The sequence below is a fragment of the Saccharothrix sp. NRRL B-16348 genome (assembly GCF_001280085.1).
In the GTDB taxonomy this organism is placed as follows: Bacteria; Actinomycetota; Actinomycetes; order Mycobacteriales; family Pseudonocardiaceae; genus Actinosynnema.
Window position 1 is genome coordinate 1 of sequence record NZ_LGED01000079.1, and the last position, 57671, is coordinate 57671.

The 57671-nt window shown below is 68.1% G+C and carries 45 protein-coding genes and 2 pseudogenes (1 of these 47 running past the window's edge); 26 read left to right on the top strand and 21 right to left on the bottom strand.

What is annotated here, in order from left to right:
- The 3 genes from ADK67_RS52340 to ADK67_RS09840 form a co-directional block, all read left to right on the top strand.
- Nucleotides 1-288: hypothetical protein (locus ADK67_RS52340; RefSeq protein ID WP_197289360.1), on the top strand; the 288-nt coding region annotated here is incomplete at its 5' end.
- A 323-nt stretch (nt 289-611) separates the two neighbouring features.
- A complete protein-coding gene (locus tag ADK67_RS53475; RefSeq protein WP_231648100.1) occupies nt 612-1757 on the top strand; it encodes an integrase core domain-containing protein in 1146 nt (381 codons plus the stop codon).
- A 96-nt stretch (nt 1758-1853) separates the two neighbouring features.
- Nucleotides 1854-2327: a hypothetical protein gene (locus ADK67_RS09840; RefSeq protein WP_053716094.1), complete on the top strand. Its 474-nt coding sequence runs from the start codon at nt 1854-1856 to the stop codon at nt 2325-2327.
- 92 nt (nt 2328-2419) lie between these two features.
- Here ADK67_RS09840 and ADK67_RS09845 read toward each other — a convergent pair whose 3' ends face one another.
- Both ADK67_RS09845 and ADK67_RS53480 read right to left on the bottom strand, forming a co-directional pair.
- Nucleotides 2420-3625, bottom strand: coding sequence for an IS110 family transposase (locus ADK67_RS09845; protein WP_053716095.1), 1206 nt, complete (start codon nt 3623-3625; stop codon nt 2420-2422).
- A 612-nt stretch (nt 3626-4237) separates the two neighbouring features.
- On the bottom strand, nt 4238-5131 hold the full coding sequence (locus ADK67_RS53480) for an integrase core domain-containing protein (RefSeq protein ID WP_082403343.1): 894 nt from the start codon (nt 5129-5131) through the stop codon (nt 4238-4240).
- Nucleotides 5132-5575: 444 nt separating this feature from the next.
- On the opposite strand from ADK67_RS53480, the gene ADK67_RS09855 reads away from it, so the two are divergent.
- Nucleotides 5576-5944 carry a hypothetical protein gene (locus ADK67_RS09855; RefSeq protein WP_157620062.1) on the top strand — a complete coding sequence of 123 codons (369 nt, stop codon included), beginning with the start codon at nt 5576-5578 and terminating at the stop codon, nt 5942-5944.
- A 69-nt stretch (nt 5945-6013) separates the two neighbouring features.
- Here ADK67_RS09855 and ADK67_RS09860 read toward each other — a convergent pair whose 3' ends face one another.
- Nucleotides 6014-6973: an IS110 family transposase gene (locus ADK67_RS09860; protein WP_231648101.1), complete on the bottom strand. Its 960-nt coding sequence runs from the start codon at nt 6971-6973 to the stop codon at nt 6014-6016.
- Between the two features lie 672 nt (nt 6974-7645).
- Between ADK67_RS09860 and ADK67_RS09865 the strand changes: the two genes are divergently transcribed.
- The gene (locus ADK67_RS09865; protein WP_197289361.1) at nt 7646-9817 is read left to right on the top strand and encodes an ATP-binding protein; all 2172 of its coding nucleotides are present in this window, start codon (nt 7646-7648) and stop codon (nt 9815-9817) included.
- Here the strand turns inward: ADK67_RS09865 and ADK67_RS09870 are convergent.
- The gene (locus ADK67_RS09870; protein ID WP_053716099.1) at nt 9802-10938 is read right to left on the bottom strand and encodes a ThiF family adenylyltransferase; all 1137 of its coding nucleotides are present in this window, start codon (nt 10936-10938) and stop codon (nt 9802-9804) included. The genes ADK67_RS09865 and ADK67_RS09870 overlap by 16 nt on opposite strands.
- 700 nt (nt 10939-11638) lie before the next feature.
- On the opposite strand from ADK67_RS09870, the gene ADK67_RS09875 reads away from it, so the two are divergent.
- Nucleotides 11639-14707: an AfsR/SARP family transcriptional regulator gene (locus ADK67_RS09875; RefSeq protein WP_082403345.1), complete on the top strand. Its 3069-nt coding sequence runs from the start codon at nt 11639-11641 to the stop codon at nt 14705-14707.
- Nucleotides 14708-14826: 119 nt separating this feature from the next.
- Here ADK67_RS09875 and ADK67_RS53485 read toward each other — a convergent pair whose 3' ends face one another.
- From ADK67_RS53485 to ADK67_RS09895, 4 genes and pseudogenes are all read right to left on the bottom strand, one after another.
- The gene (locus ADK67_RS53485) at nt 14827-15084 is read right to left on the bottom strand and encodes a transposase (RefSeq protein WP_231648103.1); all 258 of its coding nucleotides are present in this window, start codon (nt 15082-15084) and stop codon (nt 14827-14829) included.
- 93 nt (nt 15085-15177) lie between these two features.
- Nucleotides 15178-15921 (bottom strand): hypothetical protein, encoded by a 744-nt coding sequence (locus tag ADK67_RS53490; protein WP_231648104.1) that lies wholly within the window; start codon nt 15919-15921, stop codon nt 15178-15180.
- Between the two features lie 88 nt (nt 15922-16009).
- A pseudogene (locus ADK67_RS48185) lies at nt 16010-17270 on the bottom strand (ISAzo13 family transposase).
- Nucleotides 17271-17307: 37 nt separating this feature from the next.
- On the bottom strand, nt 17308-17631 hold the full coding sequence (locus ADK67_RS09895) for a transposase (RefSeq protein WP_157620066.1): 324 nt from the start codon (nt 17629-17631) through the stop codon (nt 17308-17310).
- Nucleotides 17632-17752: 121 nt separating this feature from the next.
- Between ADK67_RS09895 and ADK67_RS09900 the strand changes: the two genes are divergently transcribed.
- The 4 genes from ADK67_RS09900 to ADK67_RS09915 are packed head-to-tail and all read left to right on the top strand — an operon-like array spanning nt 17753 to nt 23408.
- Nucleotides 17753-18214: a hypothetical protein gene (locus ADK67_RS09900; protein WP_053716104.1), complete on the top strand. Its 462-nt coding sequence runs from the start codon at nt 17753-17755 to the stop codon at nt 18212-18214.
- 19 nt (nt 18215-18233) lie between these two features.
- On the top strand, nt 18234-18545 hold the full coding sequence (locus ADK67_RS09905; protein ID WP_053716105.1) for a type VII secretion target: 312 nt from the start codon (nt 18234-18236) through the stop codon (nt 18543-18545).
- Nucleotides 18542-22921, top strand: a complete 4380-nt coding sequence (locus ADK67_RS09910; RefSeq protein WP_053716106.1) for an RHS repeat-associated core domain-containing protein — start codon at nt 18542-18544, stop codon at nt 22919-22921. The genes ADK67_RS09905 and ADK67_RS09910 overlap by 4 nt, the downstream gene beginning before the upstream one ends.
- A 4-nt stretch (nt 22922-22925) precedes the next feature.
- Nucleotides 22926-23408 (top strand): hypothetical protein, encoded by a 483-nt coding sequence (locus tag ADK67_RS09915; protein WP_053716107.1) that lies wholly within the window; start codon nt 22926-22928, stop codon nt 23406-23408.
- A 133-nt stretch (nt 23409-23541) separates the two neighbouring features.
- Here the strand turns inward: ADK67_RS09915 and ADK67_RS53495 are convergent, their stop codons facing one another.
- Nucleotides 23542-24390 carry an integrase core domain-containing protein gene (locus ADK67_RS53495; RefSeq protein WP_231648105.1) on the bottom strand — a complete coding sequence of 283 codons (849 nt, stop codon included), beginning with the start codon at nt 24388-24390 and terminating at the stop codon, nt 23542-23544.
- Between the two features lie 222 nt (nt 24391-24612).
- Between ADK67_RS53495 and ADK67_RS09925 the strand changes: the two genes are divergently transcribed.
- Together ADK67_RS09925 and ADK67_RS09930 are read left to right on the top strand one after the other, a co-directional pair.
- On the top strand, nt 24613-26067 hold the full coding sequence (locus tag ADK67_RS09925; RefSeq protein WP_053716108.1) for a DHA2 family efflux MFS transporter permease subunit: 1455 nt from the start codon (nt 24613-24615) through the stop codon (nt 26065-26067).
- A 97-nt stretch (nt 26068-26164) separates the two neighbouring features.
- On the top strand, nt 26165-27592 hold the full coding sequence (locus ADK67_RS09930; protein ID WP_053716109.1) for an MFS transporter: 1428 nt from the start codon (nt 26165-26167) through the stop codon (nt 27590-27592).
- Between the two features lies 1 nt (nt 27593).
- Here the strand turns inward: ADK67_RS09930 and ADK67_RS09935 are convergent, their stop codons facing one another.
- A complete protein-coding gene (locus ADK67_RS09935; protein WP_053716110.1) occupies nt 27594-28232 on the bottom strand; it encodes a TetR/AcrR family transcriptional regulator C-terminal domain-containing protein in 639 nt (212 codons plus the stop codon).
- 66 nt (nt 28233-28298) lie between these two features.
- Between ADK67_RS09935 and ADK67_RS09940 the strand changes: the two genes are divergently transcribed.
- The 4 genes from ADK67_RS09940 (at nt 28299) to ADK67_RS09955 (ending at nt 32127) form a co-directional block, all read left to right on the top strand.
- Nucleotides 28299-29258 carry a quinone oxidoreductase family protein gene (locus ADK67_RS09940; RefSeq protein WP_053716111.1) on the top strand — a complete coding sequence of 320 codons (960 nt, stop codon included), beginning with the start codon at nt 28299-28301 and terminating at the stop codon, nt 29256-29258.
- Nucleotides 29259-29298: 40 nt separating this feature from the next.
- Nucleotides 29299-30519, top strand: a complete 1221-nt coding sequence (locus ADK67_RS09945) for an FAD-dependent monooxygenase (protein ID WP_082403347.1) — start codon at nt 29299-29301, stop codon at nt 30517-30519.
- Nucleotides 30520-30524: 5 nt separating this feature from the next.
- Nucleotides 30525-31724 carry an FAD-dependent monooxygenase gene (locus ADK67_RS09950; protein WP_053716112.1) on the top strand — a complete coding sequence of 400 codons (1200 nt, stop codon included), beginning with the start codon at nt 30525-30527 and terminating at the stop codon, nt 31722-31724.
- A gap of 214 nt (nt 31725-31938) precedes the next feature.
- A complete protein-coding gene (locus tag ADK67_RS09955; RefSeq protein WP_157620070.1) occupies nt 31939-32127 on the top strand; it encodes a hypothetical protein in 189 nt (62 codons plus the stop codon).
- Between the two features lie 43 nt (nt 32128-32170).
- On the opposite strand, the gene ADK67_RS09960 is transcribed toward ADK67_RS09955, so the two are convergent.
- From ADK67_RS09960 to ADK67_RS09980, 5 genes and pseudogenes are all read right to left on the bottom strand, one after another.
- Nucleotides 32171-32818, bottom strand: coding sequence for a hypothetical protein (locus ADK67_RS09960; protein WP_053716114.1), 648 nt, complete (start codon nt 32816-32818; stop codon nt 32171-32173).
- Between the two features lie 261 nt (nt 32819-33079).
- Entirely contained in the window at nt 33080-33292 is a 213-nt protein-coding gene (locus ADK67_RS53500; protein WP_053716115.1) for a hypothetical protein, read from the bottom strand.
- Between the two features lie 141 nt (nt 33293-33433).
- Complete coding sequence (locus tag ADK67_RS09970; RefSeq protein ID WP_053716116.1) at nt 33434-36463, bottom strand: hypothetical protein; 3030 nt, start codon at nt 36461-36463, stop codon at nt 33434-33436.
- Nucleotides 36464-37370: 907 nt separating this feature from the next.
- Nucleotides 37371-37817 carry a CHAT domain-containing protein gene (locus ADK67_RS09975; RefSeq protein ID WP_157620072.1) on the bottom strand — a complete coding sequence of 149 codons (447 nt, stop codon included), beginning with the start codon at nt 37815-37817 and terminating at the stop codon, nt 37371-37373.
- Between the two features lie 885 nt (nt 37818-38702).
- A pseudogene (locus ADK67_RS09980) lies at nt 38703-39309 on the bottom strand (helix-turn-helix domain-containing protein).
- Nucleotides 39310-39396: 87 nt separating this feature from the next.
- Between ADK67_RS09980 and ADK67_RS09985 the strand changes: the two are divergent.
- From ADK67_RS09985 to ADK67_RS10000, 4 genes are all read left to right on the top strand, one after another.
- Nucleotides 39397-39708, top strand: coding sequence for a class I SAM-dependent methyltransferase (locus tag ADK67_RS09985; protein ID WP_082403348.1), 312 nt, complete (start codon nt 39397-39399; stop codon nt 39706-39708).
- Between the two features lie 41 nt (nt 39709-39749).
- A complete protein-coding gene (locus tag ADK67_RS09990) occupies nt 39750-40241 on the top strand; it encodes a DinB family protein (protein WP_053716118.1) in 492 nt (163 codons plus the stop codon).
- A 31-nt stretch (nt 40242-40272) separates the two neighbouring features.
- The gene (locus tag ADK67_RS09995) at nt 40273-41304 is read left to right on the top strand and encodes an alpha/beta fold hydrolase (protein ID WP_053716119.1); all 1032 of its coding nucleotides are present in this window, start codon (nt 40273-40275) and stop codon (nt 41302-41304) included.
- A 122-nt stretch (nt 41305-41426) separates the two neighbouring features.
- The gene (locus ADK67_RS10000) at nt 41427-41930 is read left to right on the top strand and encodes a hypothetical protein (RefSeq protein WP_053716120.1); all 504 of its coding nucleotides are present in this window, start codon (nt 41427-41429) and stop codon (nt 41928-41930) included.
- A 317-nt stretch (nt 41931-42247) separates the two neighbouring features.
- Here the strand turns inward: ADK67_RS10000 and ADK67_RS10005 are convergent, their stop codons facing one another.
- Nucleotides 42248-42961, bottom strand: a complete 714-nt coding sequence (locus ADK67_RS10005; protein ID WP_053716179.1) for a hypothetical protein — start codon at nt 42959-42961, stop codon at nt 42248-42250.
- Between the two features lie 192 nt (nt 42962-43153).
- Nucleotides 43154-44512: a VCBS repeat domain-containing M23 family metallopeptidase gene (locus ADK67_RS10010; protein ID WP_197289363.1), complete on the bottom strand. Its 1359-nt coding sequence runs from the start codon at nt 44510-44512 to the stop codon at nt 43154-43156.
- Nucleotides 44513-44766: 254 nt separating this feature from the next.
- Here ADK67_RS10010 and ADK67_RS10015 point away from each other — a divergent pair, with 254 nt between their 5' ends.
- The 5 genes from ADK67_RS10015 (at nt 44767) to ADK67_RS10035 (ending at nt 51403) form a co-directional block, all read left to right on the top strand.
- Nucleotides 44767-45678: a helix-turn-helix domain-containing protein gene (locus ADK67_RS10015; protein WP_082403350.1), complete on the top strand. Its 912-nt coding sequence runs from the start codon at nt 44767-44769 to the stop codon at nt 45676-45678.
- A gap of 380 nt (nt 45679-46058) precedes the next feature.
- On the top strand, nt 46059-48809 hold the full coding sequence (locus ADK67_RS10020) for a helix-turn-helix transcriptional regulator (RefSeq protein WP_053716122.1): 2751 nt from the start codon (nt 46059-46061) through the stop codon (nt 48807-48809).
- A 39-nt stretch (nt 48810-48848) separates the two neighbouring features.
- Entirely contained in the window at nt 48849-49721 is an 873-nt protein-coding gene (locus ADK67_RS10025) for an alpha/beta fold hydrolase (protein ID WP_231648106.1), read from the top strand.
- Between the two features lie 96 nt (nt 49722-49817).
- On the top strand, nt 49818-50549 hold the full coding sequence (locus ADK67_RS10030) for an alpha/beta fold hydrolase (protein WP_197289377.1): 732 nt from the start codon (nt 49818-49820) through the stop codon (nt 50547-50549).
- 230 nt (nt 50550-50779) lie between these two features.
- Nucleotides 50780-51403, top strand: a complete 624-nt coding sequence (locus tag ADK67_RS10035; RefSeq protein WP_053716124.1) for a DUF1345 domain-containing protein — start codon at nt 50780-50782, stop codon at nt 51401-51403.
- Nucleotides 51404-51502: 99 nt separating this feature from the next.
- Here ADK67_RS10035 and ADK67_RS10040 read toward each other — a convergent pair whose 3' ends face one another.
- The 3 genes from ADK67_RS10040 to ADK67_RS10050 all read right to left on the bottom strand — a co-directional run bounded on the left by ADK67_RS10040 (nt 51503) and on the right by ADK67_RS10050 (nt 56578).
- The gene (locus ADK67_RS10040; RefSeq protein WP_053716125.1) at nt 51503-54169 is read right to left on the bottom strand and encodes an ATP-binding protein; all 2667 of its coding nucleotides are present in this window, start codon (nt 54167-54169) and stop codon (nt 51503-51505) included.
- A gap of 121 nt (nt 54170-54290) precedes the next feature.
- Complete coding sequence (locus ADK67_RS10045) at nt 54291-55451, bottom strand: MFS transporter (protein WP_053716182.1); 1161 nt, start codon at nt 55449-55451, stop codon at nt 54291-54293.
- A complete protein-coding gene (locus ADK67_RS10050; protein ID WP_053716126.1) occupies nt 55451-56578 on the bottom strand; it encodes a CaiB/BaiF CoA transferase family protein in 1128 nt (375 codons plus the stop codon). Before ADK67_RS10050 ends, ADK67_RS10045 begins: the two co-directional genes overlap by 1 nt.
- Nucleotides 56579-56726: 148 nt before the next feature.
- On the opposite strand from ADK67_RS10050, the gene ADK67_RS10055 reads away from it, so the two are divergent.
- A complete protein-coding gene (locus ADK67_RS10055) occupies nt 56727-57146 on the top strand; it encodes an organic hydroperoxide resistance protein (protein ID WP_053716127.1) in 420 nt (139 codons plus the stop codon).
- 41 nt (nt 57147-57187) lie between these two features.
- On the opposite strand, the gene hemL is transcribed toward ADK67_RS10055, so the two are convergent.
- On the bottom strand, nt 57188-57671 hold the final stretch of the coding sequence (hemL, locus tag ADK67_RS10060) for a glutamate-1-semialdehyde 2,1-aminomutase (protein ID WP_053716128.1). The gene runs 851 nt beyond the window's last position; 484 of the gene's 1335 nt are visible here — the last part of the coding sequence; its start codon lies beyond the right edge, outside the window; it ends in the stop codon at nt 57188-57190.

Consider the following 57671-nt stretch of genomic DNA (forward strand, 5'->3'; position numbering starts at 1 on the left):
AAGCCGTTCAAGGAGTTCACCGACTGGGAGTGGGACTGGTTCTACCTGTTCGACATGGAGGAGATCTCGTACAAGCGGGTCGACGAGTTGGTCGGCAAGAAGGTCTCGCCTCTCAGGGCGTTCGGCGGACTGTTCGTGTACTACAAAGGCGACGAAGTCGTCCACGTCGAATTGCTCGACCGGCGTGGCGGCTACTGTGAGGGTATCTACACGGCGACCGCTTACGTGCGGAAAGAATACGCGTGCTGGCTCGCCGACGACAACTTCAAGCACTTGCCTCCGCCGTGATCGGATGATCGTCGGTGCTCGTACGCGTTGGCCATGCCGGGTTCTTGGAAGTCAGCTGGCTGAAAGCCGGAGGGCTGCTGGTCACTTGATTCGTGTCAAGGGAGTGTACGAGGAGGAGCGGTGGAGGAGAGTTCGTTGCGCTGCAACGGTTCCTGTATGCGGCGAGCTGCGCTCAACTGACCTGTCGCGAGAGGTGCTGCGGCTGTTTATGCAGGTCAGGTCATGATCGGGGGCGTGCCTGGGGGTCAAGGGGGCGCAGGTTCAAATCCTGTCGTCCCGACGGTCTGGAGAAGCCCGCTCGATCTGGATGAAAGCCCTGTGGGGTGCCAGAACACTGCACTGAGGCGCTGAGCTGCGGCGATCGCGCACCACGTGCTGCAGGAGCACGATCGTGGGGTGTGGCGCTAAGACTGCTTTACCTGATCTTCGCCCAGATCCTCGGCTGGTTGGTTCTGCTGGGTCGGTCATCGGCGGCCAAGGACGTGGAGTTGCTGGTGCTGCGACACCAGGTCGCCGTGCTGCGCCGGGCCAACCCTCGCGCACGACTGGATTGGGCCGATCGTGCGGTGCTCGCCACGTTGGTGAGACGCCTACCCGACTGGTTACGACACCACCGGCTGGTGACGCCGAGCACCGTCCTGCGATGGCACCGGCGCCTGGTCGCGAAGAAGTGGACCTACCCGAACCGCACCGGCCGACCACCGACGGACGACGCCGCGGTGGCGTTAATCGAGCGGATGGCCCGGGGGAACACCGGCTGGGGCTACCGCAGGATCCAGGGCGAGTTGCTCAAGGTCGGCCACCGGGTCGCCGCCTCGACCGTGCGCCGCGTGCTCAAGCGCCTACGCATACCGCCCGCACGCGAGCGCGACAGCGACGCTTCGTGGCGGCGGTTCCTGCGCGCGCAGGCCTCCGGCATGTTGGCCTGCGACTTCTTCCACGTCGACTGTGCCCTGACGCTCAAACGCGTGTACGTGTTCTTCGTGCTCGAGGTCGCCACCCGCTACGTCCACATCCTCGGCACCACCACCAACCCCGACGGACCCTGGACGACCCAACAGGCCCGCAACCCGCTCATGGACCTGGGTGACCGGGCCGACGACTTCCGGTTCCTCATCCGCGACCGGGCCGGTCAGTTCACCACTTCGTTCGACACAGTCCTCGCCGACGCCAGCATCCACGTCGTGAAGACCCCACCACAGTGTCCACGAGCCAACGCCTATGCCGAACGGTTCATCGGAACCGTCAGGCGGGAAGTCGCCGACCGACTGCTCATCATCAACGAACACCACGTGCGAGCGGTACTCGACCGCTACGCGACCCACTACAACCACCGCCGACCACGCAGAGCACAGCAACTCGCGCCACCACGACCCGACAGGCCAACAGCAGAGCCGGGCTGCACGTTGATACGTCGCCGACCGGTCCTCGGCGGCCTCATCAACGAGTACGAACCCGTAGCAGCCTAACCGCAGGTCAGACCCTGTGGCCGTCCATTTCCTCTTCAAAAAGGGCTGACCCTCGAAATGAAATTTTCCATCCGAAACGGAGTTCCGCTCCAGGGTGTGCTCACCTACGACGAGTCCGAGTACGGGTTCTCCTTCAGTGCGTCGAGCGATGAACCGCTGAGTGAAAGACTCGGCTCCGAGGGTGTCGCCAGTGTACTGATAGGTACACTACAACTCGAGGTGGGCATCGAGTCGCGGGAAGTCCTGTTCGCTTGGGGGTACTTCCCGAACGTTCGTGGCGTTACGGCCGAGCTGGGTGCTCCGGATTTCATCGCTGGGCGGGTGTTCATCTCGTCGGACCACGCCTTTGAACCGGGAGTCTCTTTCGAGGTGCCTGGGGATGGATTGCGCGTTTCGTATGATCCATCCTCCGGGTGGGTTGCACTTCGTTTGAAGGACGCCCTCGACGCTAAGTTCGTCCAGATCGCCAGCGGAGTCGTTCTGGGCATCGACACCGGTTACCTCGTCTCGGTCTGGCTTCATCCCGTTTCACCGGATGAAGCCAGGTCGGACCGGCGGTATCTGCGCTGACGCTGTGTCTGCCGATAACCGATCCATGCAGGTGAGAACCGTGATCAGGACAAGGGGCTCGGGATGGCCGGGGGGGTGTCCCTATGTGGTTGTCAAGCCGCAGCCGGGGCGGGAGTGGTCTCGGGGTGGCGGTAGTGGGTCTTGTTGCGGAGCATTGCGAACAGGACGTCGCAGCGTCGTCGGGCCAGGCAGATCAGGGCGGCGTTGTGTTTCTTCCCTTCGTCGCGTTTGCGCTGGTAGTAGGCGCGGCTGGTCGGGTCGGAGAGGGCTGCGAACGCGGCGAGGAAGAACGCCCGTTTGAGCTTGCGGTTGCCGGTCCGGGCCGGATGCTCGCCTTTGATCGACGAGCCGGAGCGGCGGGTGACCGGGGCGATGCCGGCGTAGGCGGCCAGGTGGGCGGAGCTGGCGAAGCCGGAGGCGTCGCCGACTTCGAGCAGGATGCGGGCGGCGGTCCTGACCCCGATGCCGGGCATCGAGATCAGGACCGGGGCGAGAGGGTGCGCATCAAGCATCCCCTCGACCTCGTCGGCGACGCTTTTGCGTTGCAGGAGCACGGCCTTGAGGCTGTCGGCGAGTCTGGGCAGCACGGTGTCGGCCGCCGTGGTGCCCGGGACCGTGACGGTCTGTTCGTCCAGGGCGGTCCAGATCTGCTCGACCAGCCTGTCGCCCATGCGGGGTGCGTGGGCGGTGGCGATCGCGGCGACTTTGCGTCGTCCGGCTTTGCGGATGCCTGTCGGTCCGCCGCAGCGGGACAGGATCTCCAGCACCGCCGGATGGGCGATGCGGGGTCCGAGGGCGCGTTCGAGGGCTGGGTGGATGCCGGTGAGCAGGCCGCGGATGCGGTTGGAGATGCGGGTGGCCTCGGCTGCCAGGTCGTCGTCGAAGCCGACCAGCACCCCGGGTTCGGCCAGGGTGTCGTCGCCGGTGTCGACCGCGCGCAGGGTGTGGGGCAGGGTGCGGGCGGCGTCGGCGATGACGTGGGCGTCGCGGGCGTCGGTCTTGGCGTTGCCGGGGTAGAGGTCGGCGATGCGGCGCATGGCCAGGCCGGGCAGGTAGGCGACCCGGTGGCCGACGGCGCGGGCGACCGCGACGGGCAGGGCGCCGATGGTGGCGGGCTGGTCTACCACGACCAGCACCGTCCCGTGTCGGGCGAGTTTGTCGAACACTGCCCGAAGCTTGGGTTCGGTGTTGGGCAGCGGGGCGTCGTGGAGGCGTTTCCCGCCGGGGTCCAGGGCGACGGCGTGGTGTTCGCCCTTGCCCACGTCCACGCCGAGGAACACCTGGTAACCGCTGGTCATGCCGAGTGTCTTCCGTGTCGTGCGGTGTGGTCGAGGGTCCGGCACCGTCGGCCGGCAGCCACGTTACGACGAGACCTACCCGAAGGTGGCCGTGTCCCTATGAGCGGTCCGGCGATGCCACCGGGTCCGGTGACACCACCCCCCGGATCATGCCTTCGACTGGGGGACAAAGTCATGCCGGACCCGGCGACCACAGCTCCTTGATCAGGAACCACGAAAAAGGTAACGGGGGGCTCGCGTCAAGAGCGGTGTGGCCCGCTATATCGAGGGCCAACCGAATAGGAGTACCAGGTCACCGGCCTGTCGCGTTGATGTGAATGCTGTAGGAGTCGCACCGGGGACTCGAACAAGCACCGCGTCGTCGCTGCCCGCTATCGCGATCACTTGATTCGTGTCATGGGAGTGGACGAGGAGGAGCGGGTGGAGGAGAGTTCGTTGTGCTGAAACAGTTTCTGCCTGCATCGAGCTGTACTCAACTGACCTGTCGCGAGGGTGGTCCACCTGTGCATCGAGCGGCCGTCCGCGATCTCGAGGAGCATGCCGGGAGCGGGTGGTGGGAGCAAATTGGGGGCCGTTGGACGCTGTGCCTGCCGAAAACGTCGTCCGTGCAGGTCAGGCGGCGTGGTGGTACTCGTTGAGGATGCCGCCCAGCCGCTGTCGTTGGCGGATGTCGAGGTGGGTGAGCGCCGCTTGGTTCGTAATGGATTGCGGCAGAACGCGTAGTGGTCGGGCGTTGTCGATGCCTTGGTGGGGCCGGTGGGTGTTGTAGAACCGCTCGTACTCGTGCAGCGCGTGGAGCAGGTGCTGTTGGTTCCAGATCAGCGTTCGGTCGAGCAGTTCCCGTCGGCAGCTTTGGATCCAGCGCTCCATGATCGCGTTCATCCGCGGGATCCGGACTCCACTGAGAACGACCTGGATGCCCGTGCCGGAGAGGACGGCGTCGAACAGGGCAGGGTACTTTCCGTCGCGGTCGCGGATCAGGAAGCACGCGTGTCGGCCTGCGTCTTCGAGGTCCATGACGAGGTTCCTGGCGGCTTGGGTGACCCAGGAGGCGGTCGGGTGTGCGGTGGCGCCGAGGACGCGGATCCGGCGGCTGGGGTGTTCTATGACCGCGAGCACGTGCAGGCGGGTGCCGTTCAGGATGGTGGTCTCGAAGAAGTCGCAGGCCAGGAGCGCGGCGGCTTGGGAGCGGAGGAAGGTCGACCAGGTCGTCGAGGTGCGCTCGGGGGCCGGGTCGATCTCGGCGTCCTGGAGTATCTGCCACACCGTGGAGGCGGCGACCTTGATGCCGAGTACGAGGAGTTCTCCGTGGATGCGTCGGTAGCCCCAGGCGGGATTCTCGCGCGCCAGACGCAGTACCAGGAGTCGGATGGAGCGGATGGTTCGTGGTCGGCCGGGCCGTTTGGGTCGGGATCTGGCGGCGTGGTGGCGGGCGAGAAGGTCTCGGTGCCACCGCAGAATCGTCTCTGGGCGTACCAGTAGTCGGAGTCGACGAAGCGCTTGCATCGGGAGTCGGTGCAGCAGTGGTCGAGGGTGTCCACACCTACTATGTGGTTGCAGTTGCGGTGCCCATTCTCGTCCACAACTGCGAACGAGAGAACAAGGTCGTCAACCTGATTTTGGGGCCAGGGCCGTATGCAGTGGAGGGTGTGTCGGTTGCTCGTGGTGACCGGATCGACCCAGTCATCGAACAACCGAATCATCAATGAATTGGGCGATGCGCATGGTTGTCAAACCTGTCCGGCGAAAACTCCAGGAACTAAAGTGGCAACTGGATCGGTGATCATGTCCCGGCCAACCGGTTGGCACCCGGTGGGTCGTTCACCGCGTACCCTCATTGTAGTAATTGTGCTCGCACCCAAGGGGGTGTAGTGAATGGAATCAATCGGGAGTGGTATGACTTCCCCGCAGAGTAGTGCACAGAGTGGGCGTCTCATGGGATCGTTTACCGTGAGCTTCTCCCACGGGCTTTTGGTTATTCGGGACCGGGATAGTACTTCGACTCACGATCGCTGGGATCCGTCGACGTCTGGTATCGATGTGGAGCCTGACTCGATCTACCTTGCAGTGCTTAACGCAATCGATGGTGCCGTGAAGGTGAATTTCATTGAAGGTGGTGAACCGGACCTGGAGTTGATTTGCGTCTACCAGGGGAGCCTCGAGGTGTCCTCCGGGCAAATGATTGCTCATGACCCGGACGGGGACATCACAGCAGTGTTCTACGTAGACCCCGGGGTCAACCAGCTTCGTGTCGAAGTTGACGAAGATGGTGAGGCGAGTACGGTCAACGTCCGCTGCAGTCCGGCGGGGCGGCCATGACCTTGGCCATCGCAGGCTTAGCGCTTTCCCGCGTCTGTGTAACGTCGGTTCTGAGTTGGCCTGTGGGCGTTAAAAGTTGGCCACATGGTCTGACCTGCAGGTTAGACTCCTGCGGGTTCGTACTCGTTGTTCAGTTCGCCGAGAACTGGCCGGCGGCGTATCGACACGCGGTCGGGCTCTTCGATCGGGTGGTCCGGTCGTGGTGGCGAGAGTTGCAGAGGTGCGCAGGGCTCGGGGGGACGGCCTTGCTTCGGTCGAGAAGTTGTTTACCAGGAGCTTTGCTGAATTTCCGCTGCGACCGCGGCACGCGTCATCGGGTTGGACGGGGCTCGACGACGGATCGCCGGTGAGATCACCCAGGCCGGGGAAACTGGTGATGATCTGGTGGTCGGGGTGCCGGCGGAACGCTTCGGCGGTGGCCTCGCCGAGCTGGTCTGCGTTGACGCATTCCGCGTCGAGCGTGGCCAGCAGTGCGGTCGCCTGCCGGCCGAGTGCGTCCTCGACCAACGGCGGCTGCCGCAGCTGGTCGATGCGCAGCGCTTGGTGGAGTTGGGCGGCCAGGGCGTCGATGCCGCGCTTGCGGCCCGCCCGACGCAGGGCCGTGGCGATGCGGGTCCTGGTCAGCCTCGACGCGGCCGTCGGTGTCGGAGCCAGGGCCAAGACGGCGCGGGCCTCGGGGCTGGCGAGGTTGGTGACGGTGCCCTTGGCGAAGGCGGCAAGGAAGCTCGGGTAGTACTCGCGCAGCAGGGACCGCAGTTCCTGGGCGGCCTTGGTGCGGCGCCAGATGGCGTCCTGGGTGGCGCGGGCCAGCACCGCGACGGCCTGGGCGAGTTCGCTGTCGGCGGGCATCGGCCGGTGGGCGTGGGCGTCGGTGCGCAGGATGTTGGCCAGCGGTAGCGGGCCACCGCCATCGGGTTGATCGCGTAGACCCGCCTGCCCGTCTGGCGCGGTGCGGCGACCAGCAGACCGCGTGGGGGCGACGTCGTGGTGGTCCTCGGCCCTGGTCGACGCCGACGGCGGCCTGGTCAATCCCGCAGAACACCCTCACTGGTGTGCTTTCCCCTCAACTCATCTCTTTGTGCTGGTCAAACCCTGGCGAGAACGCGCGGCACCCTAATGACGAGGCTCTGCGGCCTGACCTCCGATTGAGCCGTTCGCGATCCCGGCGATCCGCGCGGCCACCGGTCTCGACTCAGAGCTCCAGTGCTCCCGGCTCGTCGGGTGTCGTCCGCACGGACGGCTCGAACCACGAGCAACATCATGATCAACGAGGTGGTGGCGCCCGAGGCGCACCCCGGCCGCCACCACCGGTTCCGCCGTCGGCTCGCTCTTAGACAAGGGCTCAAGGCCCGAGGTATCGCCAGGCGTCAGCGGAACGCATGGACGAACGACCAGACCGGGCCGGGTGCCGATCTACGACTTCAGGCTCAAGGCCACGGCCCAGTGCAGGCATCCAGTCCGGACCGGCCTGCTCGTTCGAGCTTGGGAACGACCCGCTGGGCCAAGCCGCCAACCTTTTCGAGACCTTCACATGTCAGGTAACGGGAAGGCGTCCTTGATCCTCAACGGGTCGTTCGGCACTCATTAGGTAACGGGGGCGATCTGGACGATTCGGCTGTAGCGTCCTGTACGGGTGCTCCGACTGGGTGGTGCCTGGTGGTGTCGGGTGGCCCGGAGATGCGGTCGGGTGACACTGGGTCTGTGCGCGAGTCGAACGTGGGCAATCGGGTCGATGGCCATGTGGTGGGCGCGGTGGTGCAGGCCGGCACGATCGACCGGGTGGTGCTGTATCCGCCGCCGCAGGAGAACGTGCTGCCTGTGCCACGGCAACTGCCAGCAGTGTTGAGCGATTTCGCCGGGCGTGCCGACGAGGTCGAGGCACTGGACGGGTTCCTGCCGCCTGATCGGGATGATGGTGGCGGTGAGCCGGTCGTGGTGGTGATGGACGGTACCGCCGGGGTGGGCAAGACGTCGCTGGTGGTGTGGTGGGCGCGCAGTGTGGAGCATCGGTTTCCCGACGGCACGCTGTTCGTGAATTTGCGTGGATACGGGCCGAGTGCACCGGTGGAGGCGCGTCTGGCGCTCGCGTCGTTCCTTCTGGCGCTCGGGGTTGCCGAGGAGCGCGTTCCGGCCGATCTGGACGCGCAGGTCGCGTTGTACCGGTCGTTGTTGGCGGTTCGACGGGTGCTGGTCGTGTTGGACAACGCCGCCTCCGCCGAGCAGGTCCGTCCACTTCTGCCCGCCGCGGCGGGGTGTGCGGTGGTGGTGACCAGTCGGCTGGTGTTGACCGGTCTTGTGATCACCGAGTCCGCGCGTCGCCTGGCGCTTGACCTGTTCACGCCTGGTGACGCGCTCTGGTTGGCCACGCGGGTGGTCGGCGCGGATCGCGCGGCCAAGGAGCCGGACGCTGTGGCGGAATTGGTGCGGTTGTGTGCGCGGTTGCCGTTGGCGGTGCGGGTGGCTTCGTCCCGAGTCGCCGCCCACCCGCACACCACGGTCGCCGACGTCGTCGACACCATCCGCGACGAACACGAGAGGCTGGACACGTTGAGCACCACAGGAGACGACCACAGCGCGGTGCGCACCGTGCTCGAATGGTCCTACAGCTGGCTCGCCGCCGAACACGCACGAACCTTCCGCCGCCTCGGCCTGCACCCTGGTACCGAATTCAGTGTCCAAGCCGTCGCCGCCCTCGCCGGCCAGGACCACCGGACCACGCTGCGGCACCTGGAGGTGCTGGCCGATCTGCACCTGGTCGAGCCGGTCGCGCGCGGCCGATACCGGATTCACGATCTCCTGCACGTCTACGCCGCCGATCGGGCGCGCCTCGACGACACGGACATCGAGCGGCTCGCGTCGGAAAGGGCCGTGCTCGGCTGGTACGCGCGAGCCGCAGTTGAGGCGGACCAGTTGGTGTTCCCTGGAAACGTCTTCCCTGAGCCCATCAGCGCCGAGACGCCCGGATCGTCGGTGATGGGCGATCGGGAGCAGGCGTTGGCGTGGCTGACCATCGAGCACACCACGCTGCAGGCCGCGTTGCGCCATGCGGAACGACATGGTGCTCACCGGGAGGTGATGGCGATCGCCTCCGCGATGCGGTTCCTCGTGATGAGCTCCCGCGCCTTGTGGCCAGCGCGGATGCAGGCCGAGTCCCGCGGTCTCGACGCGGCACGGGCCTGCCACGAACGAAGGTTCGAGGCGTTGTTTCTCCTGCGGCGTGGGGACACCCTTCAGCAGATGGGGAACTGGGACGCTTCAGACAAGGATCTACGCGCGGCTCTCGCGATCGCTGATGGGCTGGGTGATCCGGGACTGCGCGGTGACGCGTTGATCGGTCTGGGTCTCACTCGTGTGCTGCGGAAGCGGTTCGTCGATGCCGAGCCGTACTACCGGGAAGCGTTGCCGCTGGTGCGTGGTCTGCGCGGTGGCTACGTCGAAGCGGTGGTGCACACCAACCTCGCGTTGATCACCATCCGGCTGGGGCGTCCACATGAAGCGCTCGACCACGCCGAGCGGGGACTGGCGCTGCGTCGGGTGATCAAGGCTGGCGACGGCATCGGCTACGCCCTGCACGATGTCGCGAGGGCGCACCAGGCTCTTGGTGATCATCACGCTGCGGTCAAGGCGTGCGAGCAGGCGTTGGCCGAGTTCCACGCCTACGCCGGGAGCGAGTCCTACACGGCGACCACGCTCGAGGTTCTGGCGGACTCGCTGCTACACCTTGGCGACACGGTCGCCGCGCAACAGTGTCTGGCCGAGGCGGTGGAGATCCTTTCCAGACTCGGCGACTCCCACGCGAACACTCTGCGTGGGCGACTTCCCCTCACAGAGCAGCCGCCTACGCATCCTCACGATGATCAGACCCGGTCCTGACCGCCATTGTCACGAGCCTGTGGCAGCGGCCCGCAAGTCGGGCACAGCGGGCTCGGCGCGGTGAGTTCGAGCGCCCTGCTGTCCCGCAGCGTGACGAGGTTGAACCCGTACTCGCGGTCGGCTGGCAGAGCTGGCACGTCGGCGATCAGACTCATCACCGCGTGCGCGGTCATCAGACCCGCCATCCCGGCCGAGACCGCCGTGACCGCGTGCGACTCCGGTATCCCGATCCCCGGCGACCACGGGGTCTGTGCTGGCAGGGCGGCGAGTCGCACGTCCCGTTCTGCATAGAAGCAGTCCCGACAAGGCCCGCCCTTCCCCGGCCGGTACAGGCCGATGCTGACCCGCGGTCCCTGATAGCCGCCGTGCACCCACGCCGTACCGGTCTCCCGGCACGCCCGGTTGGCCCACGACGTGATTCCAGCGGGCTTGTCCGCCGCCAACAGCAGCACGTCGAACCGCACCGCCAGCCCAAGCAACACCGTCGGGCCGTCTACCACCAGCCGCTCTCCAGTGACCAGCACCTCACGGTTGCAGGCGCGCAACCGCTCCACCGCCGCCTCGACCTTCGGCCGGCCAACGTCCTGTTCGACGAACAGGAGCTGCCGGTTCAGGTTCGACAGCTCCACCACGTCGGGCTCAACGCAGTGCACGTGCCCCACCCCAGAGGCCACCAGCGCCGCAGCCGCAGTGCTGCCCACACCTCCGATGCCGACTACCACGACCCGAGCCTGCCGCAACAGCAGTTGCACGTCCCAACTCGTGCGACGTGGCGTGCGGTCCATCCACCGCCACAAGCCCCGAGCTCGCCCGTACCGCTCCCGCTCCGCTGCTGACAGCCCTTCGGAAACCCGCTCGGCCGCGTCCTCCACGTAGCCTTCGCGGATCAGATCGTTGATCGCGGCGCGAACATCGACCTCGGATCTGTCCGGGAACGCGTGGACCAGGTCGGCGACTACCCGGTCCATCGTCCGCGTCCCGTCCAGGATCTCCAACAACGCCCACACCCACCCGTCCGGATCCGCCATCGCGGCCGCGATACCTTGTACCGCGCCGATCCGGACACGACCGTCGCCGAGACGAACAGGCCGGTGCTCCCATTTGATCCTCGGACGAAACATTCCTACCTCCCTGATTGCCTAGGACTGCCCGCCGTTCGGGCTGAAGGTCAAGTCATCCTCCTCGATTTCCACGAATTCGATCACCACGGCACCTCCCTTCCGCGCCCTCGCACTCAGGAAGCAGCCAGCCCGCCTGACTACCCTGCCGAACATGGCGTCACCGAACTGCCAGGAGTGATGGCCCTGCGGCCCATCCCGACTCCCTGCCCGCTTCCCCCGATCTTCAGAAAGATCAGGATGTGCCGGACCCGTTGCATGTCACCTGCCAGTCCACTTCGTCGAACTCGATCATCATCCGCCCCCCTTTCCCTTCCGGGAGACGACGCCACGCCACACGATCTCCGAATGATCGCGTCGGCTGCTGGAAGCTCATGACGTCGGTCTCCGTTTCACCCGCATCGGCTTTCGGGGCTGGAACCAGCGTCGGCCCCAGCACACGACAGGTGGCCGGACGGCGCACACGACACCGCGGCAGACACCGATACCCCGGACGGGTGGGAATTTTGTCGGCCGCGATGTCCGCACTTGTCGGAGACCACCTGGATGACCGCTGCCGATGACCGCCACACTCCGTCGATGACACCTGCCCCCACGAGGGTGGATTCGGGTGACGAAAGGATGCAGTACAGCCGGATCGGCTGGACTGCGACATGGATCTCGACAGACTGCACGCTCAGCAGGGCTGCAGCCGGGGGGACGGATGGAGATCCGATTACTTGGCAACGTTGAACTCCGCAACGGCCACAACGTCATCACACTGACGAGGTCAGCGGAACGATGTCTGCTCGGCTTGCTGGCCCTGGAGGTCGGTAGACCCGTCACCGTCATGACCCTGATCGACCGCATTTGGGGCGAAGAGGGCCAGCGCGAGCCCAAACCCAAAACCCTCACACGCTACATCGGTTACATCCGCGATGCCATCGGGCAGGCCGGTGGAGACCGCACCCAACTGCGCCACGAGCCCGGCGCCAACGCCTACCTGCTCGACGTCGACCCCGACGCGATCGACTACCACCGCTTCCTCCGCGAGGCCGACGCCGCGGTCGAGCATCGCGACCCGGACCGTCTCCACCTAGCCCTCGGACTGTGGCGCGGAACCCCGCTGCGAGACGTACGGCGACGTTGGGTCGACACCTTCCGCCACCACGCCCACGCACACCGCCGCACCGCACTGGTCAACCTCTGGGAACTGCTGCTCGACCAAGGCCGACACCACGAGATCGCAGCCCAACTCGGCACTCTGGAGCCTGATGTCGTCCACGACGAGCGCCTGCTGCTCCTTGGGGCAGAAGCATTGGCCCGCACCGGGCGACACGTTGCCATCGCCGCCTGGGCCGACCGCATCGCTGCCCTCATGCGCGACCTCAGTGGCGGCACCGGGCTTTCCGCCTCCACCCGCACCCGGCTCCACCACTTGATCATGCACCCACCCGGTCCCACGAACGCGACCTCCGGCGCCGGCCGCCACAACAGTGCCGTCAGGGTCGGTGATTCCGGCACCGTCAACCTGACATACGCCTCGCCACCGGGAACCGCTTCGCTAGCCGACACGACTTCCGGGCATACCGCGTCGGCGTCCGATCCCGCCCTCAACTCGCCCAGCGCAGCTGACGTCACGGAGCAGACGCACAGCGCCGTCAATGCCGGTGTCGCCGCCACGAATCTCGACGACATGAGCGTTCGCTTCTCAGCCCCCGACCGAACCGGTCACCGCAACAGCGCCGATCCGCTGGTGTTCCCTCCGCCCAGGTCTTCCACGCCCTCCGAGGTGCCGCGGCAACTGCCGATAGCACCCTTCCGCTTCGTCGGACGTGCGGCATACCTGGCCGAACTCGACCGCATCGCCGAGCTCAGCGTCGAGCAGACCACCTCGATCGTGGTGTCGGCCATCGCCGGAACGGCGGGCGTGGGGAAAACTGCCCTCACGCTCTACTGGGCTCATCGGGCAAAGGATCGCTTCCCGGACGGACATCTGTACGTCAACCTGCAGGGTTTCGGTCCTGTGCCCCCGGTGCAACCGGAGCTCGCACTCGACGCGTTCGTCCGCGCGTTGGGCGTCCCTGGGGAACGGGTACCGATCGGCTTGGAGCAACTGGCCGCTCTGTACCGCTCGTTGCTCGACGGACGGCGAATGCTGATCGTCCTGGACAACGCCAGCGACGCCGACCAAGTGCGTCCTCTGCTCCCGGGCGCACCGGGGGCGGTCGTGATGATCACCAGCCGCAACAAGCTCTCCGGCCTGGTCGCGAGGGAAGGCGCGCACCGGATCATCCTCGACCCACTGTCGATCGACGAAGCGACCACCCTGGTCGCAAGCATCGTCGGCGAACGCGCCCGCGCGGAAGAATCGGCAGCATACAAACTCGTCGATTTCTGCGATCGTCTTCCGCTCGCACTGCGGATAGCCGCCGAGCGGATAGCCTCCCACCCGTATGCGACCTTAACCGGCCTGGTGACGGATCTGGCGGTCGAACGGAATCGGCTGGACATTTTGACGACGGACGACATCAGCACTGAGATGCGTACGGTGCTGTCGTGGTCCTATCGTGCGCTATCCGACGATGCCGCGCGCGCGTTCACACTGCTGTCCTTGCACCCTGGTCCCGAGTTCAGGGTTGCGGCGGCCGCCGCGCTGATCGGAACGACTGTCGATGAATGCCGAAAACTACTCGAAAAATTAACCAACGCACATCTTCTCGAACAGGTCGAATGGGGGCGTTTTCGTTTCCATGACCTGATCCGAACCTACGCGAACGAGCGCAGCGTGGCAGACGATGCGACATCCGCCGCAGCGACCAGGAGAATACTTTTATACTACCTGGCCAGCGCTAACTCGATGCGCCAGGTCCTCATACCGCACACCATGCCAATATCCGTAGAAGTCGCGGATGCGCCACCTTTCGGACCGGCAGACCTCAATGGTGAAGAAGCGGTCGTATGGCACGAGATGGAACTGGCCAATCTGACGGCAGCGATCCGCACTGCCGCGCAATCTGGGCACGACGAGATCGCCTGGAAGACCACTGCGGCACTGTGGGCCTTCTTCTACCTGCGAAAGCACTGGCCAGAATGGATCGAAGCCTTCGAGATAGGCATGCAAGCAGCCCGACGAGATGAAGCCCCCGCCGGCGAAGCATGGATGCTCACATTCCTCGCGCTTGCTTACTGCGACCTTCGGGAGTTCGACCGTGCGTACGACTTCTGCGATAGGGCGACCAATCGATGGAGGACGGCAGAACACCGATGGGGAGAAGGAATCTCACTGATCACATTAGGACTGATCCACTACAGCGCTCGAAGGTTCTCCGACGCAGTGGCAGCGCAACTAGCAGGGCTCGACCTCGTTAGCGAATTCAACGACGAATGGGCAACATCCTTCACCTTGACCATGCTGGGAAACACCCACCGCGAGCTACTCCGCCCAAACGAGGCGATCATGTACTACGAACGGGCGCTAATCCTCGCACAAAAAGGAAGAAATCGATACTCTGAAGCCTTTGCTCTTTCCAGCATCGGCGAGACTAAGGCCAGCCTCGGTCAACCCGAAGCCGCGTTGGAGTACTGCAGCCGTGCGCTTTCGATTTGGAGGGAAATCGGTAATCGTCAAGGGGAAGGCCGAACCCTGTTCGGAATCGGCAAGGCGCACTACGACCGCGAGCACGTCACCGCAGCGCAGCAGACTTGGCGAGACGCGCACGCAGTATTCGAGGAACTAGGTGATCCGCAGGCGGCTGACGTGCGTGCCTTCCTGGACAGCCTCGACGATTGACACCGGTACCACCGGCCGATCGTTTCTTCGGATACCTTCCGGTCAGGGTTGTCGGTGTCGGTGTCGGAGATGCCCGTGCCGGTGAAACCTTGTGCTTGCCGAAATCCCGTCCGTGCTGGTCAGGCGGCATGGTGGTACTCGTTGGGGATGCCGCCCAGTTGTTGCCGTTGGCGGATGTCGAGTCGGGTGAGGGCTGCTTGGTCGGTGACGGCTGGTGGCAGTGTGCGCAGTGGTCGGGCGTTGGCGATGCCTTGGTGGGGCCGGTGGGTGTTGTAGTACTTCTCGTACTTGCGCAGGGCGTGGAGTAAGTGCGGTCGGTTCCAGATGAGGGCGCGGTCGAGTAGTTCGCGTCGGCAGCTGCGGATCCAACGCTCCATGATCGCGTTCATGCGCGGTATCCGGACGCCGCTGAGGACGACCTCGATGCCCGAATCGGCGAGGACAGCGTCGAACAGGTGGGAAACTTCCCGTCACGGTCTCGGATCAGGAATCGTGCGGTGCTGCCTGTGTCTTCGAGGTCCATGACGAGGTTCCTGGGCTTGGGTGACCCAGGATGCGGTGGGGTGTGCGGTGGCGCCGAGGACTCTGATTCGGCGGCTGGTGTGCTCGATGACGGCGTGCACGTACTGGCGGGTGCCGCTCAACGTGGAGGTCTCGAAGAAGTCGCAGGCCAGTAGAGCCTCGGCCTGGGAGCGGAGGAAGGCCGACCAGGTCGTTGTGGTGCATTCGGGTGCTTGGTCGATTCCGGCGTTTCTGAGGATCTGCCGGACGGTGGAGGCTGCGACCTTGATGCCGAGTACGAGGAGTTCGCCGTGGATGCGGCGGTAGCCCCAGGCGGGATTCTCTTGTGCCAGGCGCAGCACCAGGAGTCGGATCGAGCGGATGGTTCGTGGTCGGCCGGGCCGCCTGGGACGGGGCCTGGCAGCGTGGCGGCGCGCGAGGAGGTCGCGGTGCCACCGAAGCACTGTCTCCGGGCGTACCAGTAGTCGGAGCCGACGATGCGCATCGGCGGGGAGTCGGTGCAGCAGTGCCGCGAGGAATGCCCGGTCGCCGGGGGAGAACCGCGGACGGGCGTCACCGAGTTGGCATTCCAGGAGGGTGATCTGGTGCCGTAGCGCCAGGATTTCCGTGTCCTTGTCCCGGTCGCTCATGGGCAGCAGGCGCAGCAGGGCGAAGGCGTTGGTCACGCCGGGGTAGGGCAGTCGGAGCAGCACAGCCGGTCATCATGCCGCGTCAGCCGAGGGCGCTGCGGATCTGCGGCCCGCACCTGCGAGCACCTCCACTCCGCAGGTTACGCACAGCTCAACCTGCATGGATGGGGTTGTCGGCAGGCACAGCGATGGCGTAGTTCCATTCGCCGTGGAACTCCTCGCGTTCGACGCGGTGCGCGACGGCGTGGTGTTCGGTCTTGGTCAGCGTGCGGCCCGTGGGGTAGTGGTTCTCGTCCAGCGTGGCCTTGACGGTCAATCCGGTGCGGGTGCGTGTGGCCGAGATGCTTCGAAGCAGTACCTCGTAGTCGGTCAGCGGCTGCCTGCGCAGGCTGTGGGTGATGCGGGAGAACAGTCGGTGCTCCACCTTGTTCCACTTCGAGGTTCCCGGCGGGAAGTGCTTGACGCTGGTGGTGAGCCCCGACTCGTCGCAGAACGTCGCGATGTCCGATCTGAACAGGGTGGAGTCGGCGGAGTTCGCCCGCCGGCGTCGGCGGTGACCAGCAGCCTGGTGGCGTCGGGGTAGTAGAGGCGGCCCTGGTCGTTCCACCAGCGGCGCAGGGACTCCACGGCGAACGCGGCGGTGTTACGGTCGGTGCCGACGTTCACCCAGCCGGTGTCGCGCCCGAGGTCGTAGACGCCGTAGGGGATGGCGATCGGGGTGTCCGGGTAGGTGAAGTCGTGGTCCGGGGCGGTGATCGGTTGTCCGCGGGGTCGCCAGGCGCGGCCGGCGCGGGCGAAGTCGCCGATCGGCTCCTTCTTCTTGGCATCCACGCTCACCACCGGCAGACCGGCCGCCAGGAACGACTCGACGGCCGCGTTGGTGTGCCGGAACTGGGCATCGCGGTCCGGCACTTGGCTGCCCGCGCGAACCTTGGCCATGCCCTGCAGGCTGAATCCCATCCGGCGCAGCAGCCTGCCGACCAGCGGGACGCTGACCGGATGCCCGGAGGCGGTCAACTCCCGGGCCAGGTCCCGCAGCGAGGCGGTGGTCCAGCGCAACGGGGACACCGGATCGCCGAGCTCGCGCGGCTCGATCAACGCCTCCGGCACCAGACCAGGATCGTTCTTGGTCGCGGACTTACGCCCCCCGCCGGGTCTGCGCACCCGACCCAACGGTTCGGCAACGCCGGCGAGTTCGGCCCGCCCCCGCACGATGGTCGACTGCGACACCTCCGCCAGCCTGGCCACCGCGCTGATCCCGCCGTGCCCCAACGCCTGGCCTCGACCGCCGGATACAGACGCCGCCGCCGCTCGTCCAGATGAGGCAGCAACGCCGCGAACTTCACCTCCAGCACCGCCAGTGCCCGTTCCGGTATCCCCACGACAGCCGGAAACACCACACAGATGATCATGGCGAAGCCAAACCATCAGTAATTCTGTTACGGCTCCTCACCAGCGCGTCTCCGTCGCGAAATACCGGGCCGCCTTGCGCAGGATGTCGCGCTCCTCCTCCAACTCCCGGACACGCTGCGCAGCGTGACGTTCTCGTCCTCCGGCGAGACCGCCGGGCACTCCCGGTGGTCGTGGCGGGCCCCCGGCTCGCTGCGCGTCGTCGTGCCGGATCCAGTTGCGCAGCGTCTCGTGGTTGACTCCGAAGTCCTGGACCACCGACTTGATCGTCGCTCCCGGCCGGGACCGGTAGAGCGCGACCGTCTCGGCCCGGAACTCCGGCGGGTAGTGCTTCATCACCATCTGAACGGGACTCGTGTCCACCCGGATCCTCAGGGTCCAAGTGTGTGTCTGGTGTCCAACATCCAGGGTCAAGTCCACAGAACGTGCCGATCCGGCTCACTCAGTGCGATCGTTTCGCTACCCTCCACATCAGGGAGGAATCATGTTCGGCAACGACCTCAGCCGGATCCTCGACTTGGGAGATCCGGACGAGATGGTGCGGCGGCTCGACGAGCTGGACCGCAAGATGGAACGGGCGGCTGCCAGCTACGAGCAGCTCGAACAGGCCGCCGGCACGATGCGGATCACCGAGGTGGATCCCACAGGCGTAACGGCGGTGGTGGACATCGACGGCCAGTTGGTGGAGCTGGTCACGACGCCGGAGATCACCCGCATGCCACCTGAGCAGATCGGGCCGGCCGTACTGGCCTGCGTTCGCCGCGCCCAGTCACGCATCGCCGAGAGGTACCGCGAGGCCGCGGAGCAGACCGGCGCCGACGACGAGATGACCAGGCACGTCATCGAGTCGTACCAGCAGCGCTATCCCGCCCCGGAACCCGACCGGAACCTGAGGCCCGATGGCGGCCCGTCGACGTTGCGGCTGGGCCAGCTCGAAGACGAATGACCGGTGGTGGGGAGACATCATGGCAAGCGGGTATGACGTCGCGGTCGAGGCATTGGACAAGCACGCGCGCAGTCTGGACGACCGGGCTGCCGCGGTGGCGGAAGCGGTACAAGCAGCCACGTCAGTGAGCGTGTCCGAGGACGCCTACGGAATCATCTGCCAGTTCCTTCCGCCGTGCATCAATCCGGTGGAGGACGAGGGCGTGAACGCGTTGAAGGCCGCCGTCGAGTGCCTTGAGGAGGACGCGCGGACCATCCGCGCGACGGCCGCCGCGTACCGGGCTACCGACGAGGCGAACGCCGCCGGGTTCGGCGAAGGACTCACCGGATGAGCGGGGACCTGGTCGCCAAGCCGGTCGACGAAACCAAGTGGTACAGCGGCATCTCCCAGATCGAGGACGCCAAGGAGGTCAAGGACGCCGTCGAGAGCGGCGACTGGATGGAAGCCGGCATCGGCGCCGTGACGCTCGGCGCCGACGTGGCGATGTGCCTCACGGATCCGACCGCGGCGCTGGGCATGGTGATCGAGGCCGCCGTCGGCTGGATCATGGAACACCTCGAACCGCTCAAGGAAGCGCTGGACAAGCTCGCAGGGAACCCCGAGGTCGTCAAGTCCTTCGGCCAGACCTGGCAGAACGTCGCCGACCGGCTCAACGCCGTCGCCGAGGACTACACGGCCAACGTCAACAACGACCTGACCGAATGGGCAGGCGCCGCAGCCGATGCCTACCGGGCCGCCTCCGCTGACCGAGCCGACGCCCTGCGCACCACCGCCGCAACCTGCGCCGGTGTGTCCTCGGCGGTGATGATGGCGGGCGAGGTCGTCGCGGCCGTGCGGATCATGGTGCGCGACCTCATCGCCGCACTGGTGTCCGGCCTGATCGAGGCCGTGCTCCCGCCTGGTCCCGGCACAGCGCGGGCGGCGGTGAAGCTGATCCGCAACGTCCTGCAGAAGGTCGTGAAGGTGATCGGCAAGCTGGTGCGGTCGCTGTCCAAGCTCGCCTCGAAACTGCCGAAGCTGATCAAGCTGCTCGCCGACGTGGCCAAGCGCCTCAAGCCACGACGCGCCGGCGGCGGCAGTCCGCCGACCACAAAACCCCGCGTCGACCCGAACGCACCGAAGACCGACAAACCTAACGACTCCACCTCGACGTCGAGCGCCGACACCACCACGACGTCCTCCGCACCGGACACGCGTCCGCTACCGGACGTGAAGAGCCCGTCGGACAGCACGTCACCGTCCAGCTCGACTACCCCGTCCCCGGACACCAGCCGTCCGAACACCAAGACCGACACGACGACGCCGAGCAGCGCGAAGCCCGATACCTCGCCGAACCGTCCGGACAAGCCGCAGGACACGAGGACGCCGGCGAACGAACGCAAGTGCAAGAACGACCCAATCGACGTCGCGAGCGGCGAGATGGTGCTCGGCCAGGTTGACGTCGACCTGGCCGGCGTGCTGGCGCTGGTACTGCGACGCACCCACGTGTCGTCGTACCGGGCAGGCCGTTCATTCGGTCGGTCGTGGGCGTCCACAGTGGACCAGCGGATCGAGGGTGACGCCCTCGGTCTGGTGTTCGTCGCCGAGGACGGAATGCTCCTGGTCTACCCGCGTCCGGGCGCAGGCCCCGTGCTGCCGGAGGTCGGTCCGCGCCTGCCGCTTCGCCAGATCGACGGCGGGTATGCGATCACAGACCCGGCCGAGGGCACGACGTGGCACTTCACCGCGTCCACCGGCGCGACGCTGCCGCTTACTTCGATCACTCACCGAACCGGCGGTCGCATCGACTTCGATCGCGACCACAACGGCATCCTCACCGACATCCGTCACTCAGGCGGCTACCACGTCAAGGCCGAGAACGCCGACGGGTTGATCACCTGCCTGTGGCTCGCGAATGCCGAACCGGACCTTCCTATCGTCCGGTTCGACTACAACGCCGAACGCAGGCTCACCGAGGTGCGCAACTCGTCCGGCCGCGCCATGCGGTTCGACTACGACGCCGATGGCCGCATCACCGGCTGGCAGGACCGCAACGGCAGCTGGTACCGCTACATCTACGACGAGCAGGGCCGCTGTGTCCGCAACGTCGGATCAGGCGGCTACCTCGACGGCACCTTCACCTATCGCGACCACGAGACGGTGTTCACCGACTCGCTCGGGCACCCGACGACCTACCACCTCAACGACCGGAAGCAGATCGTGCGGGAGGTCGACCCGCTCGGCAACGTCATCTCCACCGAGTACGACCGGTACGACCGGCTGCTGTCGATCACGGATCCGTTGGGACGCACCACTCGCAGCGCCTATGACGACGCGGGCAACCTCGTCGAGCTGGTACGTCCGGACGGCAGCCGTACGGTCACCGACTTCAACGAGTTCCGGCAGCCGACGAGGTTCGTCGCGCCAGACGGGTCTGTGTGGCGGTGGGCGTACGACGAGCGCGGAAACACAACGACGGCCACCGACCCGGCCGGCTGCGACGCCCGTTACCGGTACGACGAGCTTGGCCACCTCAAAGAGGTCGTCGACGCCATCGGCGGGATCCTTCAGGTGGAGTGCGATGCGGTCGGACTGCCGATCGCCGTCACCACCGCCGATGGAGCGACCACGCGCTACCGCCGGGACGTCTTCGGCCGAGTCGTCTCGATCACTGACCCTGTGGGCGGTGTGACGGGACTTGGCTGGACCGTAGAGGGGCAACTCGCCCGGCGCACGTTGCCGGACGGCACGACCGAGCACTGGCGGTACGACGGCGAGAGCAACGCGGTGGAGCACGTGGACGTGCTCGGCCAGTCGACCCGCGTCGAGTACACCCACTTCGATCTGCCGAAAGCCAAGATCACACCGGACGGCGCCAGGCATGAGTTCCACCACGACACGAACCTCCAGCTCGTCGGGGTGACCAACCCCGCTGGCCTGGTGTGGCGCTATGACTACGACCCAACCGGCAATCTCGTGGCGGAGACCGACTTCAACGGCCGGCTTCTGGCGTACGCGCGGAACGCGGCGGGAGAGCTCGTAGTCCGCACCAACGGCGCGGGCCAGACCACGACGTACCTCCGCGACGAGCTGGGCCGGGTGACCGAGCAACGTTGCGAGGACAACGTGACCACATTCGGCTACGACGAGCTCGACCGCTTGGTCCGCGCAACCAATCAGGACGCGGACGTGCGGTTCCGCCGCGACGCACTTGGCCGCGTGGTGGCGGAGACCGTCAACGGCAGGACGACGACGTCGAGCTACGACGCGCTTGGCCGCCGCACCCGGCGGGTGACGCCCAGCGGCGCCGAGTCGTTGTGGGAATACGACGCTGTGGGACAACCCGTGAGTCTGCGTGCCGCGGGGCAGCACCTGACGTTCGGCTACGACAACGCCGGGCGCGAGGTGTCGCGGCAGCTGGGCGAGTTCGGGCTGACCCAGACCTGGGACGCCAACCACCGCCTGCAGACACAGGCGCTGACCGATCAGCAGCGGCTGGTGCAACGCCGTGCCTACACCTACCGCGGAGACGGTGCCGTGACGAACATCGTTGACCAACTCGCAGGCGTGCGCCGGTTCGACCTCGACGAGCTCGGACGGATCACCGGCGTGCACGGGCCGGACCACCGCGAGGAGTACGCGTACGACCCGAACGGCAACATCAGCTACGCGACCGGCCCGCTTCCCACGCCCGGCCCGCGTGCTCACGAGGGCACGCTGATCCGCAGTGCGGGCCGCACGCGGTACGCCCACGACGTGCAGGGCCGGGTGACCAAGCGTGTCTCCCGCACGTTGTCCGGTCAGACTCGGGCGTGGAAGTACAGCTGGAACAGCGACGACCGTCTGGTTTCCGTAACAACGCCGGACGGTGCGACGTGGCGGTACCTGTACGACGCGCTCGGACGGCGGATCGCCAAAGTGGGGCCGCGGGAGCGTGTGGACTTCACCTGGGACGGCACAACGCTGGCCGAACAGGTGCAGTCCAGCGGGCACACGACCACGTGGAACCACCAGCCGGGCAGCTTCACGCCCGTGACGCAGGCCGAGCGGGCGCAGACAGCCCCTCAGGAGTGGGTCGACCAGCAGTTCTACGCGATCGTGACCGACCTGGTCGGCACGCCGACGGAGCTGGTGGACGCCGCGGGCGAACTCGCGTGGCGGCAGGTGACCACGGTGTGGGGCACGCCGCTCACTCCGGCCCGGCAACGCGCGTACTGCCCGCTGCGGTTCCCCGGCCAGTACCACGACGCCGAGACGGGCCACAACTACAACTACCACCGCTACTACGACCCGGCGGGCGGCCACTACGAGAGCAGTGATCCGCTCAACCTCGAGGGCAGTGACAATCCGCACGCCTACGTCCCCAATCCGGTGCACTGGCTGGACCCGCTCGGTCTGGCTCCCGACACTTGCATGGAGAACGCGGTCCGGCACAAAGGATCAGCGACCACAGCAGGAAAGCTGTCACCTGCACAGCAGAAGGACCTCGCGAAGTTCCTCGGGTTGAAGCCGTACAACCAAAAACCGAACAAGAGCCACGGTCAGCCGGTCTTCACCGACGGAAAACGGGTCTACAGCTACGACGTCGACGGCCACAACGGAGGGTTGTTCAAGGTCGCGAAAAGCGTCAAGGACCTGGGCTCGAAACAGACGCGCGACGGCACACTGGGTCTCGGCCGACCAGCTGGCACGAACGAACCGTGGGTGCTCTACCGGGTGGGAGACTAACGGAATGCATCAATTCAAGATCACGAAGTACGACCCCGCCTTCTTCGGCGAAGGCGGGTCGTACCAGCGTGACGACTGGACTTCGAGGTCCGACGTCGGGAAGAGCTTTGACGGTGTGGTGCTGACCGAGGCCGAGTACCAGAAGGTCGAGGACTCTTATCTGGAAGCGGTCCGTTTGCTCACCGCCGCAGCGGATGTGCGTGAGCTGGAGGTCCGGGACCTGGAGATCCGTGATCACACAACGGAATGGCAGCTCGAAGAAGGCCAACGGGTCACGGTTGATGCCGCCGTCGAGCTCTGCCGTGAAATGCTCAGAGAGGGTGCGGTGTGGTGCCTTCTCGAAGGCGGGCAACAGTTCTACGTGCACGTCGGTTACGACTACTACATGTACGCCGGAATGACCGGAGATCCCGCAGCCGCGGTTGAGGCCATCAGGCGACTCGGCCTGTTCGTCGAACCCGACTGGCCATCACCGTACTCGTCCTGACTGTTGAGGCACCGCGCTCAGGCGCGAGGTTCCCATCGGACGAAACGGCCGATCACCGCGGCGAACACCGCCGCCCACAGCCAGGTGGAAGCCTGTGGGGTGCCAGAAGTCGGCCACATAGCTTGACCTGCGATTATGTGGCTGTGAGTTCGTACTCATCGATGAGGCCGCCGAGGACTGGTCGGCGGCGTATCGAGGTGCGGCACGGCTCTGCGGTCGGCTGGTCTGACCGTGGCGGCGCGAGTTGCAGCGCTCGGTGGGGTCTGCGGTGGTTGTAGTGGGTCGCGTAGCGGTCCAGGACCGCGCGCAGGTGGTGTTCGTTGAGGATGAGCAGTCGGTCGGTGATCTCGCGCCTGACCGTGGTGCCGAGGATGTGGACGTAGCGGGTGGCGACCTCCATCACGAAGAACACGCAGACCCGTTTGACGGTGATGGCGCAGTCGACGTGGAAGAAGTCGCAGGCCAACATGCCGGATGCCTGGGCGCGGAGGAACCGTCGCCAGGAGGTGTCGGTGTCGCGCTGGGGCGCGGGCGGTATCCGCAGGCGCTTGAGCACGCGGCGAACCGTTGACGCGGCTGTCCGGTGGCCGAGCTTGAGCAGTTCACCCTGGATCCGGCGGTGGCCCCACCCGGCGTTCTCCCGGGCCATCCGTGCGACCGACGCCACGATGATGTCGTCGATCGGCGGTCGGGCCGGTGCGGTGGGTCCACTTCTTCGCGACGAGGCGCCGGTGCCATCGCAGGAGGTCCCCGGTGTCATCAATCGGTGTTCCCGTAACCAGCCGGGTAGGCGTCGGACCAACGCGGCGAGCACCGCGCGATCGGCCCAGTCCAACCGCGGGCGGGGGTTGGTCCGGCGCAGCACGGCGACCTCGTGCCGCAGCACCGGCAACTCCACATCCTTGGCCGCCGATGACCGGCCGAGCAGAACCAACCAGCCAACAACCCGGACGAAGATCAGATACAGCAGTCGTAGCACCACGCCCCACAATCATGCTCCTGCGGTTCGTGGTGCGCGATCACCGCAGATCAGCGCCTCAGTGCAGAGTTTTGAAACCCCACAGGCACAACGTTCGAGGCGAGCTGGTTGCGATGGTGATCCACCACTTGAGGGGGTGAGCGCGGGCGACGTCAGTCATCGACCTTGACACCTTAACGATGTTCAGCCAGGCTGGGTGTGACTGAACTTAGTTAAGGAGCGGTCATGGCGGTTGTCGTCGAAGGTGGTCCCGACGCCTCGGGACGGCTCGGTTCCCGCAACCGCATGGTGATCGGTGTGCTGCTGGTCTCCACGTTCGTCGTCTTCCTCAACGAGACGCTCATGGGCGTCGCGCTGCCGGTGCTCATGAGCGACCTGCAGGTCGAGGCGAGCGTCGGGCAGTGGCTCACCGCGGGCTTCCTGCTCACGACGTCCGTGGTCATCCCGGTCACCGGGTTCCTGATCCGGAGGGTGCCCACGCGCACCCTGTTCGCCACGGCCATGCTGCTGTTCGGCGCGGGCACGCTGCTTGCGGCGGTGGCGCCGGGGTTTGGTGTGCTGCTGGCCGGCCGCGTGGTGCAGGCAGGCGGCACGGCGATCATGATGCCGCTGCTGATGACCACGGTGTTGACGCTCGTGCCCTTGGGTCGCCGGGGCGCCCTGATGGGCAACATCTCGATCGTCATCTCCGTCGCACCCGCGATCGGGCCCGCGGTGTCGGGCATCGTGCTGGACCTGTTCGGCTGGCGCCACCTGTTCTGGCTGGTGCTGCCGATCGCGCTCGCCGCGCTGGTGCTGGGCCTGCGGCTGATCACGGACGTCGGGGAGACCACGTCGGCGCCGATCGACGTGGTGTCCGTCGTGCTGTCCGCGCTCGGCTTCGGTGGCCTCGTCTACGGGCTGAGCAGCGTCGGCCACTCCGGTGGCACGTCGTCGGTCGTGGTGTGGGGCGCATTCGCCGTCGGCGTCGCGGGTCTGGTGGCGTTCGTCGCCCGGCAGCTGGTGCTGCAGCGGATCGACCGCGCCCTGCTGGATCTGCGCACGTTCCGCTCCCGGACGTTCACCGTCGCCAGCGTGATGATGATGCTGACGATGGGAACGCTGCTGGGCACGGCCGTGCTGCTGCCGATCTACCTGCAGACCGTGCTGGTGCTGGATCCGCTCACCACGGGCTTGCTGCTCCTGCCGGGCGGGCTGCTGATGGGGCTGCTGGGGCCGGTGGTCGGGCGGCTGCACGACCGGTTCGGCGCGCGGGCGCTGCTGGTGCCCGGCACGGTGGCCGCCGGCGCGGCGCTGTGGGCCGCCACGCTGTTCACGGCCGAGAGCTCGCTGCTGCAGGTGGTCGGGTTCCACGTGTTGCTGTCGGTGGGGCTGGCGTTCGTGTTCACGCCGCTGTTCACCGCGGGCCTGGGAGCGGTGTCGCCGAAGTTGTACTCCCACGGCAGCGCGATCTTCAGCACCGCGCAGCAGTTGGCCGGGGCTGCCGGGGTGGCGCTGCTGGTCAGCGTGCTGTCGGTGCGGTCGTCGGCGCTGGCCGCCGAGGGCGTCCCGCTGGTGGAGTCGACGGCGGGCGGCGTGCGCGCTTCGTTCCTGGTGGCGGCCACGCTGTCGTTGTTCACGATCATCGGGGCGTTCCTCGTCCGGGGCCCGGCGCTCGGCGGAACACCCACGGCGCACTGACCGCGGCGCCTCTGACCGGATTCCGACTGCTCGAACCGGAGAAAGAAACCCTCGAGGCGGTCGGGTGTTCCCGGCTGCCACTACCTGGAGAGAACTCATGGGCCAAGTCACGTCGGTAGCGCGCCCGTCGGGCGTCGCGGAGGACAGGTGGAGCGGTCGGCTGGTCGGCTGGTTGGTGATCCTCGTCGGGGCGAACCTGTTGGCAGACGTGGTCATCGTCGCCCCGCTGCTGGCGTTGCCGGACATGATGCGGCACTTCCAGACCGACCAGGCCGCGTGGCTCAACTCGAGCGCGATGCTGGCGGGCGCGATGTGGGCGCCGTTGCTCGGGCGCAACGCCGACATCCACGGCAAGCGCCGGATCCTCGTCGTCACCATGCTCGTCACGCTTGCGGGATCGCTGGTCTGCCTGGTCGCCCCGAACGTCGTCGTCTTCGTGCTCGGGCGGTTCCTGCAGGGGGCGGCCATGGGAGCGGTCCTGCTCACGGTGGCGATCACCCGGCAGGTCTGCACCCCGCGGGTCGGGATGGTCGCCGTCGGCGTCGTGACCACAGGCGCGTCGGTGCTGGGGATCCCCGCGATGTTCCTGCTGAACCCGGCGATCGACGCGTTCGGCTACCGGAGCGTCTTCGTCGTCGCCACCGCTCTTGCGGTGGTCTGCGCGGTCACCGTGCGGCTGTTCATCCCGGAGCCGCCGATCCGCTCCGGCGGGTCGGTCGACCTCGCCGGTGCGCTGCTGCTCGGTTCCGGTCTGGTCGCGGTGCTCGGCAGCGTCAGCATGGCCCCGGACGTGGGCTGGGCGAACCCGGGTCTGCTGGCCGCGCTGGTCGGCGGCGTCATCGCGCTGGCCGCCGGGGTGCGGCACGTGCTGCGGGTCCCCGAGCCGATCGTCGACCTGCGTGGGCACAGCGGGGCGCTGGCGTTGACGCTGGGAGCGGTGGCGCTCACGGCCGGTGCGGTGCAAAGCATGTTGCAGCTGAAGAGCCTCGTCGCGGAAGTGCCGCCCGAGCTCGGTCTCGGCTACGGCCTCGGCGGTGGCGACGTGGTGCTCGCGTTGTTCGTGCTGTCCGCGGTCGGGATCATGATCGGTGGTCCGGTGTCGGGTGTCCTCGCGTCCCGGATCGGTCCGGCGCGCACGCTGCTCGCCGGTATCGCGGTGGGCCTGGTGGCCACGTTCGGGATGCTCGTGGGCGTCTCGGTGCTCCCGGTCGGGCTGGTCTGCGCCACCCTGCTCGGTGTGGCCGCCGGCGCGGGCATCGCCTCCAGCTTCAACCTCGCGACCGTCATGACGCCGCCCGAGAACCACGGTGCGATCGGGAGCCTGGTGGCGGTCGTGCTCTGCGTCGGGTCGGTCGTGCTCAACGTCGTCGGCGTGATGGTGCTCAACGCGACGGCCACCGACTCGCTCGTCGCGGGGATCGCCGCGAACTCCCTGGCCGGGGTGCGGCTCTACATCCTGATGGGTGGCGCGGCGCTCGTCGCGGCCGCGGTGCTCGCGACGGTGCTGGTGCGCAGGCGCCGGTGAGTCACGCGTCCGGCCGGGCGGCGATCCCGTCGAGGACCATGCCGAGGTGCCGTTCGAACCGCTGGTCGCCCTCGTCCTGGAGGCGCCCGGCCTGCTTGACGAGTGACGCGCCTTCGCCGAGCCAGGCGTCGCGCTGGTCGATCGAGTAGCGCGACGGATCGGTACCGGCGGCCTGGCGCCTCTCCTGTTCCTCGATGACGAAGCCGACGACGAACGCCGTGACCAGGTCGATGGCGTCGTCCGCGTCGGCCGGCGACCAGCCGGACCCGGCCCAGCGTTCGAACAACGGCTCCTTCATGCGGACCACGTTCGGGTCGGTGATCCGGGTGCCGCTGAAGATGCGGGCCCCGTCGCGGTGCAGCAGGTACTCCGAGCGCAGCACGCGGGCGTAGGCGGCGAGATCGTCGCGCCACCCGTCTCCCGGCGGGACCGCGGCGAAGGCGCCTGCCACGCGGCGCATGACCTCGGTGCCCATCTCGTCGAGCAGCTCCTGCTTGTTGCGCACGTGCCAGTAGAGGGCAGGGGCGCGGACGTCGAGCCGGGAGGCGAGCGCGCGGACGGTGAGGGCGTCCATGCCCTGGTCGTCGAGGAGTTCGAGCGCCGTCGTGACGATCCGCTCGCGGGTGATGCCCTTGGTCATGGTTGACACCTTAACGATGTTCAGGAATGCTGGAAATAGCGTTGAACTTAGTTAAGGAGAACTCTGATGCGTGCCGCAGTCATCACTGGCCCCGATGCGTCACCCGCCTGCGTCGACTTCCCCGAGCCGGTGGTCCCGCCCGGTCACGAGCCACTGCACCTCGTCGGAGCCGGCCTGCACCACATCGTTCGCGGGCTGGCCACCGGGCGGCACTACGGCCGCGGCCAGATGACGTATCCGCTGGTGCCGGGCATCGACGCGGTCGCCCGCACCGGCGACGGGCGCCTGGTCTACACCGGCTACGCGCGTCCGCCCTTCGGAACGATGGCCGAACGGCTGGTCGCTCCGTTCCAGGCGGAGGTTCCGGCGGGGGCGGATCCGCTCGCGATCGCCGCGGGCATGAACCCCGGCCTGTCGGGCTGGATGGTCCTCACCGCGCGGCGCAAGGAAGTGGGGGCGTTGGGCACCGTGGTGGTGCTCGGCGCGACAGGGCTGTCGGGCAGCCTGGCGGTGCAGGGGGCGCTGGCGCTCGGGGCGGAGCGGGTCGTGGCCGCCGGGCGCGATCCGGAGGCGCTGGAACGGCTGCGCGGCGTGGGAGCGACGACCGTGTCGCTGGCCCACGACGGGCCCGACGGCTTGGAGCGGGCTCTGGCTGACGCCGTGTCCGAGACGTCGCCCGGTCTGGTGCTGGACTACCTGTGGGGGCCCGTCGCCGAGGCGGCCTTCGCCGTGCTGGGTCGCAGCGGCGAGGACACCGAGGCGGACACGTCCTACGTGCAGATCGGGTCGCTCGCGGGTCTGACGGCGTCGCTGCCCGCGGACCTGCTGCGCAGCCGACGGATCCGGATCACCGGCAGCGGCGCCGGCTCGCTGTCCGCCGAGGAGATGCTCGCCGAGGCGTCCGCGGTCATGGCCCGGTTCGCCGACGGATCCCTGCAGCTGTCCTACACCGCGTTCCCGCTGAGCCGGGTAGGTGAGGCGTGGGCGCACACCGGCCGCAGCCGCGCCGTCGTCGTGCCGGACTGAGCCGTTCACCCGTCGATTCGTCATCGGAAAGGGAGGGATCATGCAGAAGAGGGCACTGGTGGTGGGGCTCGGGATCGCGGGGATGTCCGCGGCGATCGGGCTGCGCCGGGCGGGGTGGACGCCCGTGATCGTCGAACGGGCGCCCGAGCGTCGGACGTGGGGTTACTACATCTTCATGTTCCAGGAGGGTTTGCAGGCCGCGGCCGACCTGGGGATCGCCGACCACCTGCACACCCGCAACCCGGAATGGAGGCCGGGCGGGAACTCGTGGACGGTGGATCGTCGGGGCAGGCGCAAGCCGGCTCTGGGACTGCTGGACGCGCCCAGCGGGCTGGCATCGGTGCTGCGCAGCGACATCGAGGCCGCGCTGTGGCAGGGCATCGCCGGGGACGGCGCAGAGGACGCGGTCGAGGTGCGGTTCGCGACCACTCCGGTCGAGATCACCGAGGGCGCCGGCGGGGTGCAGGTCCTGCTCGAGGACGCCGGCGCCGGGAAGCGGTACCGCGAGGACTTCGATCTCGTGGTCGGCGCGGACGGGATGCGTTCGAGCGTGCGCCGGATGGTGTTCGGCCCGGACGAGGACCACCTGGTGAACTGGAAGGCGATGATCTGCGCGTTCCAGCTGAAGGAGCAGGTGCCCTCCTATGAGGCGAGCGACAGCATCCTCGTTGCGCGCCCCAAGCGTGCGGTGTGGGTGTTCGGACTCGCCGACCACGCGCCCTGCGCGTGGCTGACCTACCGCACCGAGGACGTCCCGGACCGGTTCGCCGGGTCGGCGATCGAGCAGCTGCGCGCGGTCTTCGCCGGGATGGACGACAACCCCGTGGTGCGCCACGTCCTGGACTCCCTGGAGGAGGCGCCTGACCACGTGTTCGACTCGATACACCAGGTGAAGATGCCCCGGTGGAGCACGGCGCGGGTCGTGCTGGTGGGGGACGCGGCCTGGTGCATGAACACCTACTCGGCGATGGGCTCCTCGTCCTCGCTGCGCGGCGGCGCCGCACTGGGCGTGGCGCTGCAGGAACACCCCGACGACCTCGCCGCCGCTCTGGACGCGTATGAGACCGGCCTGCGCCCGTACATCACCAGGCAGCAGCGCTCCGCACGGGTCAAGCAACAGCGGTTCGTCCCGTCCAGCCGGCCGGTCGAGGTGCTGGGTTCGGTTGTCCTCGAACTGATCCGCAAGGTCGTCCACCGCCGGATGACGGCGGAGTACACCGCATCGTCGGCTCCGGCCGCCCCGTCCGGCACGGGGCGGTGACGAGCATGCGGAAGAGGGCACTGGTGGTGGGGCTCGGGATCGCGGGGATGTCCGCGGCGATCGGGCTGAGCCGGGCCGGGTGGACGCCGGTGATCGTCGAACGGGCGCCGGAGCGTCGGACCGGGGGCTACTTCGTCGGGTTGTTCCCGGAGGGTCGGCAGGCCGCGGTCGATCTGGGAATCGCCGACCACCTGCACACCCGGAACCCGGAACAGAGGGCGGGCGGGAACTCGTGGTCGGTGAACCGTCGGGGCAGGCGCAGGCCGGCTCTGGGATTCCTGGACCAGCCCGGCGGGCCGGCAGCGGTGCTGCGCGGCGACGTCGAGGCCGCGCTGTGGCAGAGCATCACGGGCGTCGAGGTGCGGTTCGCGACCACTCCGGTCGCGATCACCGAGGGTCCTGCCGAGGTGCAGGTCCTGCTCGAGAACGCCGACACCGGTGCCCGGTACGGCGAGAGCTTCGACCTGGTGGTCGGCGCGGACGGGATGCGCTCAAGCGTGCGCCGGATCGTGTTCGGTCCGCACGAGGACCACCTGGTGAACTGGAAGGCGATGATCTGCGCGTTCCAGCTGAAGGAGCAGGTGCCCTCGTACGAGGCGAGCGACAGCATCATCATCGCGCGTGCCAAGCGGGCGGTGTGGGTGTTCGGGCTCGCCGACCACGCGCCCACCGCGCTGCTGACCTACCGGACCAGGGACATCCAGGAGCAGTTCAGCGGGTCGCGGGTCGAGCGGCTGCGCGCGGTCTTCTCCGGGATGGACGACGACCCTGTGGTGCGGCACGTCCTGGACTCCCTGGAAGAGGCACCTGACCACCTGTTCGACTCGGTGCACCAGGTGCGGATGCCGCGGTGGAGCACGGGGCGGGTCGTGCTGGTGGGGGATGCGGCGTGGTGCATGAACCTCTACTCGGGCATGGGCGCCACGTCCTCGCTGCGCGGCGGCGCCGCACTGGGCGCGGCCCTGCAGGCTTACCCCGACGACCTCGACGCCGCCCTGGACGCCTGGGAGGCCGGGCTGCGTCCGTTCATCACCAAGCACCAGCGCACCGCGCGGCTCAAGCAGCAGATGTTCGTTCCGTCCAGCCGTCGGGCCGAGGCGCTGCGCTCGGTCCTCGTCGGTCTGGCCCGCAGGATCCGCGGCCGCCAGTTGGCGACGGAGGCGGGCGGGGCGCAGGCCTCGGCGCTGTCCGGCACGTCGCGGTGAACGCGGTGTCCGCGTCGAGGAGGGACGATGCGTGACGCCGGAGCCTGGTGCGCTGCGGGCATCGTGGTGGCCGAGGGTCCGCGCCCTTGCTCGTGAGGGGTTCGGCCCTGCCGATGATGCTCGGTCTGATCCTCTTCCTGCTCGTGCACGGCAGCCTCACCTACGGCTGGCGCGGCGCCCTGGGTTCTTCGCCTGCGCGTACCTGGTGGCGTTCGTGGTCGAGGCGCTGGCCATCGCGATGGGGTTCCCGTTCGGCTTCTTCGCCCACGACGGACCCGGTCCGGAGACGTCGATGTTCACCCACGTCTCCGGCAGCGTGGTCGATCGTCCGGCTGGTGATCGTGACGACTGCTCGCGTCTGGACCGGAACCTGCCAGACTGGCTGCCAACCCGTTTGACCTGAACAACCACACAGGAAACCGGGGTCAACCGGGCTAGCTAAAGATCTACTTTTGGAGGTCCCACACGGTGACCGCCAGCGTCACCGACGCATCCAGCAAAGATGTCTTGACAGCTTCGGTTACGGTCAGCACTCCACGCCGACCACGGTTGGTGAGGAAGCACAAGGTCGTGCCCTGCTCGACTTCCACCTGCTGCAAACCCACGACGCTGTTCAACCGCTCGGCACACTGATCTTCCACCGGAACACCGCCGGCTTCCCACGGTGCCACAGCGGTAGCCATGAGCTCGTGAACCTCTCCGTCCGACTGGTACAGCAGGTCGACCGTTCCGTAATCCCCCGCGTTTGGCGGGTTTTGGTCGAGAGAAAAACTGATGTTGCCCGTCGCCATCCCGAGTGAGAGCGTGCCCTGCCAGAAGACGCGGGAAACCCTGGCGGTAGTCGTCGTCGATGCCACGGTGGTGGTCGTGGTCGAGACGGATGAGGTGACCGCTCGTGTGGTGGTTGTCGTGGTGTCGGTCGTCGTCTCGACCATGGCTACCCGGCCTGCGTGCAAGGTGGTCGCCCCGGACGACGTAACCCACATCACGAGTCCAGCAAGCAGTGCCAGTGCTGTCACTACCACGACCAGTAGGACCCACGCCGGTATGCCGCCGTAGAAGTGGGTGCCACCCTGGACACTGTCAGCCAACACGCTGTTACCACGACCGGACCGCAAGTTGTTGTGCGTGCCTCCCTTTCTCATCATATCTCCTGCGAACGACCGTTTGCGAGCGACTTCCGCGCACTCGATGCGGCAATGGAGGGGAGGTGAGCCGGTATGACTCGCTCGTCGCCGGGGACGGGCTGGGTTAATCGCACCTTCACTGCCGCAGTATGGCACGGCCGGGTAACGCGCAGAGGGGATTGTGCCTGAATCGTAGTCGATTCGATCGAAGTGCGACAAGGCTTCCGGTCACGAATCATGCCGCCGAGGGTCGGCCTGGGTGCCGGGGCGAGATAGGGTCGCGTGGAGGCAGGCAAGAAGATCACGGTGCCAGCGCAGGACCCTTTCCGGACGGTGATCGGTGCGCAGCGCCAGGGTCTCTACATCCTGGTCGCTCATGGAGAGCAGGCGCAGTAACGTGAAGGCGTTGCTGACGCCCAGGTAGGCCAGTTGGAGCGGCACCGCCGGTCATCATGCCGTGCTGGTCGACTTCACAGTGAATGGCAGCCGTGCCCGCGAATGCCCGACTGCCCTAGGTATTCATTCGTCCTATGCCTAAATCGATGAGGTAATTGGCAGGTACAACGCCGTGACGGTGCATTATCATGGTTCGGTTGGTGCTACCGGGATGTCAGTGGTGGCGTTGCGGATGGCCTCACCCAATAGCGCTCGGTGGCGTTGGGAGTTGGCGAGCCAGACGATGAAGCCGTGAGTGTCGTTGTCCTGCTTGACCGCCCGTGTAAGCATGTCGGCCGGCCGGGTGGGAGGTGCGTAGCGCCAAAGGTCGGGGCGAGCCGGGTGGGTGAACGCCTTGATGAACGGCGCGGCTGGCTTGGGCAACGTGCGCTCGAGGAACTCCAACACGTTGTCTAATGACTGCAATACGTGGACACAGTTGTGCAGCGAGCCGGCCGGTGCTGCGGCCAGAAGAGCGAAAAGGCGCAGCAGTTGTCCTGAGCCTCGCTCGGCCCGTTGGCGAATCTCGGTGAACAACTCTTCCTCGGTCATGGTGCCGGCAAACACGTGCCGGTTGATGACGTCCATCGACGTCAGCGCGCTCTTGCGTCGGCGCAGAAGCAGGCCGATGACAGTCAGGGCGAGGAGCAGTGCGGGTATGTCAATGTTCCGTTCGAGATCGCCGCGGATCGGCATATCGACCGGTACCACAGCAAGGACTCCAATGGTCAAGGTCAAGAATGCAATTCGAGGAGTCGTTCGAAGTGAACGGATGCGTTCGAGCAATGAATCGGCGTATTGGCCCCACTCCGTCCGATAGGCCGGGATGTGTACCAGCACGCGGTGCGGCAGCAGCCAGTTCCTTCTGCCTGGTGGATCGTGCAGCACCGCCGCGAACATGGCGACCGGCCAGGTGAACGCCCACAGGAAGATGCTGCTGCGGGCGGCTCCGAGGAAGTCGAGCGTGAACACCGCGACTATCAGATTGGTCAGAGGGATCAACGCGAATATGCAGGTGAGTGTGGCGACTAACACGGCGCAGGCACTCACGATGCTCGCGTTCAGCGCGTTCAAGTGCACGAACCCCCGGCGTGACCGCCAAGCGAGAAAGAGCAGCCCTCCCGCGAAGCTGCAGGTGACTATCAGGCCCGGTATGGGAGCCGCCTTCGTCGCTAAGGCCAGGACCAACACGGCCGCTCCCAGAAGGGTAGCTGTGAACACTTTGCCGACCCCGTCGATCAGGTCGGCCAGCAGTCCGCGCTCTTCTTTGCGTAGTGAGAATAACGGGAGCGGCGTCTCCTGCCACGCGCTCATTCCACGACCCACCATCGCAAACCGCTCCACGAATGTCGTCTTGGTCGAGGCGACCTTCAAGTGCAACGCGATGATCGAGGTGGTTCGGTGGTCATAGTGCAACGACATCGCCTGCCGGTACAGCGCAAGGATGTGGTCCGCCGAGCAGAGCGGCAGCAAGGTCAGCGCGAGATCCCGTTCGTGCCGGCCCCCGCCGAAGATCGCCTGCCACACCGCTTGGTTCGCCAGGGCCCGCAACCTCGGCGAGATCGGCAGGTCCGGCCTCGTGAATGTCGCGTCGCAGACGATCGACAGCACGTGCAGAACTTCGGGCTCCCACCGAAAAGAGCCCAACGGAGGAAGCGTTGACGCTGCCGCCGCGTCGGGCGTGCCACACCTGTCCGTCACCAAGTCGTCCACGGCTTGCATCAACGATGCCGTGTACGTCTGGTCAGCACGGCTGAGGACGGTGGTCAGTAGCGCTCGGGCCGCCTCGTTGCGCACCATGTCCGACAACACGGGCACGGGCCGCGAGCGCATAACGTGCCCAGCGGCCAGGTGGGTCGCCACTACCGGGAAGCGAAACACGAACCTACCGCGTTCCACCGCGCCCAGCTGCGCCGCCAGCAACGGTGCCACGTCCTGCTCCCGAACCGACTCGGCCACCGGGGACATGATCACGCGAAAGGCTGTTGCCTCCAGCTGCTCACGCAGCGCGGCCGCCGACTGCCCGAGCGCCGCGTGCCGGTCCAGCCGTGTGCCGATGAACGACTCCACGACGACGCCGGCATCCGCCCCGGCAGGTGCGTCGAGGACGTGCACGCCCAACTTCATGATCATTTCGGGGGTGTCGAGCAAGCCGGCGAGCTCGGATCCGATCGGCAGGACGCTTCCTGCCAGCATCAATCCCTGCTTCTCCAGCAGCACGCGCGTCGTGTCATTGTCCGGTGGTCGCACGGTGAACACCGGGCGTGCGTCGGGGAACTGGTCCTGGACCGCGACTACCGCGCGGTCGCGGTCCCGGTTGCGCATGAAGTTGCGCAATGCCTCGAAGTAGGCGATTTCCTGCTCGCGGGTCAGCTCGGCGTCCAGATCGAACAGGAACACCCAGCGGGGGCCGTCATTCTTGTCCAGAAAGGACTCCAGTTTGACACCGAGCGTCGAGTTGCCGTCAGAGACTGAACGCTTCAGGTGCTCGCGAACCAGGTCTTGGTCGATCGGTCCGCTGATTCTCGACAGCATCCGTACCGACACGTACACGACCAGCTCCCGCGGCCTGCGCTCCTTCCGCACGCGTCGGCACGCGTCGGCGGCGAACTGCCACAGCGCAACGCTCTTGCCGCTGCCCGCCGCTCCCGCCACGACCGCGACCGACGCCGTAGCCACCCGCGACGTGGACAGCTCGCGGACCTTGGATGTCCGTCCCCGGGTCAACCACGCCAACCCGTCCGACACGTCCAACGGCAAGGACACGTGGTTCGAACTGACGAATCCGCTTTCCGCCTGTGTTCGGCGCACCGCCGCGTCCACCGCCGCAGCGATGTCCCGCAACACCGGCCGATCCACCGAGGGTGTGAAGATCGCGGTCATCGCGCCAAGCACCACAAGCAGCAGGCCTGCGACGAGCAGGAGACCAAGAAGTTGCCCGTCCGGGAACCAGGGTGCTACCTCCCGTTGCCGCAGTGCGACAACCGCTACGGCGACCGCAACGCCGCCGAGCAACGCGGTGATCCATCCGATCAACGGACGAAACGACCGGGTTTCCGACCGGCCACGAACGAACTCGACCAGGAACGCGGCGAACGCGAGGACCGACGCAGCACCGGAGAGCCATCCGCCGACCTCCCCGATTGCTTCCACCAGCGCATCCACTTCGTCCGACACATCACTCCCGCCAGCGTCAGCGTGACTCGACAGATAATCCCGACGCGACCACGACCCGTTACACCTCAGTGGTCGACAGATCCACGATCATCACCGTGACGGCCCCGAACCACTCCGCAAAAAGCGGACGTAACGGCATCAATTCCCTGATTCGGCACGTCGACCGCGGCCTGGCCGAGCACCGGGATCGCGTTGCCCTTGACCATGCGCACAGCCGGGTGCGCGGCGAGCCACCACCGGAACCCGCGGCGCATGGCCCGTCACCGCACCGGTGGGGACAGCCACACGGCGAAGTTGACGTCGAAGTCGCCGATCGTGTCGCGCACAGTTCCTGGGGGAAAGCCTCGCAGGTTCACGTTGAAGTAGTGGTGCCACGTCGTGTCCGCGACGATCCGACCGACCCGAGGCGAGCGATCCGTCGTAGGCGCTCACGATGTCGTAGGTGCGCGCGAACCGCTTGTCGGTGCCGCGTGCCACCACCTCGGGCAGCGGCTGCCCAGTCGGACCGGACGGCCACTCGACCTCGGATAGGTGGAGGGAAAGCGAGCGTCCCTCGTGCATGTGGTCCGGGAGGACATCAATGGGCCCGACCGACCGCAGAACAACGGGTGCGGCCGGTACTGGCGACTCCACCACGGCCAGAGGACGCTGACCTGGCGCCTGGTCAGCGACAACGCCTGCGGGTGGGCGTCGTCCTGGAGGGTCAGGTCGTCCAGCGGCGTGCCGAGCCCGTCGGGCACCTGGGTGTTGTGCCTGACGTCCGCGGTCACGTCGGAGCTGGGCGGCCCCTCCCGGCGCCGCAGCTTGCCCGCTCGCGGCACCCGATGCCCGGCCCAGGTTGACCAGCGGGTCGAGCGCCGGATCGAGCGCGTCCGGGGGGGTCGAAGGTTGGCGTGGTCGCCGATGATCAGGACACCGCCTTGTCCGTCAGGACCCGCCCAGTCGGCGAGCGCGGCCACTCAGCGTCGGTGAGCTCGTTATCCGGCTCCCCAGGACGGTTTGCGCTGCTCGACGCCGAAGAACCACAGGTGTGCCGGCCGTGCCACGCCGTCAATGTCGCCGACACTGATGCGGCGCTGCCCGTCAGGACCGTGCTGCGCGGGAAGAGCCGGGCGACCTGCTCTGCTTCCGCTGTCGTGTGTGACAGGTCCGGTCCCGCTACGATCAACGGCCCGGCGTTGTCGGTCAGCGGTTCGACGCACCGGCCGCGTAGCCACACCGACGCCGACGGCGTCACCGTGACTGAACGGCCGCGCAGGCCGGGCAGCAGACCCCACGGCACCATGGCGAGCGGCCCGGTCGGCACTACGACCAGGTCGCGGTCGCCGAGGTCGAACGGTGCGACCAGTGCCACGGTCACACGGCGACCGGTGCTCCATCGACGCGGTGACCGCTTCGACGAGCGGTGCGCGCAACCTCCTCCCGCACATCGCGTCGAGGTCGCTGCGCAGGCGCAGCACCGCCTCGGTGACGGCAGCCAGCTCCGCCGCCGCGACCACACCGGCCTTTCCTCCGGTCAGAGCACGACGCCGTGCAGCCGCCCCGTTGAACCATGAAGCTGACCATGGTCGCGTCGGCCTGCGACAGCTCGCGGGCCGAGCCGAGCGGCTCGGTCGCTCGCCGTCGGTGCCTACATCAAGTCCGCCCAGTGATGGGCGTTCTCCGGTTGCAGGCGGGAACCCGGCGCCGTAGCGGTACAGGCCGTTGGGCCGTCGACCCTGCTCGGCAGCGCGGTGAGCGGTTCGAAGTTGTGGGTGCCGGAAGTCGGCCATATGGCTTGACCTGTGGTTACGCGGCTGTGGGTTCGTACTCTTCGATCAGGTCGAGGACTGGTCGGGGCGTGCCGACGACGGCCCGATGACTTGTCGACCGATACTGTACAACTCAAGGTGAGTTGGCTCTATAGTTTCAGTGTTGACTAAACAGTGCTCAACGGGCACTGGAGCCGCGACCGTGAACCTTCTTGTAGGGCGGTGGCCAGCCGAAGTTTCGAGCCATGGGCGCGTTCGACGACAGATGCGTTCTGTTGTTCGAGGATGAGATAGACGGTGAGGCCGTAGCCGTAGACGAGTTGGTTCAGGGTGCCGGTGAGGTTGGCGCGGTGGTAAGGCTGCGGCTCAGCGCCCGAGTGCGGAGTCCTGGAACCCCACAGATCTGCGGCAGGTCGGCGATGGTCGTCTTCGACAGCTTTGCCGGACTAAGCGGAGATTCCGTTGTCGGTCAACGGTTCTTGCTGAGCTCACCGCTGGCTTTCGCCGTGAGACGGCCGGTGGGGGTCGGTGTGGATGTGTGTGCGCATCCCTTGCGGGTCGAACAGGATCAGTAGCTCGACCGCGTAGCCGTCGGCGCTGCCCAGCCAGTGCGGCGAGGACGTGTGGAACTCGGCTGCCTCACCGGGTGGCAGTGTCAGGTCGCGCTCGCCGGGGACCAGCCGCAGCTGTCCGTTGAGCACGTACAGCCATTCGAAGCCGTCGTGGGTCTGCGGGGTCGGTTCGAGTGGTTCGGGCTGTGCGGGGATGATCATTTTGAACGCCTGTACCCCTCCTGGCCGCCGGGACAGGGGTACGAAGGTCATCCCGAACCGGTGGATCGGCGTGAGGTGGATGCGGGGGTCGCCGGTGCGCGGGGCGCCGACGAGGTCGTCCAGCGGAACGTTGTAGGTGCGGGCCAGCGGCAGCAGGAGGTCCAGGGTCGCGCGGCGCTGACCGCTTTTCCAGGCGGGACAGGGTGCTCTCGGACACGCCGGTCGTCGTGGCGAGGTCGGCGAGGGTGATGCCGCGGTGACGACGAAGCGCGCGAAGTCGCGGCCCCACACCGTCGAGCACCTCGTCGGTTTCCCGGTCCATCGGGACCATCTTGCCGGAACGGCAAGATTCCGTGCCGGCTCGGCGCGCGCTGGTGAGACTGGGCGCATACAGGCGAAAGGAGTCCTGATGAGCGCTGCTGACGCGGTCACGTTCTGGGACGAAGTGCAGGTGGCTCGACCGGCGGCCACCGGCCCGCGACCGAATGCCCGGCTCACCGAGACGGTCGCCGGTCTGTCACGTGGCGATGCCCTGGATCTCGGATGCGGCGACGGTGGCGACGCGCTGTGGCTCGCGGGCCGAGGGTGGCAGGTCACGGCCGTCGACATCGCGGCAGTGGCGGTCGAGCGGGCCGACACGCCACGCAGGGTCGCGACCGGACCAAGCGGGCAGACCGTCGAGGTCACCGACCACGTCCTGGTCGTTCACCGCACCGCCTGACCGGCGGTCAGGGCTGCCCGAGCACATGGAGGAGACCCGTCATGCCCACCAGAACACGCCGCCGTGACACTCCGCCGCCCAAGACCGGCAGCAGTGAAACCGAGGTCCTGCGCGGATTCCTCGACTACCTCCGCGCGTCGATCGCCGCGAAGGTCGACGGCGCGCCCGAACCGCAGGTCCGGACAGCCGCGGTGCCGTCCGGCACGAACTTGCTCGGCCTGCTCAACCATCTGACCTTCGTCGAGCGCGCGATCTTCCTCGGTGACGAGGTCGCCGACTGGCAGGCGACGTTCCAAGCGGCATCGGCGGACAGCGTTGCCGACGTGGTGGCCCGCTACCGGGAGACCGTCGAACGCGCCAACGAGGTGCTCGACGGCTGCATCGATCTCGCCGCGCCGGTCCTTCGACCGAGACCGGGGCGTCCCGCTCCCAGCGTCCGCTGGGCGCTCACCCACACGATCGAGGAGACCGGCCGGCACGCGGGCCACGCCGACATCCTCCGTGAGCTGATAGACGGCGCGACCGGCCGCTGACCCCACCAGCTTCTCCACAGGACAGGAACACATGATCACCGCAACCCCGCGTCCGGCACGTCGGTTCCACCGATCCGCGCGCACGGTGGCGAGCCTCGCGCTCGCTCTCATGCTCACGATCGGCGTTGCGGCGGCGTGCTCCGCACCGACCGCCGGCGACGTCGCTCCCTACGCCGTCGCGACCCAGAACGACCCGGCGTTCCAGGGCACCTTCCGGCACGAGTTCGCCGATGTCGACGGCGTTCGCATGCACTACGTGACCGGCGGCAGCGGCACACCGGTGGTGCTGATCCACGGCTGGCCCCAGACCTGGTACGGCTGGTGGCCGATCATGCCGGCACTCGCCGAACACCACACCGTCTACGCGGTCGACCTTTCCGGATTGGGCGACAGCACCGGTTCACCGACCGGCTACGACAAAGCCACCCTGGCGCGGTACGTGCACACCCTCATCGCCGACCGGCTCGAGGTGCGGGATGCCGCTGTCGTCGGACACGACTTCGGTGCTGCGGTGGCGTTTCAGTACGCCAGCCAGTTCCCCGAGGACACAGCTCGCCTCGGCTACCTCGACCTGCCGCTACCCGGACCCGCGGTCGACGCGGCCACGTACCGCACACTGAGCTGGCACATCGCCTTCCACTCCCAACGGCAGGTTCCCGAGGCGGTCGTGAGCGACGATGTCCGCGAGTACCTGGCACTGTTCTACCCCCAGGTCTCGTTCGGCGGAACCGCGTTCGGCGGCACCTCGGATCGGTCTCCGTTCAGTGACAACGAGATTGACGAGTACACGCGGACCTACAGTCGGCCTGCGGTCCTGTCGGGAGGCTTCGAGCTCTACCGCGCCCTCGACAAGGACGTCCACGACACCGTGGCAGCGGCACCGGTACGTGTCCCGACCCTGCTCATGACCGCCCAGGGGCAACTCGACGCGATCCGATCCACAGTGGCCCCGCGCATGACGAACATCGTGCGTGCGGTGGACGTGCCGCACGCCGGGCACTGGCTCATGGAAGAGAACCCCCGGTTCGTCACCGCGGAGCTGGTTCGATTCCTCGACGGATGACCATGCCACGAACGCGCTGCCGGCGTTCACCGAGGTGCGAGCAGCGCGAGATTAAGCGGCATGATTACCACGGGCGCCGATGAAACCGACGGTCGTCCCCGTGAGCACCGGAGTGGAGTCCGATGGAGAAGTCCCGAGGCATCTGGGCGAGCCGACTCGCGATCGCCACGACGGTCGTGCAGACAGCGTCCGCCCTGCTCCTGTTCGGTGGCCCGCCCGGTGAGATCGCCAGGTTCGACGTGGCCGCCTTGGGTGTGCTGGTCGTGCTGAGCCTGCCGGTCAACCTCGCGGCGCTCGTGCCGATGGTGCGCCGGGTGCGACGGCGGGCCGCTCCGGGTGCGGCAGTCCTGATCTTCTGCGCGGTGTTCCTGCTCTGGCACGGATTCGCGCTGGGCACGCTGGCGGGGTGGTGGGCGTCCGGGTTCGTCGGCGGGCTTTACCTCGCTTCCAGCGTGCCGATCTCGTTCGGCTACCAGGTGGTGATGTGCGGCGCGTTCGCCGCGATCCTCGCCCTGGGCGTGCCGAGGCGGGGTCGCGTCGGTGCCATCGCAGGACGGTGCCCGGTGTCACCAACCGGTGCTCACGCAGCAGCCGTGGCAGACGCCGTGTCTGCTCATGACGCGTGATCACCGTGCACGTCCGCATGCGTGACGGCTTCCCACCCGACATCCGCGAGGTCACGGCCTGGGCCCACCGCGCTACCACCGGAAGTTCGCCTGAGCCGGTCCTGGAACAGCCCCCCGGGGCGGTTCGGAGCGCCCAACCCGCAACACCCTGAAACCCAGTGTGTTGCGGGGATCGCTTGAACCCGCCGGAGCGCTGAAGGGCCTTTCGCTTGGCGCACGAGTTGGCGGTACTTCCCATCCCGCCGAAAGTCCTGTGCCTGCGGTCTGGGGCCTCAGCCGACACCAAGGTCATGACCCGCAACACTTGGATGCACGCGTCAGGTCGCCTCGATGGCCTGGACGATGAGTTCGTTCCGAGCGTCCTGGCCTAGTGGTGCGGTGGTGTGGACGCCGTCGCGGAGGTACGCCGTGAGCCGAGTCGGCTTCGCGGCGAGGAACTCGGCCCAGCGGATCACGATCAGGTTCGGGTGTCGGCGTTGGGCGTCGGCCAGTTGGAGGTTGACCCAGGCGCTGTTGCGCTGGTCGGCCAACTGGACGTCGGTCGATTGGCCGGTCCGGGAAACCTGGGTGTTCACCCAGTACACCTTCCGACTCGGGCCTGCGATGCTCATCGCGCGATCGACCTGGGCGGCGAACACCGGCGGGGTGAAGATGTCGTTCGACCCGGTAGCCATGAGGATTCGGCTCGGCAGCCCGTAGGTTTGAGCCCACTGCTCCAGTGCGTCGACGGCCGGAGCCGTCGGGCGACCGGACCAGTTGTGCACGGCGATGACGTCTCCGGTCCGGCTGTACAGTCGCTTGGCCAGGGAGCTGCCGTCCTGGACAGCGATGCTGTCCCCGAACATGAACAGCCCGTCGGTCTCGAGGACCGGCCTGATCTGGGTCAAGGTGGAGATCGCCTTGGACAGCGCCTCCCACGGCCCCAACGCGCCTGAGCCGTATCCGTCGGCGAACGCCTGTCCCGGGGTCAGGAAGGTGGAGCCGACCGCGACGACGCCCGCCGTGAGCAGTCGCCGGCGTGTGGTCGTCATCCGCGCGCTCACGAGACGAACCCGTGGTCGCCTGCCGCGGTGGGCATCGTGCGGGCGGTTGGTGGTCGGTGCATGGTGGGCCTCCGAGTCAGTGATCACGCGGATCGTTGGTGGGGCGAATCGGGTACGGATGTGGTTACTCGGATCGGCCGGGCCGGACGCGATCGGCGTCCGGCCCGGCCGCTTGATCTTCTAGTTCACGGCGAGGTCGAAGCCGGTCCAGCCGCTTCCGATGGGGGTGGCTTGGCTGAATGTGCCGGTGCCGGTGCCGAGCCATTGCCAGAGTGTGTTGTCGGAGGTGCGGATGGCGACGAGGTCTGCTTTGGTGTCGCCGTTGATGTCCATTGAGACCATTTGGCGGAATGCGTTCCAGCCGGTTCCGACTTTGACGGCGGTGGCGTAGGTGCCGTTGTTGCGTTTCCAGAAGTAGAGTTCTCCGAGGCTGTTGGTGGCCCAGATGTCGCCGTCGCGGTCGCCGTCGGCGTCGGCGGCGGTGTGCCTGAGGAGGCTTGCCCAGCCTGAGCTGACGAGTGTTCGGGAGCTGAAGGCGCCGGCGCCTCGGCCTGTGTAGAGGTACATGTTTCCGCCGTCTCGGGCGAGGATGTCGGCTTTGTCGTCGCCGTTGACGTCGGTGAACGAGATCCATTCCATGGCGGACCAGCCGGGGCCTACTTCGTGTGATGCGGCGAAGGTGCCGTCGGTGCGGTTGTGCCAGTAGTAGAGGGTGTCGCCGCTGACCGCCCACAGGTCTGCCCAGCCGTCGGCGTTGGAGTCGTTGACCGCGATCCGGGAGAAGTCGCCCCAGCCGGGACCGTGGCGCAGGGCCGCGGTGAAACCGCCTCCGCTCTTGCCGCGGTAGAACCACGCGACCCCGGCGGGGTCGACACCGATCGCGTCATCGAACCCGTCCCCGTTGACGCTCCTGCTCGGGCGGTTCACCGAAGCGGCGCAGTTCTGGCTCACGTAGGTTTCGATGCCGGTGGCGTAGTCGAACGGATCGCCGTGGAAAGAAGCGGGCTTGATGGTGCCGTTGTAGCGGTACTCGAAGTGCAGGTGGGCGCTGATCCCGGAGCTGTTGCCGTCGGTGTTGCCGAGCGTGCCGATCTCCTCGCCCTGGCTCACCACGTCGCCGTCGTGCGCGCTCTTGCTGTTGAGGTGGGCGTACAACGTTGTGTAGCCGCCACCGTGGTCGATCTCCAGGAAGTACCCGTAATCCGATGACTCGCCGCCCTCCCGGACGACGGTCCCGGCAGCCGCCGCGTGGATGGGCTCGCCGAGGTCCTCGTTCCCCGAGGTGCCGCTCTTGTTGAAGTCGATCTCATAGCTGACGTGCGCGCTGCTGCCTTTGGAGTTTCCGACCCAGGAGGTCTCGCAGAAGAACGGCAGTTCGAGCGCGGGCGCCGCGACGATCTGCGCGGTCGCCTCGGTGGCCTGTGCCAAGGGCATCAGCGCAGTTGCCACGACGGCAACGGCGACGCCCGTCGCCGTGCCGATTCTTTTGAACTGAGATGTACGCATAGAAAGATCCGTCCTGCCATGGTGCTGGTTCATGTCGGTCGCCGGAGGTGAGCAAAGACAGCCGGTCACTCGCGCCGAGAATCGCGAGCGTTCGCCGCCCCCCATGAGCGTCGCCGCCGTTGTCCGGCAGGCATCAACTCAACCCCGTGGCGGCCTCGCGCTGGAAAGGATTTGAACCAGTTCGAATCCACCGCCCGACTGCTACCGTGGGCGAGGTGCTGACACTGCGTGTAAATGCCGACACGGTCTCCAGGACTCGGTTATCGCCGTCCCCGGCATCGGAAGCCATGGCGTGGCTGAAGCTCACCGCCGCGTCGGGACGGCACCCGGTGTTCGGTGATCCCGGACCGCTCGCCCGCGCGTCGCTCACGCACCCGGACGTCGCCCTGCTCGCAGACCTGTTGCCGCGCAACGGCGACACCTACATCCCCGATCTGCTCACCCCGCAGCCGGGTTCGGCCTCGCAGCGCCGTGAACTGATCGAGGAGCAGATCGCGCAGATCGAGGCGGTAGCGCAGGGCGAACTCGAAACGCAGGTGTTCACCCACACCAGGACTCACTGGAACAGGCCGCTGCGGGCCACGACCCGCCGGATCGCGGAGTCCGGGCGGATGCAGCGACGTCTCGCCAACGGTGTCGCCCGGTTCTGGCGGGACGCCCTCTCCGACGGCTGGCCGGCGCTGCGCTCGATCACCGACCAGGACGTCGCCCATCGAGCGACGGCCATGGCCACCCACGGCATCGGCCGGATGCTCGGAGCGCTCCACCCCGACATCGAGTGGACGGGCGACGCCATCACCGTCCACACGTCGTTCAACGGCGAGATCGACGTCACCGGCCGGGACCTGGTCCTCGCCCCCAGTGTGCTCAACTGGCCCGACGTCATCATCCAGGTCGACACACCCGGGCAGTTCGTCCTCTACTACCCGGCCCAACGGGTCGGAGCCGGTCAGGACCAAAGGTCCGGGAGCATCGCGCACGTTGTCGGCAACGCCCGAGCGGCTCTGCTGGCAGACCTCGACACCGCCCGGTCCACCGCGGAACTCGCCACCCGGACCGGATACGCCCCCGGCACCGTCTCCTACCACCTCAGCGCACTGCACCGCGCCCGCCTCGTCACCAAGGTCAGGGCCGGGCGCTACGTGTTGTACCAGCGGACCGAACACGCGACGGGTCTACTGGACGTCACCCGCGATTGACGATTCCTGACCCTGTGCCTGCCGAAACCTCATCCATGCAGGTGAGAAGCGTGAGCAGGACAAAGGCTTGCCGCATGGCGCTCGCATTCTCGTCTGACGGCGGTCGAATGGCCGCGCCGGTCCTGGTTGCGAGTCCCCGGATGTGAAGCGCACCACCTCCTCGAACCACAAGGCCGTGGATTCTTCGAGCTGGTGTTCAAATACTCCCCGCAGGCACTGGAGCCCTCGCTGTCCCCGGAGCGACGCGCGGGCCGTTGTGCGGATCGCGTCTCCTACCCGACCTCCCGGTCGACTTGTGGGACTCGTGCAGGGCTCGGCCGGTCGGGCGGGGTCGTGGCGCTTGCCGGCAGCGGGGAGTCACACGGAAGAGAGAGCGCGGCATGCAACGACGGGCGCTGCTGGGTCGCGAGATGGAGCGCCGCGCGCTGGCCGCCCTGGTCGAGCAGGCCGCCTCCGGGTCGGGCGGCGCGGTGATCGTGCTCGGCGCCCCCGGGATCGGCAAGTCGGCGCTGGTCGCCGAGGCGGCGGCGCTGGCCGCAGGCCGCGGGACGCGGGTGCTCACGGCGGTGGGGGTGGAGTCGGAGGAGGACGTGGCCTGCGCCGGCTTGCACCAGTTGGTCCACCAGTTGCGGGACGGGATCGACGACCTGCCCGGACCGCAACGCGCCGCGCTGCGTGCGGCTGTCGGACTCGTCGACGAGGCCGTGCCCGACCTCTACCTCGTCGGCCTGGCCGCGTTGACCCTGTTGTCGGACGCGGCGGTGAAGGCGCCGCTGCTGGTGGTCATCGAGGACGCGCATTGGATGGACCGGGCCAGCCTGGACGTGCTCGGGTTCGTCGCGCGGCGGATCGAGTCCGACCCCCTCGCACTGGTCGCCGTGACCCGTGGTCTGGACGACCGGCTCGGCGGTGCCGGGCTGCCTGTGCTGCACCTGAACCCGCTGACGGACGAGGTGTCGGGCGAGCTGCTGGACGCGGTGGCCCCAGGCCTGGGGCAGCAGGTCCGGCGGCGGCTGCTGGAGGAGGCGGCCGGGAACCCGCTGGCGTTGACCGAGCTGCCGGTCGCGCTGCGGTCGGTCGGTGGGGCGTACGCGCTCACGCCGGGGATGCTGCCGTTGACCGAGCGGTTGGAGCGGACCTTCACGGCCCGGGTCTCCCGGCTTCCGGCCGACACGCGGGCGGTCCTCCTCCTCGTGGCCCTCAACGGTGACGGCACGATGGACGAGTGCCTTGCCGCCGCTGCCCGGATGCTCGGGACGGCGGTCGACGTCGCCACCCTCGGGCCGGCGGTCGACGCCGGCCTGCTGGAGCCCTGGGGGATGGTCTTGCGCCACCCGCTCGTCCGCTCGGCGATGCACCACGCGGCGACCGCCGCGGAACGACAGGCCGCGCACGCGGCTCTCGCCTCCCAGCTGCAGGGGCAGCCCGACCGGCAGGCGTGGCACCGCGCCGCCGCCACCGCCGGTCCCGACGAACACGCCGCGCGGGACCTGGACTCCACCGCCGACAGGGCCTTGCGACGCGGCGGTGTCGCCGCGGCCCTGGCCGCGCTGCGGCGGGCGGCGGAGTTGACCGCGGATCCCTCCGCTCGTGCGGACCGGCTGCTTCGCGCGGCCGAGCTCGCCCTGGAGTCGGGCCAGTGCGACGCCGCGGCGCACCTGCTGGCCCGGGCACGCTCGCTGGAGCTCTCGGTCCGGGACCAGGGCCGTGCGGCCTGGGTCGGAATCGCCCTGGTCGAGGGGGCGGCACGGGGCGAGGGCACCGCGACCGCCGAGCTGGCCGAGCTGGCCGTCGAGGTCGCCGCCGGTGGCGAGCCCGTGCTGGGACTGCGCATGCTGTGGGGCGCGGTTCTGCACTGCTTCTGGGGAGAACCGGGGCCGGCCGCCCGTCGGCGGGTCGCCGCGGCTGCCGACCGGATGCCGGTGGACGCGGGCAACGCCGACCTGGTGGCTCTGCGGGCGTACTGCGCGCCGGTCGAGCGCGGACGTGCCGTCCTCGAGTCCCTGGCCGGTCAGCTGGAGCGTTCGTCCGAGGACCCCGAGGGCGACCAGCTCCTGGGCAGTGCCGCGGTGACGGTGGGTGCTCCTGCCCTGGCGAGCCGGCTGGCGGGCAGGTCGCTGGACGCCCTGCGGGCACAGGGCCGGCTGTCGATGCTGGCCAGGGCCCTCTGCGTCCAGGCGGGCAGCGCGGCACGGCTCGGTGACGTGCGCGCCGCCCACCTCGCCGCCGAAGAGGCCGCCGGGCTGGCTCGCGAGACCGGTCAGCCCTTGGTGCACGCGATGGTGCACGCCATCCGTGCACAGCTCGCCGCCGTCTGCGGTGATCCGAGGGCGGAGGCGTGGGCAGCGGAGGCGGAGCGCACCGCCCTTCCCGGCGGCGCGCGCCCGGTGCTGGCGATCGTGCAGATGGCCCGCGGGCAGGCAGCCCTGTGCCAGGGGCGCTACAGCGACGCCTTCGGGCACCTGCACCGCGTCTTCGAGCCGGCCGACCCCGCTTTCCACCCCTGGCTGCGCTTCTACGGGGTCGCCGAACTGGTCGAGGCGGCCGTGCGCAGCGAGTCCACCGAAGCGGCCCGGGAGGTGCTGCGGGAGCTGACCCCACTGGAAGAGCCGACCCCGTCACCCGCCCTGCTCTGCGGGCTGCGCCTCGCCCGCGCCCTGCTCAGCCCGCCGGACGCCGCCGAGCAGCTCTACCGGGCGGCCCTCGACGCCGTTCCCGTCGACTGGCCGTTCGAGCGGGCACGGGTGCACCTCGCCCTGGGCGCGTGGCTGCGGCGGCACCGGAGGCCCGCGGAGTCCCGCGTCGTCCTGCAGGCCGCGTGCGAGGTCTTCGATGCGCTGGGCGCGTCGGCCTGGGCGGAGCGGGCACGCCAGGAGCTGCGCGCGGCGGGCGCGTCCTCCCCTCGCCAGGACCCGGCCGCCGTCGACCGGCTCACCTCGACCGAGCTGCACGTCGCCCAGCTCGCCGCGCAGGGGCTGACGAACCGGGAGATCGGCGAGCGGCTGTACGTTTCGCCCAGGACGGTGAGCACCCACCTCCAGCGGATGTTCCCCAAGCTGGGCGTGACGTCGCGCGGCGAGCTCGCCGCGGTGCTGCGCGGCACGATGACGTACGCCGAAGACGTCGTCTGACGGACGCGGCCGGCCCTGCGTCCTCCTTAGGTTCGTGCCATGCCCGGTCCGCACACCGCGGACGGGCGGGAAGGCACCATGGGAACCATCACCGTCGGCACCGAGGGCTCGACCGACGTCGAGCTGTACTACGAGGACCACGGCTCGGGCCAGCCGGTCGTCCTGATCCACGGCTACCCGCTGGACGGGCAGTCGTGGGAGAAGCAGACCGATGCGCTGGTCAAGGCCGGCTACCGGGTCATCACCTACGACCGCCGGGGCTTCGGCCGGTCGAGCAAGACCATGACCGGCTACGACTACGACACCTTCGCCGGTGACCTGGACAAGGTGCTGACCCGGCTCGACCTGCGTGACGTCGTCCTCGTCGGCTTCTCGATGGGCTCGGGTGAGGTCGCCCGCTACCTCGGCACCTACGGCTCGCAGCGGGTGGCGAAGGCGGCTTTCCTCGGCGCGCTCCAGCCGTTCCTGCTGCAGACCGAGGACAACCCCGCCGGCGTGCCGCAGTCGGTGTTCGACGGCATCGCCGAGCAGGCCGAGGCCGACCGCTACGCCTGGTACGACAACTTCTTCGTCGACTTCTTCAACACCGACGAGACGCTCGGGTCGCGTCTCAGCGATGCCGCGCTCCGGGCGAACTGGGTCACCGCCATCGCCTCGGCGCCGGTGGCGGCGTACGCGTGCGTTCCGGCGTGGCTGACGGACTTCCGGGCCGACGTGGAGCGCATCGACGTGCCGTCGCTGATCCTGCACGGCACCGCCGACCGCATCCTGCCGATCGACGCCACCGCCCGCGAGTTCCGCCGCCGCCTGCCCGACGCCCGCTACGTCGAGATCGACGGTGCCCCGCACGGCCTGCTGCTCACCCACGCGGCCGAGGTCAACGCCGCTCTGATCGCCTTCCTCACAGACTGAGAACCGGACATGCACAGACTCACGCACCGCGTCACCGCACGCGTCACCGCTCTGCTGGCCGTGATCGCCGCTACCGCCGGGCTCGCCCTGCTCGACATGTCGGACGCGGCGGCCTCACACCCGGCAACCGGGCAGAAGCCCACGATCGTCCTGGTCCACGGCGCCTTCGCGGACGGTGCGAGCTGGAACCCCGTCATCGAGCGGCTGCAGCGACGAGGCTTCACCGCCGTCGCCGTGGCGAACCCCCTGCGCGGAGTCGCCTCCGACGCCGAGGCCCTCGACGCGCGTCTCGCTGCCATCGACGGGCCCGTGGTGCTCGTCGGCCACTCCTACGGTGGTGCCGTCATGACCAACGTGAAGGCACGTTCCCCGAAGGTGAAGGCGCTGGTGTACGTCGCCGCCTTCGCCCCCGCCGAGGGTGAGGCCGCGGCCCGGCTCGCCGCGAAGTACCCCGGCAGCACGCTGGGGGAGACGCTGGCACCGGTCTCGCTGCCCGACGGCTCGACGGACCTCTACATCAAGCCTTCGGTCTTCCGGCAGCAGTTCGCGGCCGACGTCCCGGCGCGGGAGACCGCCCTCATGGCCAGTGCCCAGCGCCCCATCCGCGACGCCGCCCTGAACGAGGCGTCCGGCACACCCGCCTGGGCGAGCATCCCCTCGTGGTTCCTGCTGGCCGGCGCCGACAAGAACATCCCTCTGCAGGCGCAGAAGTTCATGGCCGACCGGGCCGGCTCACGCGCCACCGTGACCGTCGAGGGTGCCTCGCACGCCGTGGCGGTCTCGCGTCCGAACGAGGTCGCCGAGCTCATCTTCCGCGCCTCGAGCTGACGCCTCCACCGGCCCCGCGAGCAGAGGCTCTCGCGGGGCCAGGGCGGCTGCCAAGCCGCAGCGACGCTGCTGCGGCCCGCTGGAGGGCCGGCGGTGATCGCTCGACTGCGGCCAACGGGCGCTCAGGCCGCGTGCGGCTCACAACCCCTCTCCACGTCGCTCCCCGCGGAATGACCGTCGTCATCCGGACGAGGTGGGCGACGCCCCTGCCGTTCCGATGAAGGAAAGTCATGCGCTTCCGCCCTTCGACCGTGCTGTCCCGGATCATCGAGAGCACGCTCGCCCTGCTCGGCGTCCCCATCTTCTTCGCGGACGTGGACGACACCAGATGGATCGCCTTGTGGGACCTCATCGCCATCGTCTACCTCGCGATCCGCGTCATCCGCCTCAGTCGCGGCAAGCGGGCGGGCGACGACCGGGGCGCGTGGGTCAAGAGCGCGCTGGGCCGCCGCAGCGGCACCCTGTTCACCCTGCTCACCAGCCTCGTCGGGATCACGTCCGGCCTGACCATCGCCCTCATCGAGGAAGGCGCTCAAGCGGCGCTGCTCGGCAAGACCGTGGGTGTGCTCGCCGTGCTGCTGGCGTGGGCGATCCTGCACTTCGGCTACGCCGACCGCTACGCGCAGGCCTACTACAGCGCCCTGCCCGAGAAGCTGTTGGTGTTCCCCGGCACCGAGCACCCGACGTTCATCGACTTCGCGTACTTCTCGTTCACCGTCGGCACCACGTTCGCGGTCTCCGACGTCGAGTCACGCACCTCCGGAATCCGGCTGCGGATCCTCGCGCACGGCGTGCTCTCGTTCATCTACAACACGGCGATGCTCGGCATCGCCATCGGCGTGCTCAGCGGCTGACACCGAGTGGCGAGGAGAGTCTCACCGCACGTCGCCGACGTAGATGAACTCACGCAACTCGTTCTGCAGCAGTGAGTCGGTGGCTTTCGTTGCTACGCTTCATTTGTCGTCGCGGTGTCGATGGGTCGGCAGGGCTTTCAACTCGCGCTGGACGCGCGCCGAATCCTCAATGCGGTTCAGGGCGGCATAGAGGTCGGCGGCCTCCGTCCACACCTGCTGCGCCTGGTCATATTGTCGGAGTGCGACATGCGGGTGGCCCAGCATGTCGAGGGTTTCCGCGGCTGCGTAGAGGTGGCCGATATCGCGGCGTAGGGCAAGTGCGCGCTGGTAGTGCTCCACGGCATCGCGGTGCCGGCCGGTGTGGTGGTTGATGTAGCCGAGAGCGTGCAGGGTGGTGGCTTCTCCTCGGTGGTACCCGTTGCCGCGGTGGTAGTCCAGGACGGTCTGGCAGAGTTCACGGCCGCGGTCGAGGTCACCGAGCTTCGCGGCGTACCAGCCGACTTCGTTGAGCGCCAGCATCGTCCGGGTCGGGTTGTCGAGGGTCCGGTAGGCCTCCAGCGATCGTGTCGCGTGCTGAAGTGCTCGGTGGTCGTCACCGTTGCGCTCCCACACCCAGGCCAGGGAGCGGTGCGTGTTCGCCTGGTTGGCGACATCGCCGGCACGCTCGGCCAGGAGGAGCGCTTGACGCAGGAGGGATAGGCCCTCCTCATGCCGTCCGATGCGGGTCAGCGCGCGACCGAGATGGCGGTTGGCGACGATCATGGCGTGGCTGTCGAGATGTTCGGCTGCGGCCAGACCGGCACGCCACATGGTGATCTCGTCGTGTATGTGGCCTTGCTGGAAGTGGAAGGTGTCGTTCACCCAGGCCAGTTGCCAGGTTGTGTGATGAAGGTGGTTGAGGACTGCGGTGTGCTGTGCTGCGAGGAGGCAGTGGTGTTCTTCGGTCAACCACTGCCACGCCGCAGGCAGGTCGGTGAGCGGTAGCGGTCGGCATCCGCCGGATGGTGTGGCTGGTTGTTCGACGCGGCGCTGAGGGTAGAGCAGGCGGTCCGCGTTGTGGGCGGTGTGCAAGTAGAAGTCCACGACACGCATCAGCGCCTGTTCCCGCTGTCGTTCGGGGAGCGAGGATGCGTGTTGCACCGCGAATTGTCGGATCAGGTCGTGCATCCGGTACCGGCCGGCGGCGGTGCGGGTGAGGAGGGACGCCCGTTCCAGCCCACGTAGCACCGACCGCGTTTCGACTCGGGGAAGTCCGAGGAGGTTCACGGCGGCGGGCAGGCTGATGTCCGGCCCTGGCGCGATGCCGAGCAGGGCGAACGCCACCGCCTCTTCAAGCTGAAGTGCCCGGTGCGACCAGGAGAACACAGCGGGCAGGCCGGTGTCGGGATCCTGGTCGTCGAACGCGGCGAGTCCCGACTCCCGCAGTTCCGCCACCAGATCGCTCAACGGGCTGGAGAGGCCGGCGCGTCCGGCGAGGATGCTCAGCGCCAGCGGAAGCCCGCCGCACAAGGCGATGAGCTCATCGATCGCTCCGGTGTCGGTCCGGACCCGCTCGGCGCCGAGACGATCGGTGAGCATGGCGAGGGCGTCGTCGGCGGCGAACACGTTCAGGTCGAGGTGCCGCGCGCCGTGGCGCGTGATCAAACCGGTGAGGCGGTTGCGGCTGGTGACCAGGACCGTGGACGTCGGGCTTCCCGGCAGCAGCGGGATGACCTGGGCGGTGTCGACGGCGTTGTCCAGGACGACGAGCAGTCGCCGATCGGCGACCATGCTGCGGAACAAGGCGGTCTGCGCGTGCGGGTCGACGGGGATCCTTCCGGGTTCGACCCCGAGGGCGTCGAGGAATCCTCGTACGGCGACCATGGGGTGCATCGGTTCGCTGTCCGGGCTGAATCCGGCCAGATCGACGAACAGCTGACCGTCGGGGAACCGATGCAGGTGCTGGTGTGCCCACTGCAGGACCAGCCACGTCTTGCCGATACCGCCGGCCCCTCCGATCGCGGAGACCACGACCGCGCCGCCACCGGTGACGTCCCGGTCGAGGAGGGCGGTGAGCGATGCCAGCTCGTCGGCGCGGCCGGTGAACGAGTGCGGTAGCGCCGGCAGTTGTCTCGGGATGACCGCATCCGCGCGGTGCCCGGATGACGGGGTCGCGGAGGGGTAGGGGGCATCGGGCAGGCTGACCCAGCCCGTCGCGTGGGTCTCCTTCACCGTGATTCGGAACGGCCGGAAGGTTCCCGGGTCGACGCGCCGGCTGTGCCTGACCACCTCGTCGTAGAACCAGTCGGAAGTGATCAAGGCCAGTACGCCGGGTGATCGGGCCAGCGCGGCCCTTAACGCGGTGGCGTCGGACAGGCGGAACGTGTGGTTCACCGCGGCTGCGGTGACGCCGTGCTCGTCGTAGTTCACCTCTCCCGCGTGCAGCGCCATGCGCAACCGGAACCGCCCTCCGGCCTCGCACGTCTCGTTGTGGTCACGGATGGCCGCGGCCAGTGCCGTCGGCAACGCCTCGACCAGCACCGCTTTGGGCACCTCGGGCGGCACGAGCACGAAGACCGCGTCACCACGGTCCTCTCGATGGCACCGGGCCCACGGCACGCCGGCTCGGGAGAAGGCCGACTGCAGCGCCCGGTACACGCCGGCCCGAACCGCGAGCTGGTCGTGATTGGTGCGGCGCCGGTCACCGAAGCCCTCCACGTCCACGACGAGGATGCTGCGGTGCACGGCGTGCGGGAGCGCTGAAGACGGCAGCGGCAGATCGGCCATGACAATCACGATCCGCCACAACTGCCCGGATGGGGAGCAGTTCCCTCGAACGGTCTCGACGATCCACCAACCCGGACAGGGCGGAGAACCAGAACCGTGTCGACTTTCGGGTGCCGCGACGTCATCGCTCGACGGTGTCACCCGCCGGGTGCCGGGTGGGACGTTCGGTGATCAGCAGGTTGAGCATTGCCGCGGCCACTGCGCCGGCGCCGAACAGCAGTGGCAGCCAAGCGATGCCAACCCCGGTCGCGAGCAGGGTGCCGCCCACGGCGGCGCCTACCGCGCTCCCGACGTAGATGGAGGACGCGTTCAGCGAGATCGCGACCGGACCCTGGGCGGGCTTGAGTGCCAGCAGCCGGTGCTGTTGCGGTGCGGGGCAGCTCCACCCGCCCGCGCCCCAGAGGAACATCAGCGCGATCGTGCCGAATGTGGAGGTGGCGAGGGGCAGCAGGGCGAGGCTCAGGCCGAGGACGGTCAGCAGGACGCTGAGCAACGCCCTGGTGTCCCGCCAGCGGTCGATCAACGTGCCGATTGCCAGGTTGCCGACGAGCCCGCCCAAGCCCCACGCGCACAGGTGCCACAGCGGGTCGCGGACGGCGGCCACCTCGGTCAGGAACGGCGCCACGTAGGTGTACATGCCGATGCTGGTCGCCGTGGACAGCACCGTCACGAGCAACAGCGGCACCACGGCGCGATCGGCCAGCACCGTGATGCGGGTCCGCAGCGGAGGTGGCTCGGCCGGTCGGAGGGTCGGCACGAACAGCGCCACGGTCACGAACGCGAGCACGCCGAGCACGGTGACCAACCAGTAGGTCAGCCGCCACCCGTGGGAGACCAGCAGCAGCCCGAGCGGCAGCCCGGCCACGGTGCCGCCGCTGAGCCCGGCGGTGACCAGGGCGAGCGCACGTCCCCGCCGGTGCTCCGGCACGAGTGCCGCCGCGGTCGCCGCCGCCATCGGCGAGTACAGGCCCGCGCCGAACCCGGCGACGACCCGGGAGACCAGCAGCAGCGACCACGACGGCGCGAGCGCGGCGAGCGCGTTGCCCGCGGTGAACACGGCGAGCGCGGACAACAGGACCAGGCGCAGGGGCCTGCCCGCGGCGAACGTCGCGCAGATCGGTGACAGCAGCGCGTACGACAGGGTGAACACCGTCACCAGTTGGCCCGCGACGGGCACGGGCACGCCCAGGTCGCCGGCGACGACCTCCAGGATGCCGGCGACCACGTAGGCGTCCAGTCCCAGCGCGGCCATGCCGAGGACCAGCGGCAGGAGCCGCCGCATCACACTCCCTTCACGGCGCCGGAGGTCAGCAGCGCGTCCACGGCCGACTCCGCCAAGCCCCAGTCCCGCAGGGCTTGCACGGTGTGCTGGCCGACGTACGGCGCGGGCGTGGGCACGGCGGCCGGTGTGCGGGAGAGCCGCGGTGTCAGGCCGGGCTGGAGCTGCCCGCCGACGTCCACGAACGTCCCCCGCGCCTTCAGCTGCGGGTGCTCGGCCACCTCGGACGGCGCCAGCACCGGCGCCACGCAGGCGTCGGAGTCGGCGAAGACCTTCTCCCACTCGGTGCTGTCCCGACGGCCGAACGCGGCGGCGATGTGCTCTGTCAGCACCGGCCAACCGGCCTCGTCGTACTGCTCGGGCAGGTCGACGTCGCCGAGGTCCAGCCGGTCCAGCAGCTCCCGGTAGAAGTGCGGCTCGACCGCGCCGACCGACACGTGCCTGCCGTCCGCGCACGGGTAGGTGCGGTAGAACGGGGCGTCCACGACGGTGACCCGCCCGGGGGTGCGGCGCCACTGGTCGACCATGACCGCGAGCAGCGCGGTGCCCTCGACGATGGCCGCGTCGACCACCTGCCCGCGACCGGAACGGGCCCGTTCCAGCAGCGCCGCCTGGATGCCGATCACCAGCGGCAGCGCGCCACCGGCGAAGCTCGACAGGTAGTACGGGGGCGGCACGGCGGGCGCACCGCCGGGTTCGGTGGGCGCGAGTGCGCCGGTGACGCCGAGGAACGTGATGTCGTGCCCGGCCCGGCGCGCCATCGGCCCGTCCTGGCCCCACCCGCTGACCCGTCCGTAGACCAGCGCCGGATTGCGCTCCAGGCACTGCTCGGGTCCGATGCCGAGCTTCTCGGCGACGCCCGGTCGTCCGCCTTCGACCACGACGTCCGCGTGCTCCACCAGGCCGAGCACGACGGCGGGCCCGTCCGGGTGCCTGAGGTCGACCGCCGCGGAGCGCCTGCCCCTCGCGAGCGGGTCGGGTGCGGGCGGGTGCGGTTCGCCCGGCACCTGCGTGGCGCGGTCCACGCGGAGCACGTCGGCGCCCAGGTCGGCCAGGACGGTGCTCGCGTACGCCCCGGCGACGGAGCCGCCGATCTCCAGCACCCGCAGCCCTTCCAGTGGACCCGGCACGGTTCCTCCTTCTTCGTTGGTCTCGACGCGCCACGCGTGCGGCGCGGTCCTCGACTAGATGACTACGACTTCCCGTAGGTGGGCCGACTGCCCGACTGTCCTAACTTCACTGATCGACAGCTTCTTCTTGTCTCATAAGGGGATTCCAATGCCAGTTGTCTACACAGCGGTTGTCGTGTCCAGTGGGGACGGTCGGCAGGGCGTGGTCGCCTCCGACGACGGTGCGTTCGAGCTGCAACTGGCCGCGCCGAAGGAGGTCGGTGGCAGCGGCGCGGGTTCCAACCCCGAGCAGCTCTTCGCCGCCGGGTACTCGGCGTGCTTCCACTCCGCGCTGCGCCTGGTGGCCAAGTCGGCGGGCACGACCCTGACCGACGACACGGTGACCGCCTCGGTCGACCTGGTCCGTGACGACGACAGCGGGTACCACGTGGCCGTGCGGCTCGTGGTGACACTGCCGGGCGTGGAGCAGCGGGTCGCCGAGGAGCTGGCCGAGCAGGCGCACCAGCGCTGCCCGTACTCGAAGGCGACCCGCGGCAACATCGACGTCACGGTCCTCACCAAGGTGTGACGGAGGGAGGGTGCCGGCCCGGAGGCACCCTCCCCCCGCCGTCATCCCGCGGTGGCGGAGGCAGCGGCCTCCGCCGCCGCGGGCAGCGCGGCGATCACGCGGTCGAGCGCCCGATCGTCGTGCGCCGCCGACAGGAACCACGACTCCAGCGCCGACGGGGGCAGGTAGACCCCCTGGTCGAGCATCGCGTGGAAGAAGGCGTTGTAGCGGAACGTCTCCGACGCCTTGGCCGACGCGAAGTCGGTGACCGGCGCAGCGGCGAAGAACACCGAGAACATGTTCCCGCTGCGCTGGACCTGGTGCGCCACCCCGACCCGGTCGAGCGCCTCGGCGATGGCGCCGGTGAGCACCGTGGCCGCCCGCTCCAGGTGCTCGTACACCTCCTCGGTGCACAGGCGCAGCGTCGCCAGACCGGCCGCGGTGGCGACCGGGTTCCCCGACAGCGTGCCCGCCTGGTACACCGGCCCTTCCGGGGCGAGGTGCGCCATCACGTCGGCGCGCCCGCCGAAGGCGGCGGCGGGGAAG

What these genes read in the sequence shown, in the direction of transcription:
- ADK67_RS09845 (WP_053716095.1), bottom strand. Translation starts at nt 3,625, where the DNA reads ATGACCAGCGGTTACCAGGTGTTCCTCGGCGTGGACGTGGGCAAGGGC.
- ADK67_RS53480 (WP_082403343.1), bottom strand. Translation starts at nt 5,131, where the DNA reads ATGCAAGCGCTTCGTCGACTCCGACTACTGGTACGCCCAGAGACGATT.
- ADK67_RS09870 (WP_053716099.1), bottom strand. Translation starts at nt 10,938, where the DNA reads ATGTTTCGTCCGAGGATCAAATGGGAGCACCGGCCTGTTCGTCTCGGC.
- ADK67_RS09875 (WP_082403345.1), top strand. Translation starts at nt 11,639, where the DNA reads ATGGAGATCCGATTACTTGGCAACGTTGAACTCCGCAACGGCCACAAC.
- ADK67_RS53485 (WP_231648103.1), bottom strand. Translation starts at nt 15,084, where the DNA reads ATGGAGCGTTGGATCCGCAGCTGCCGACGCGAACTACTCGACCGCGCC.
- ADK67_RS09900 (WP_053716104.1), top strand. Translation starts at nt 17,753, where the DNA reads ATGTTCGGCAACGACCTCAGCCGGATCCTCGACTTGGGAGATCCGGAC.
- ADK67_RS09905 (WP_053716105.1), top strand. Translation starts at nt 18,234, where the DNA reads ATGGCAAGCGGGTATGACGTCGCGGTCGAGGCATTGGACAAGCACGCG.
- ADK67_RS09910 (WP_053716106.1), top strand. Translation starts at nt 18,542, where the DNA reads ATGAGCGGGGACCTGGTCGCCAAGCCGGTCGACGAAACCAAGTGGTAC.
- ADK67_RS09915 (WP_053716107.1), top strand. Translation starts at nt 22,926, where the DNA reads ATGCATCAATTCAAGATCACGAAGTACGACCCCGCCTTCTTCGGCGAA.
- ADK67_RS09925 (WP_053716108.1), top strand. Translation starts at nt 24,613, where the DNA reads ATGGCGGTTGTCGTCGAAGGTGGTCCCGACGCCTCGGGACGGCTCGGT.
- ADK67_RS09930 (WP_053716109.1), top strand. Translation starts at nt 26,165, where the DNA reads ATGGGCCAAGTCACGTCGGTAGCGCGCCCGTCGGGCGTCGCGGAGGAC.
- ADK67_RS09935 (WP_053716110.1), bottom strand. Translation starts at nt 28,232, where the DNA reads ATGACCAAGGGCATCACCCGCGAGCGGATCGTCACGACGGCGCTCGAA.
- ADK67_RS09940 (WP_053716111.1), top strand. Translation starts at nt 28,299, where the DNA reads ATGCGTGCCGCAGTCATCACTGGCCCCGATGCGTCACCCGCCTGCGTC.
- ADK67_RS09945 (WP_082403347.1), top strand. Translation starts at nt 29,299, where the DNA reads ATGCAGAAGAGGGCACTGGTGGTGGGGCTCGGGATCGCGGGGATGTCC.
- ADK67_RS09950 (WP_053716112.1), top strand. Translation starts at nt 30,525, where the DNA reads ATGCGGAAGAGGGCACTGGTGGTGGGGCTCGGGATCGCGGGGATGTCC.
- ADK67_RS09985 (WP_082403348.1), top strand. Translation starts at nt 39,397, where the DNA reads ATGAGCGCTGCTGACGCGGTCACGTTCTGGGACGAAGTGCAGGTGGCT.
- ADK67_RS09990 (WP_053716118.1), top strand. Translation starts at nt 39,750, where the DNA reads ATGCCCACCAGAACACGCCGCCGTGACACTCCGCCGCCCAAGACCGGC.
- ADK67_RS09995 (WP_053716119.1), top strand. Translation starts at nt 40,273, where the DNA reads ATGATCACCGCAACCCCGCGTCCGGCACGTCGGTTCCACCGATCCGCG.
- ADK67_RS10000 (WP_053716120.1), top strand. Translation starts at nt 41,427, where the DNA reads ATGGAGAAGTCCCGAGGCATCTGGGCGAGCCGACTCGCGATCGCCACG.
- ADK67_RS10005 (WP_053716179.1), bottom strand. Translation starts at nt 42,961, where the DNA reads ATGACGACCACACGCCGGCGACTGCTCACGGCGGGCGTCGTCGCGGTC.
- ADK67_RS10010 (WP_197289363.1), bottom strand. Translation starts at nt 44,512, where the DNA reads ATGAACCAGCACCATGGCAGGACGGATCTTTCTATGCGTACATCTCAG.
- ADK67_RS10015 (WP_082403350.1), top strand. Translation starts at nt 44,767, where the DNA reads ATGGCGTGGCTGAAGCTCACCGCCGCGTCGGGACGGCACCCGGTGTTC.
- ADK67_RS10020 (WP_053716122.1), top strand. Translation starts at nt 46,059, where the DNA reads ATGCAACGACGGGCGCTGCTGGGTCGCGAGATGGAGCGCCGCGCGCTG.
- ADK67_RS10025 (WP_231648106.1), top strand. Translation starts at nt 48,849, where the DNA reads ATGCCCGGTCCGCACACCGCGGACGGGCGGGAAGGCACCATGGGAACC.
- ADK67_RS10030 (WP_197289377.1), top strand. Translation starts at nt 49,818, where the DNA reads ATGTCGGACGCGGCGGCCTCACACCCGGCAACCGGGCAGAAGCCCACG.
- ADK67_RS10035 (WP_053716124.1), top strand. Translation starts at nt 50,780, where the DNA reads ATGCGCTTCCGCCCTTCGACCGTGCTGTCCCGGATCATCGAGAGCACG.
- ADK67_RS10040 (WP_053716125.1), bottom strand. Translation starts at nt 54,169, where the DNA reads ATGGCCGATCTGCCGCTGCCGTCTTCAGCGCTCCCGCACGCCGTGCAC.
- ADK67_RS10045 (WP_053716182.1), bottom strand. Translation starts at nt 55,451, where the DNA reads ATGCGGCGGCTCCTGCCGCTGGTCCTCGGCATGGCCGCGCTGGGACTG.
- ADK67_RS10055 (WP_053716127.1), top strand. Translation starts at nt 56,727, where the DNA reads ATGCCAGTTGTCTACACAGCGGTTGTCGTGTCCAGTGGGGACGGTCGG.